Origin of the sequence: Massilia sp. DWR3-1-1, from assembly GCF_049898325.1 — a bacterium.
Taxonomy (GTDB): Bacteria; Pseudomonadota; Gammaproteobacteria; order Burkholderiales; family Burkholderiaceae_D; genus JAFCUW01.
Genome location: NZ_JAFCXL010000024.1, coordinates 1 through 57,091, shown reverse-complemented (window position 1 = coordinate 57,091; position 57,091 = coordinate 1). Strand labels below are relative to the sequence as shown.

Below are 57,091 nucleotides of genomic sequence, written 5' to 3'. Positions count from 1 at the left end.
GCAGGGCGCCGAAGCCTTGCAAAAAGCGCTGTCGATGCCGCCCGTGGAACAGCGCGAGCGCATGCGCAGCATGCGGCGCCGGGTCAAGGACTTCAATGTCTACCGCTGGGCCGGGCGCATGCTGCAGGACGCCGCGCGCCTGCGCCAGCGCGACCATGTGATGTCGAAAATCGACCTGCACAGCCGCCTCGCGGCACGGCGGCGCGCGTGACGGCCACCGTGCCGGGCCAGGGCCCCAGCGTGATCGATGCCGCGCCGCTGTGGCGCCTGGGCTGGCTCGACCATGGCCTGTTCCTCGACTTCGACGGCACCCTGGTCGAGCTGGCCGAGCGTCCCGAACAGGTGCGCGTGGCGGCGCCGCTGCTGGACCTGCTGGCACGCCTGCAAGTGCTGCTGGGCGGTAAGCTTGCGCTCATTTCCGGCCGCCCCGTCGCCCAGATCGACGCCATGCTGTTCCCCCTGCGCCTGCCGGTAGCGGGCGTGCATGGGCTCGAACGGCGCGACGCCGACGGCCGCCTGCACCAGGCCGCCATTCCCGACATGCGCAGCGTGCTCGCTGCCGCGCAAGCGCTGGCCGTGATCCACCCGGACCTGTGGGTCGAACAAAAATATGGCGCGCTGGCCCTGCATTACCGCCAGGCGCCCCAGCTGGGGCCCCTGTGCGACAGCAGCATGGCGGAGGCGGTGCGGCACTGCCCCGGCACGGTCCTGCTCAAGGGAAAGATGGTGGCGGAGATCAAGCCGGCCGGGGTCGACAAGGGCACGGCGATCCGCGCCTTTCTCGACGAGGCGCCGTTCGCCGGTCACCTGGCCCTGTTCGTGGGCGATGATCTGACGGACGAGGCCGGCTTCGACATGGTGCAGCGGGCCGGTGGCGTCGGCATCAAGGTGGGGCCGGGCCATAGCATCGCGCAGTGTCGCATCGACAGTCCGGGCGCCCTGTTCGCGGCGCTCGACCAGGTAGCAAGCACGCTTTTAAGGAGAATCGAATGACCGAGCAGACCACCGCCACGCCCGCCACGCCCGCCGCCGATACCGGCCGCGCCCCCGCTTCGCTCAATTGCGGGGTGGTGGGCAATTGCGGTTTTTCCGCGCTGATCGACCGCCAGGCCAGCATCGTCTGGTGCTGCCTGCCCCGTTTCGACGGCGACCCGGTGTTCAACGGCTTGCTCGACGCCAGCGAGAACGCCAGCCTGTGGTCCATCGAGATCGACGATTTCGCCCGCAGCGAGCAAATCTACGAGCCGAACACGGCGGTGCTGCGCACCAGCCTGTTCGACAGCCGCGGGCGCGGCATTGAAATCACCGATTTCGCGCCCCGCTTCAAGAGCCGCGACCGCATGTTCCATCCGCTCATGCTGATCCGCCGCGTGCGCCTGCTGGGTAGCCCGGTGCGCATCAGGGTGCGCCTGCGCCCCCGTTTCGACTGGGGCCGCCAGCAGCCCGCCGTCACCCGCGGCAGCCACCATATCCGCTACGTGGGGCCGGACCAGACGCTGCGCCTCAATACCGACGCCTCGCTCAGCTACGTGCTCGACGAAGCGTTCTTCCTGCTCGACCGCACCGTCAATTTCATGCTGGGGCCGGACGAAACGCTGGCCGACGGCATTGCCGACACGGCCCACCTGTTCGAAAAGGAAACCATCGCCTACTGGCGCACCTGGAGCCGCCGCCTGGCCCTGCCGCTGGAGTGGCAGGACGTGGTCATCCGCGCCGCCATCACCCTCAAGCTGTCGCTGTACGAGGACACCGGCGCCATCATCGCCGCCATGACCACCAGCATTCCCGAAGCGCCCGGCAGCAGCCGCAACTGGGACTACCGCTACTGCTGGCTGCGCGACGCCTTCTTCGTGGTGCGCGCGCTCAACAGCTTGTCCGAAGTGGGCACCATGGAAGATTATCTGCGCTGGCTCAGTAACGTGGTGGCGCGCGCCAAGGGCGGCCATATCCAGCCCCTGTACGGCATCGGCCTGGAAGAGCAGTTGCCGGAGTCGCAGTTCGACCATCTGACGGGTTACCGGGGCTGCCAGCCGGTGCGCGTGGGCAACCAGGCGCAGGAGCATTTCCAGCATGACGTCTACGGCAACATCGTGCTGGGCGCCAGCCAGGCGTTTTTCGACCAGCGCCTGTTCCGCAAGGCGGGCCTGCCCGAGTTCAATGCCCTCGAAGCGGTGGGCGAACAAGCTTTCCGCGTCTACGACCAGCCGGACGCGGGCATGTGGGAGCTGCGCACGCGCGCCCGCATCCACACCTCGTCGGTCCTGATGAGCTGGGCGGCGTGCGACCGCCTGGCGAAAATTGCCGTCAAGCTGGCGCTGCCGGAACGCGCGCAACTGTGGGAAGGGCGCGCCCGCCTGATCCGCGAGCGCCTGCTGCGCGAAGCGTGGAGCGACGAGCGCCAGGCCTTCGCCGAGAGTTTCGGCGGCCGCGACCTCGACGCCAGCGTGCTGCTCATGGCCGAGGTCAATTTCATCGACCCCATGGACCCCCGCTTCATCGCCACCGTCGACGCCCTCGAAGCATCGCTGTGCGACGGCCCTTACATGCGGCGCTACGAGGCGCCGGACGACTTCGGCAAGCCGGAAACGGCCTTTAATATCTGCACCTTCTGGCGCATCGACGCGCTGGCGCGGATCGGCCGCATCGACCAGGCGCGCGGCGTGTTCCAGGCCATGCTCGACGCGCGCAACCACCTGGGCCTGCTGTCGGAGGACACCCACCCGGTGACGGGCGAAATGTGGGGCAACTTCCCCCAGACCTATTCGATGGTGGGGCTGATCAATTGCGCCATGCGCCTGTCGGCGCCGTGGAACAGCGTTATCTGAGGGGCTGCCCGGCCGCGGCCGCATGGGTCGCATGCCAGGCCAGCAGGGCGTCCGGGCGCATGGGGCGGGCAAAGTAGTAGCCCTGTACCTCGTCGCAGCCCAGTGCGCGCACCGTCTCCAGCACGGCAGCGGTCTCGACGCCCTCGGCCACCACCCGGTAGCCCAGCGAGTGCGACAGGCGGATCATGGTGGCGACCAGGTCGCGCGTGCGCTCGTCGCTGACGACAGCGCGGATGAAGGACTGGTCAATCTTGACGACGTCGGCGGGCAGGATCTGCAGGTAGGACAGGCTGCTGTAGCCGGTGCCGAAGTCGTCGATGGCCAGGCCAATGCCGGCCGCCGCCAGGCTGGCCAGGGCGGCGCTGGCCTGCTGGTGTTTTTCCATCACGGCCGTCTCCGTCACTTCCAGCTCCAGGCGGGCCGCCGGCACCCCGTGCCGGGCGAGGGCGGCAATCACGCTGGCGGCGAAGTCCGCCTCGACCAGGTTGGCCGGCGAGACGTTGACCGACGCGCCCAGCGTGATGCCGGCCGCCTGCCAGCGCGCCAGCTGGGCCAGGGTCTGTTCGAGCACGAAGGCGGTGGTGGCGCGCATGAGCGCGGTGCGTTCGACGACGGGGATGAATTCGCCAGGCGAAATCACGCCTAGTTGCGGATGGGTCCAGCGCAGCAGGGCTTCGGCGCCCGTGCATTTTCCGCTATGCAAGTCGATGCGGGGCTGGAATTCCAGGTGCAACTGGCCCTCGCCTTCGAGCGCGGCACCGAAGGCGTTGAGCAGGGTGAAGCGGCGCCGGTAGACGGCGTCGTGGTGCTGGTCGTAGACGCTAACCAGGCCAGGTTTGGCGAGCGCGTCGTGGGCGGCGCTGTGGCACCAGCGCAGCACGTCGACGGCGCCGGTGACGTCGTTGACACCGGTCACAAACGGCGCCAGGCCGAAGGTGGCGGTGGTGACGAAGCGCGCGCTGCCCTTGTCGGCGTGTCCGGCCAGCATCTGGCGCAGGCGCGCGACGGCGGCGCGGTGGTCGGTTGCCCGGTCCAGCAGGCAGACGAAGCGGGTCGCGCCCACGTGGTAAATCTTGTGGCCGGGCCCCAGGAAGGTGCGCAGGACGATGATCGCCTCCTCCATCATCTCCTCGACATAGGCCACCCCCATGACGCGCACGGCGTCATCGAGTTCTTCCGGCTTGGCCAGGTTGAGCATCAGCGCGACGGCGTCGGCGCCAGCGCCCTGGTCGCGGCAGAAGTCGTCGAAATCCTCGATGAATTCGGTGCGGTTGGGCAGGCCGCTGATGGGATCGAGCCGGCCCAGCGCGTGCTGCAATTCGATCTGGGCCATCACCATCGCTGCCAGGTCCTGCAGCGTCGCCAGGTCCTGCGCCGTCATGCTGCGGGGGGCGGTGCCCAGCACGCACATCGCGCCCAGGCAATAGCCATCGCGGGTGAACAGCGGCGCCCCCGCAAAGAAGCGCACGCCGTCCGCCGCCAGCACGCTGTTACACAGGGTAGGGTGGCGCAGCAGGTCTTCCACCACCAGCACCGATTCGCCGGCGGTGACGAGATCGCATGGCGTGAGCACCCGCGCAATCTCGGTGCGCATGGTGCCCACGCGCGACTTGAACCACTGGCGGTCGCTGTCGGTGAGGGAGACGGCGGCAATGGGCAGGTCGAACAGGCGCGCGGCCAGTCGGGTGATGCGGTCGAACGCCTCGGACGGGGCGGTGTCGAGCAGGTTCAGTGCGCGCAGGGCGTTCAGGCGGCGTGTTTCTCGGTCAGCGTCGCTGGCGCAATGCAAAGGAGTCGATACGGTCATTGGACTGAATAAAATCACTATTGGTAAGTAAGTTGGCATCTGAATCTTTAACCAATAGTAATTTTGCCGGAAAAATTGCCTTGGGGTATGAATTTCTGTATAAACGGCCGAAACTGTTGTCGATACGGTCTCAGCAGGGCCTGCGCCGCCCGGCCCTGTTCCTTAGAAATATTGTCAGCGCTGCAATCTGCTCACTGCTGTAGACTCTTGCCACCCGTGTTTTCTCGCCGCGCACACTCCATGACAGCGCGCACTGGGAGCAAGCGAGTCCGGCATCCGCCGCTGGCTCGACATTGACACCAAAGGAATGAGATATGCACTACAGCAGTGGAAACTATGAAGCCTTCGTTCGTCCCCGCCCACCGGCGGGGGCCGAGCGCAAAACGGCGTGGTTTGTCGGTTCGGGCCTTGCCGGCCTGGCTGGCGCCGCCTTCCTGATCCGCGATGGCGGCGTGGCCGGCGAGCGCATCACCATCCTCGAGCAGCAGTCGATTCCCGGCGGCGCGCTCGACGGCCTGGAGGTGCCCGAAAAAGGCTTCGTGATCCGTGGCGGGCGCGAGATGGAACAGCATTTCGAGTGCCTGTGGGACTTGTACCGCTCGATTCCTTCACTCGAGATGGCGGACGCCAGCGTGCTCGACGAGTTTTATCGGCTCGACAAGGACGACCCGAATTTTTCCCTGCAGCGCGTCACCCAGTTGTGCGGCCAGGACGTTGCCGACAAGGCCCTGCTGACCCTCAACGACCGCGCCCAGAAGGAGCTGCTGTCGGTGTTCATGGCCAGCCGCGACGAAATGGAAAACAAGCGCATCAACGAGGTGTTCGGCGAGGATTTCCTCAAAAGCAATTTCTGGCTGTACTGGCGCACCATGTTCGCCTTCGAGGAATGGCATTCCGCGCTTGAGATGAAGCTGTATTTGCACCGCTTCATCCACCACATCGGCAGCCTGGCCGACTTCTCTTCGCTCAAGTTCAACCGCTACAACCAGTACGAGTCGATGGTGCTGCCGCTGGTGAAATGGTTGACGGACCGGGGCGTGGTGTTCCGCTACGGCGTCGAAGTGACCGATGTGGGTTTCGACATCGGGGCAGGGCGCAAGCAGGCCACCCGCATCGACTGGCTTGAGCAGGGCGTGGCCGGCGGGGTCGACCTGGGCGCGGATGACCTGGTGTTCGTCACCATCGGCTCGCTGACGGAAAACTCCGACGATGGCGACCATCACACCGCCGCCAGGCTCAAGGAAGGGCCGGCGCCCGCCTGGGACCTGTGGCGCCGCATTGCCGCGCAGGACCCGGCGTTTGGCCGTCCCGATGTGTTCGGCAGCCATATTCCCGAGACCAAGTGGGAGTCGGCCACCGTCACCACGCTCGATGCGCGCATTCCCCGTTACATCGAGGCGATCGCCAAGCGCGACCCGTTCAGCGGCAAGGTCGTCACGGCCGGCATCGTCACGGTCAAGGACTCGAGCTGGCTGCTCAGCTGGACGGTCAGCCGCCAGCCCCACTTCAAGCAGCAGCCGAAGGACCAGGTGGTGGGCTGGCTGTACGCGCTGTTCGTCGACAGGCCGGGCGACTTCGTCAAAAAGCCCATGCAGGACTGCACGGGCGAGGAAATCACCCAGGAGTGGCTGTATCACCTGGGCGTGCCGGTCGACCAGATCGTCGAGCTGGCCGCCACCGGCGCCCGCACGGTGCCCGTGATGATGCCTTACATCACCGCGTTCTTCATGCCGCGCCAGGCTGGCGACCGGCCTGACATCGTGCCGCAGGATGCCGTCAATTTCGCCTTCATCGGCCAGTTCGCCGAGACGAAGGAGCGCGACTGCATCTTCACCACCGAGTATTCGGTGCGCACGGCGATGGAAGCGGTCTACACCTTGCTCGATGTCGAGCGCGCCGTGCCGGAGGTGTTCAATTCCACCTACGATATCCGCGCGCTGCTGGCGGCCATCACGCCCCTGCGCGACGGCCGCGCCCTCGACATCCCCGGTCCGGACTTCCTGCGCAAACTGCTGCTGCGCAAACTCGAAGGCACCGAGATCAGCGACTTGCTCAAGCAGTTCAAGCTGATCGGGGACGAGGACGCGCAACGCTAAGGCAGCTCAGGCCTGGCCTGGATTGGGCCGGGCCCCGCGGGCCGGGCCCCGCGGGCCAGGCTCCGTCGACGGCGCCAGCGCACGCGTGGACGAACCGGTAATGGTGTAATTTACGGGACCAGCACGGCCTGGCCCGTGCCGGGCGCAAGCCTGACGGGTTCGCTCAGACCGGCGCGTTTTGCTGCGCGATGCGCACCATCTTCTTGTTGACGAACTCCTGGATACCCATATTGCCCAGTTCGCGCCCATACCCCGAATACTTGATGCCGCCGAACGGCAAGGCCGCGTCGGACCAGTCGATGTTATTAATAAACATCATGCCGGTATCGATTTGACTGGCAAGGCGCTTGCCCCGTTCGAGGTCCCGGGTAAATACCGAGCCGCCCAGGCCGAAGTCCGAATCGTTTGCCAGCGCAATGGCGGCCGCTTCATCCTTGACGCGGTAGAACGATACAACGGGACCGAAAAACTCGTCGCGGAACGCCGGGTTGTCGGGCGCGATGTCGGTCAGGATGGTGATGCCCATGAATGCGCCGGGCCGGTCGAGCCGCTTGCCACCCATCACGAGCGTGGCGCCGTGTTCCACCGCACTGTCGACCTGCTTGATCAATTGCAGCAAGGCCTCCTCGCTCGACAAGGGACCGTGCGTGGTCGATTCGTCCATCGGATCGCCCGGTATCAAGCGCGACAAGGCAGCCGAAAACTTTTCAAGGAAGACATCGGCGACGGCATCGAGCACGATGAAGCGCTTGGCCGCGCAACAGGTCTGGCCACCGTTGTACATTCGCCCCCACACCGCCCACGGAATGGTCAGGTCCATGTCGGCGTCCTCGAGCACGATGAAGGCATCGCTGCCGCCGAGTTCCATCGAGGTCTTCTTGAGATTCTGGCCCGCCCTGGCGGCCACGGTCCGCCCGGCGGCGACGCTGCCCGTCAAGGCCACGCCCTTGATGCGGGGATCGTCGATGATGGTGCCCGATTGCTCATGCGTGATCAGCAGATTGGTGTAGGCGCCGGCGGGCGCGCCAGCCTCGATCCACAGTTTTTCAAAGGCGATCGCGCATTGCGGTACGCAGGCCGCGTGTTTGACGACCACCACATTACCGGCCATTAACTGTGGCCCGGCCACACGCGCCAGCTGGTAATAAGGGAAATTCCACGGTTCGACACAGAACAGCACGCCGAGGGGGCTGCTTTCCATGTGCGCTTCACCAATCTTCGGGTGGAGTGTGACCGGTTTCAGAAAATCTTCGGCATGGTCCGCATAGTATTGCAGGATATCGGCGCTGAAAATGACTTCTGCGCGTGCTTCGCCGAGTCGCTTGCCCATCTCGAGCGTGGCAAGCCTGGCAAAGTCGTCGACCTGCGCGCGCAGCAGCGCTGCTGCCCGGGTCATGATGGCGGCGCGTTGCTGGTAGCTGGTGTGCTTCCAGGTCTGGAAGCACCTTGCTGCCGTCGCCAGCGATGTTTCCAGCTGCGCCGGGCTGAAATGCTCGAACGACTTGAGCGTTTTGCCATCATTCGGGTTGATGCTTTGATAGGACATGCGGGGCCTCTTTCTGAAATTGGGGTAGCGCGCCGCCGGGGGGAGGTCTCCGGGCGCAGCAGGGCACCGACCAGCATATAGGGCTGATCGATGCGTTCAGTGTGTTTTCGCGCTTTCAGCCGCGTCGCTGGTTTTGTGGGGCAGAAGGTGCGCGCCTGCCTGGTTGGCACGCCGGGGGCAATCGCTGGCGGACCATGGAACGGTCTTTTGAGCGCCCTTTGCGGGCACTCGGCCTGTCTTTACACCGCCACCGGCGCCTTGATATGGGCATGCGGCGCGTAGCCGGCGATCTCGAAGTCGTCGAAACGGTAGTCGAACAGCGATGGCGGCTGGCGCCGGATCAGCAGTTGCGGCAGCGGCTGGGGTTCGCGCGACAATTGCAGCTCGACTTGCTCGAGGTGGTTGGCGTACAGGTGGCAGTCGCCGCCGGTCCAGATAAACTCGCCCACCGCCAGGCCCGCCTGCTGCGCCACCATGTGGGTGAGCAGGGCGTAGGAGGCGATATTGAAGGGCACACCGAGAAAAATATCGGCGCTGCGCTGGTACAACTGGCAGGACAGCTTGCCGTCGGCGACGTAGAACTGGAACAGGGCGTGGCAAGGCGGCAGCTTCATGTTGCCGATGTCGGCCACGTTCCAGGCCGAGACGATCATGCGGCGCGAGTCCGGGCTGGTCTTGATCTGCTCGAGCACCTGGGCGATCTGGTCGATGTGGCCGCCGTCGGGCGTGGGCCAGTTGCGCCACTGGTAGCCGTAGATGGGGCCGAGATTGCCGTCGGCGTCGGCCCAGTCGTCCCAGATCGACACCCCGTTTTCCTTCAGGTAGGCGATGTTGGTCGAGCCTTGCAGGAACCAGATCAGCTCATGGATGATCGACTTCAGGTGCAGCTTCTTGGTGGTCACCAGCGGGAAGCCGTCCTGCAAATCAAAGCGCATCTGGTAGCCGAACACGGACAGCGTGCCGGTGCCGGTGCGGTCGGTCTTGACGGCGCCGGTGTCGCGCACGTGGCGCATGAAATCGAGGTACTGGCGCATGGGGACTCGCTAAGATAATTGGCGTATTTTACAACGACGGCTCCGCCCGCGTCAGCTGGCTTCGCCCAGCGCGTCGGACCACAGGGTCAATGCCGCGATCACCTGTGCGTCGGCCAGGGCCAGCAGATTGTCGCCCACGTACAGTTCGACGTAACTGGTATCGGGCAGCGCCGCGTGGTTGGCGCGGCCGAACAGCCACAGTCCGTGTTCGCGCGCCACCCGGTCGCGGATGGCCAGCGCCCGCTCGCGCGAGACCGGCAGGTGCAGGTGCAGCATGTTCGCCTGCGGGCGGGCCGGATTGGCGCGCAGCCGGGGGAAGTCGGCCAGCACCCCGTAGAGCCACTCGGTGCGGGCGAAATACGCCGGCATCGCCGCCAGCCGCTGGTCGAACTGCATGGCCGCCGCCACCACGTAGGGCGAACGGTGCACCACGTTGCCGCCCTGGCGGCGGCACCAGGCGGCGGCGCGGGCGATGAAGGTGGTGCTGCCGGCCAGCATGGCGCCGCCGAGGCCGCCAATGCCCTTGTAGAGCGACACGTAGACGGAATCGAAACCGGCCGCCAGTTCGGCCGGCGTGCGATGCATGCCGGCCGCCGCTTCCCACAGGCGGGCGCCATCCATGTGCAGGTGGGCGCCGCGCGCGCGGCAGTGGTCCTTGATGGCGGCGATTTCGTCCCACGACGGATTCTGTCCGCCGATCTCGCGCATCGGCATCTCCATCGCCACCACGCCCAGCCGGTCGGGCACCGCCGCCAGGTCGGCCGCGCACCAGGGCCGGTGGCGATCGCCCACGGCCAGCGCGTCGAAGTGGCCCAGCAACTGGTAGTTCGATGATTCGTGCACGAGGATGTGCGAGGTGGGATGCAGCGCCACCAGCGCGCTGCCGCGGTCTTCGCAGGCCAGGCGCAGGGCGGTGACCTGCGCCATGGTGCCGCTGATGCAAAACAGCGCGGCCTCGAAGCCGAGCAGGTCGGCCACCTTGCGCTCGAACTGCTCGATCAGCGCGCCGCTGCCGTAGACGTCGTGGGCGACCTCGTGCTGCTCGCACCAGGCGGCCATGTCGGCGAACATGCGCGCCGGCGCGCGCGCGCGGTGCCCTGGCAGGACGGTATGGCAGGCGGACAGCAGATCGGCATCGGGCATGCGGCGCTCCAGGAAAAATGAAGCGCTACTCTACACCGCTTACTCGGCCAGCGCCAGGTGACGCGTGGCAGCGCCGGCCTGGGCCCCATTGAGCTTGAACACCCGTACCGCGCTGGCCAGTTCGACCGCCTGGTCCTGCATTGCCTGGGCCGCCGCGCTGGCTTCCTCGACCAGCGCCGCGTTCTGCTGGGTGGCCTGGTCCATGTCGTTGACGGAGCTGTTGATGCGGGCGATGTCTTCGCTTTGCAGCGAGCTGGCGGCGTTGATGGCGCTCATGATGGTGGTGACGCGGCCCACGCTGGCAAGCACTTCGCCCATGGTGGCGCCGGCATCCTGCACCAGTTTGCTGCCAATTTGCACCTGGTCGACCGAGGCGCCGATCAGCGTCTTGATTTCCCGCGCCGCCGCCGCGCTGCGCTGGGCCAGGTTGCGCACCTCCGAGGCCACCACGGCGAAGCCGCGGCCCTGTTCGCCCGCACGCGCCGCTTCGACGGCGGCATTGAGGGCCAGGATATTGGTCTGGAAGGCGATGCCGTCGATGACGCCGATGATGTCGACGATCTTCTTTGACGACTCGTCGATCGAGGCCATGGTGTCAACCACGCGGGCGACCATGTTGCCGCCTTTTTCCGCTACATTCGAGGCGTTGCGGGCCATCTCGTTGGCCTGGCGGGCGCTGTCGGCGTTTTCACGCACGGTGCTGGTCATCTGGTCCATCGAGGCGGCGGTGGCGGCCAGGTTGGCGGCCTGCTGCTCGGTGCGGTCGCACAGGTCCATGTTGCCGCTCGAGATCTCGCGCGAGGCGGTGGCGATGTGCTCGGCGCCTTCGCGCACCTTGCCCACCACCGACGACAGGTTGGCGCTGATGCCGTTCATCGCTTCGGCCAGGCGGCCGATTTCGTCGCGCCGGTGATGCACGATGCTGGCCGACAGGTCGCCGGCGGCGATCTTGACGGCGGCATCGGTGGCCGCCGCCAGCGGGCGCGTCACGCTGGCGCGCACCATCAGGTACAGCAGCACGGCAAACAGCGCCAGCGCGGCGATGCAGAACGACATGATGACCATGCGCTGGGCATCGGCCTCGTGGGTGATCTCGTCCCGGAAGGTGCCGCCGGCGACGATCCAGTTCCATTCCTTGATGGTGTCGAAGCTGACGAGCTTGTCCCGGGCGGCACGGTCGCCGGCGGCGGCATTGAGCCAGGCGTAGCTGAGCTGGCCAGTCTTCTTCTCCAGCATTTCCTTGACGAACAGCCGGCCGTCGGCGGCCTTTTCTTCCAGGAAGTTCTCGCCGAGGCGCGTCGGGTGCACGATCAGTTGGCCCTGCGTCTTGCCGGGCGCGGCATTGATGACATAAAAATACCCCGTCTCTCCCACCTTCATGGCACTGATCTTGGCCTTCAGGGCGGCCAGGTCGGTGCTGATGTCGACGCCGACGAACAGCACGGCGATCAGCTTGCCGTCATCGCCCTTGACGGGCTCGTAGCGGGTCATGTATTGCTTGCCGAACAAAGTGGCCGGGCCCTGGAAGGTCTGGCCGGCGCGCAGCAGCGCGTAGGCGGGGTGCGCGCGGTCGAGCATGGTGCCAATGGCCCGCTCGCCGTTTTCTTTCTTCAAGGATGTGCTCACGCGCACGAAGTCGTCGCCCTTGGCGACGAACACGGTGGCCACGCCACCCGTTTGTGCGGTGAACTGGTCGGGGATGGTGAAATCAAGGTTGACGGCTTTGTCGCCGTTGAGCAGCAATGGCACTTGCTGGGCGCCCACTGTCACTTGCTGATCGGCCGACAGGCTGAACTTGCCGTCGAAGTCGCTGCCGAACAGGCGGCTGAAACTGGCCGCCTCGCTCGCGACCGCCTTGTTGAACATTTCCACCATGTTGACCACGCCGCGCAAATCGTCTTTGGTGGCCTGCAGCGCACGCGTCTCGAGCATTTTCGACGTCGTCAGGCTGATCATCATGAACAGTGCCGCCAGGATGGCGCCGACCAGCGCGATGGTCACCGAAGTGATGCGAGCGCCAACGCTCCAGTCGCGAAAGGGCAGGAATCGCTGGGGCATATATTCTTTCAGTTAATTGCGTGACAGCAATTATAACTGAATTTGTTGCGTTGCAGTAATAGTGCAAGAGAGTTAGACCGCCACAGGCAGCGCGGCCGTCTCGACGTGGCCCACGTGGAACTGCAGCGCCGCCAGGTTGGCGTAGATGCCACCTTGGGCGACCAGGCTGGCATGGGTGCCGGTTTCGACGATGCGGCCGTCTTCCATGACGAGGATGCGGTCGGCGCGCTGCACGGTGGCCAGGCGGTGGGCGATGATGACGGTGGTGCGGCCGACCATGGCCGCTTCGAGCGCGCGCTGGACCAGGCGCTCCGATTCGGCATCGAGGGCGCTGGTGGCTTCGTCGAGCAGCAGCAGCGGCGGATTTTTCAGCAGCGCGCGGGCGATGGCGATGCGCTGGCGCTGGCCGCCCGACAGGCGCACGCCCCGTTCTCCCAGAAACGACTGGTAGCCCTGCGGCAGGCGTTCGATGAATTCGTGGGCGGCGGCCTGTTTCGCGGCGGCGATGACGTCGGCGTCGCTGGCGCCGGCGCGGCCGTAGCGGATGTTTTCCATGGCGTCGGCCGAGAAAATCACGGTGTCCTGGGGGACGATGCCGATCGCTTCGCGCAGGGTGTGCAGGTCGAGGCTGCGGATGTCGACGCCGTCGAGGGTGACGGCGCCCGCCTGCGGATCGTAAAAGCGCAGGAACAGCTGGAACAGGGTGGTCTTGCCGGCGCCCGAAGAGCCCACCAGGGCCACCGTTTCACCGGGCGCGATGGCCAGGTTCAGCTGCGACAGGGCGGCGCTGTCGGGGCGCGACGGGTAGTGGAAGGTGACTTCGTTCAGTGCCAGCGCGGCGCCGCCGGCGGCGCGCAGCGGCAGCGCGACGGGGGCGGGCGGATTGACGATGCTCGATGCCGCGCCCAGCAGCTCAAGCAGGCGCTCGGTGGCGCCGGCGGCGCGCTGGGCTTCGCCCATCACTTCCGACAGGGCGCCGATGGAACCGGCGACGATCGACGCATACAGGATGAACTGGCCCAGGTCGCCGCCCGTCATGCTACCTTCCAGCACCGCGTGCGCGCCCAGCCACAGCACGAAGACGATGGTGCCGAACACCAGCACGATGGCCAGCATGGTCAGCAGCGAACGGGCGCGGATGCGCCGCATGGCGGTGGAAAAAGCCGCTTCGACCGAGCCCTGGAAGCGGGTCGATTCGATCTGTTCGTGGGTGAAGGCCTGCACCGTCGGCATGGCGTTGAGGATTTCGCCGGCCATCGCCGAGGCGTCGGCGATGCGGTCCTGCGAGTCGCGCGACAGGCTGCGCACGCGGCGGCCGAACAGCACGATGGGCACGATCACCACCACCATCAGGCCCAGGATGATCGAGGTCAGCTTGACGCTGGTAATGAACAGCATCACCAGGCCGCCGATGAACAGCAGGGTGTTACGCAGCGCCAGCGAGATGCTGGTGCCCACCACCGACTGGATCAGGGTGGTGTCGGTGGTGATGCGCGAGAGGACTTCGCCGGTCTGGGTGGTTTCGAAAAACGTCGGGCTCTGGCTGACCACGTGGCGGTAGACGGCGCTCCTGATATCGGCGGTGACGCGCTCGCCCAGCCACGACACCATGTAGAAGCGGGCGGCGGTGGCGATGGCCAGCACGGCGGCCACGCCGAACAGGGCGAGGAAGGTGGTGTTGACGTTGCGGATGCTGCGCGCGCCCGCGGCGGGGCCGAAACCGAGGTCGATCATCTGCTTGAAGGCGGCCGGGATGGCCAGCGTGGCGCAGGCGGCCACCAGCAGGGCGATGGCGGCGAAGGCGAACTGGCGACGGTACGGCGCGAGAAACGGCAGCAGGCCCTTGAGCGTGGCCAGGCTCGATTTGGCGCGCGCGTCGTCGCGGCGGGCGCCGGGCACGGGCGGCAACCCGGACTTGGCGGCGTTCAGGGGGGCGTTCGGGGTGGAGCGATCGGTCATCGGCTGCGGCTTCTTCTTGTGGTCTGTTGCGTTATAAGGGGCGATCGTTTTACAGCGTCATCGGCTTGTCGTAGCCCGTCATTTCCAGGTAGCCGTGGCCGGCCGGCAGGCCGTCCCGCTCGAGCGTCACCGCGCCCTCCCAGTACAGCGCGCCCGTCGAGCGGCGCGAGTCGAGTTCCTGGTCGTTCTGCAAGGGCGTCAGCCGCCAGCGCGTCGTGCCGGTGACGATGGTGGTCGCCACCGGGTAGAGCGTGCCGGTGGCGGGCGACTTCCACAGGGTGCGCGGGGTGAAGCTGACCTGGTCGGGACCGTATTGCGTGAGCTTGCCGGCGCGGTCGCGCAATACCGCGTGCGCCCATAGCTTACCACCTTGCCTGGCGCGGATCTGGAAAGCCATCAGGGCCGAGCCGTCGGCCAGGTTGGCGCCCACCCAGTCCCAGCCGCTGGCGGCCGGGTCGAGCGCTTCGCTCGACCATTCGTGATCGAGCCAGGCAGTGCCGGTGACGGCCTGCGCCGCCTTGCCGGCGCCGGCGCTGCCGCTCACCTTCAATTGCGGCTCGCTGTAGTAATAGCTGGCGTGGCGCGCCTGCGGCCCCTTTTGCGAGTAGCCGCCCACCCCTTGCGCCAGGGGCGGCGCGGTGGGCGTGAGCGTCAGCTGCAATTGCAGCTCGCGGGCGGCGATGGCGACCCGGTAGACGCCGTCGGCGCCGCGCCGCATGGTCCAGTCGCCCAGCTTCAGGTCGGTGATGCCAGACTTCGCATAATTGAGATCGAAACCCTGCCGCCCGCTGCGCTGGTCGTGCAGCAGGCGGCCGACGGCGGGGTCGGAGACGGCGACGTGGGCGACGATCAGCTGGCGCGCGGCGAAGGCGCTGGGGTTGTCGTTGGCGGCGCCGGTGCGGCTGCGAAAAAAGGTGACCTGGAAGCCCAGCGGCCGGCCATCGGCCCGCTCGAGCCAGCCCGTGACGTACCACCATTCGGTTTTGAAGTCGGGGTGGGCGCCGAAGTCGGCGGGGAACTGCAGGGCTTTACCGGGCAGCACGGGGGCGAATGCAACCGGCGTCACCGGCGCCGCCTGCGCTGTCGCGGCAAGCAGCAACAGGGCCGCGGCCAGCCATCCAAACAGTCTGTGCAATACAGGCATTACCAGTCCTCCCTGACGGCGCGGATCGGTCCGCCCGATAGTGCATAACGGCCCGACACCAGCGCGGTCAGCACCGACGCCGCCAGCAGCAGGGCGGCCACCGAGGCCAGCAAACCCCACGGCAGGTGCAGTTGCATGGTCCAGTGGAACGATTGCGGGTTGACGACGAACACCAGGATCAGGCTGATCGTCAGGCCCAGCGCAAAGCCGCAGGCCACCCCCAGCACGGTGAGCAGGCCGCCCTCGAGGGCGAGGATGCGCAGCACCTGGCCGCGGGTGACGCCAACGTGGCGCAGCATGCCGAATTCGCGGGCGCGCGCCAGCGTCTGCGCGGAAAACGTCGCCGCCACGCCGGACATGCCGATGGCGATGGCGATCGCTTCGAGCAGGTAAGTGACGGCGAAGCTGCGGTCGAAAATCTGCAGGCTGAGGGCGCGGATCTGGCCCGGCCGCGCCAGCGTGAGAGCAGGGCCGAACGGCAGGCGGCGCAGTTGCGCTTCGAGCTGGTCGGCGCTCACGCCCGGGCGCAGCCACAGGGCGGCGTCGCTGACGGCGGTGTCGCCCGTGATGGCGCGGTAGTCGGCCAGGCGGATCTGCACGGCGCCGTTCTGGCTGGCGTAGTCGCGCCAGGCGCCGGCGATATAAAACTCGTGCAGGGCGCCCGCCAGCGGCAGTTGCAGGCGCGCGCCCGGCTTGAGGCCGTACAGGTCCTGCATCGCCTCCGACACCCAGGCCGGGCGCGCCCCGGCCGGCACGGCGGCGGCCGCGCCCACCAGCACCAGGCGCTGACCCGGGTCGGCCACGTCGATGTCGCGCGCGATCAGGGTGACGGGCGCGCGCGCCGGGTCCAGAGACACGGGCCGGCTGCGCAGGAATTCGGCGCGCGCCACCCCCTCGCTGCCCAGCAGGGCGGCCTGTTCGGGCGCGCCCAGGCCGGCGGTGGCGCCGGCCGCCGCCACCCGCACGTACAGGTCGGCCGGCAGGATGCGCAGCAGCCAGTCGTCGACCGACATGCGAAAACTCGACACCATGATCGCCATCGCCACCATCAGGGCGAAGCTGGCCAGCACGCCGCCAAGCGCGATGGCGGCCTGGCCGGAGGCGTTGGCCAGCCGCGCCAGCGCCAGCGCCGGCACCGCCTGCCGCGGCGCCAGGCGGCGCTGGACGAGGCCGAACAGCGCCGCCGCCAGGCGCGGCATCAGGCCGATGCCGCCGATGAGCAGCAGGGCGATGGCCAGGTAGCCGAACACGGGCAGCTCGAACAGGGGCGGCAGGCGCGACAGCAGGGCGGCCGCGCCCAGGCACAGCAGCGACGGCCAGATGCGCGCCAGCTTGCCCAGCGCGCTCTCGTCGCTGCCCGATTTCAAGGCCACCGCGGGCGCCGCGCGCGCCGCTTCCAGCGCCGGCGCCAGGCAGCCCAGCAGGGCCACGCCCAGTCCCAGGCTGAAAAACACCGCCGCCGCCACCGGGGTGAAGGCCACCTGCGGCTGCACCCCCGTGAAATAGCCGGCGCCCAGGTCGGCGCCGAAAAAGCGCAGGGCCAGGGCGGCCAGCGCGTAGCCGCCGGCGATGCCGCAGGCGGCGCCGATCACGCCCAGGCTGGCCCCTTCGATGAGCACCTGCTGCAACAGCTGGCGGCGCTCGACCCCCAGCACGCGCAGCAGGGCGAACTGGCTGCGCCGGCGGATCACCGACAGGGCCTGGGTGGAAAACACCAGGAAGGCCCCCGTGAACAGGGCCACCAGCGCCAGCACCGTCAGGTTGACCCGGTACGCGCGCGAGAGGCTGTTGGTGCGGCTGTCCTGGTCGCTGTCGTTCGGCTGCGCGACCTGGAAACGGCCCGGATACTGGCGCTCGAGCCCGGCCTTGAGCGCGCGCTCGAACTGGGCGCGGTCGACCCCCTCGGCCAGTTTCAGGTCGACCCGTGAGAGCACGCCCGTGCGTTGAAAACGCCACTGGGCGGCGCCGATGTCCATCACGGCGATGCGCTGGCCGGCACGCGCGTTGAACAGGCCGCCGGCCACGCGCAGGCGCAGGTCGGCGCTGCCGGCGCGCAGCGGCAAGGCATCGCCCTTGGCCACGCCCAGGTAGCGCTGGGCCGCCGGCGACAGAAAAATGGCGTCGTCGGCGAGCAGTTCGAGCGCGCTGTCGGCCACCCCCAGCAAATCGGGCGAGACGGCGCCGGCCTGGAAGGGATCGATGCCGATCACCTTGAGGGCGCCGCCGCCACCGAGGCCGGCGCCCTTGGCGGGCACCCCGGCGTCGATCTCGAGCACGGGCGAGGCCACCAGCACGCCCGGCCAGCGCGCCAGCAGGGGATAGATCGCTTCGTCGAAGGTCGCCTCGCGCCCGCTGACCTGGATATCGGCCTGGCCGGCGATCGACTTGACGGCGGCGGAAAACTCGTTGAAGGCGGCCGCGTTGATCAGGTGGATGGCAAAGCCCATCGCCACGCCGACGGCGATGGCGATGATCGCCAGCAGCGCCCGCACGGGGTGGCTGCGCCATTCGCCCAGCAGCAGCCAGCGCGAGAGCTGGCGCCGCGCCGCGGCCGCGCTCACAGGACCTTACCGGGGTTCATCAGGTTCAAGGGGTCGAGCGCAGTTTTGATCGAGCGCATCAGCGCCAGTTCGATGGCGCTCTTGTGGTGGGTCAGCGCTTCGCGCTTCAAGGCACCGATGCCGTGTTCGGCCGAGATCGAGCCCTGGTACTGTTCCACGCCGGCGTAGACGATGGCGTTGATGGCGTCCTGCTGGTCGAGGAAGCGCTCATCGGATTGGCCGGCCGGCGCGGCCACGTTGTAGTGCAGGTTGCCGTCGCCCAGATGGCCGAAGCAGACCACCTGGCAGCCGGGAAACTGCCGCGCCAGCGCCGCATCGGTGGCGGCGATGAAGCTGGCGATGGTCGACACGGGCAGGGAAATGTCGTGCTTGATGTTTTTGCCCTGGCGCGCCTGCGCCAGCGGGATGTGCTCGCGCAGGTCCCACAGGCCCTTGGCCTGGGCCAGCGAGGACGCCACCACGGCGTCGTGGCAGGCATGGTCGGACAGGGCTGCGGCCAGGGTCTGCTCGATGAGCTGGCCCGCGTGTGCGTCCGACTCGCTGCTCGACACTTCCAGCAGCACGTAATACGGGCAGGCGCGCTCGATGGGGCGGGCCAGCGCGGGAAAGTGCTGGTGCACCAGGTCGAGGCAGTAGTGCGACATCAGTTCGAAGCCCGTCAGCGCGGCGCCGCAGGCATCCTGCGCCAGCAGCAGCAGCGTGGCGGCGGCGGCCGGGGAGTCGAGCGCCACCAGCGCCGTCAGTGCCCCCTTCGGACGGGGAAACAGTTTGAGGACGGCGCCCGTGATGATGCCCAGCGTGCCCTCGGCGCCGATGAACAGGTCGCGCAGGTCGTAGCCGGTGTTGTCCTTGCGCAGGGCGCGCAAGCCATCCCAGACGTCGCCCTGCGCCGTCACCACTTCCAGGCCCAGGCACAGTTCGCGCGCATTACCGTAGCGCAGCACGGCGGTGCCGCCCGCATTGGTCGACAGGTTGCCGCCGATGCTGCAACTGCCTTCGGCGGCCAGCGACAGGGGAAACAGGCAGCCGCTGGCGGCGGCCGCCTGCTGCACGTCGTGCAGGATGCAGCCCGCATCGACCGTCATGGCGCGGTTGACGGGGTCGACGCGGCGGATGCGGTTCAGTCGCGCCAGCGACAGCACCACGGCGGCGCCGCTGGCGTCGGGCACGCTGCCCAGCACCAGGCCGGTGCGCCCGCCCTGCGGCACGATCGGCACGCGAAACTGCACGCACAGCTTGACCAGTTCGGCCACCTCGGTCGTGCTGGCCGGACGCAGCACGGCCAGCGCCAGCCCCGTGAAGCGGCCGCGCCAGTCAGTGAGAAAGGGCGCGCAGTCGGCGCCGGCGGTGAGCACGCCGGCGTCGCCCACGATGGCGCGGCAGCGCTGCAGGAAACGGGCACGCTCGGCGCCGGCGAGCACCGCCACGGTGCCGGGCGCGCCGTCAGTGTTCATTGCGGCGCGCGGTTTTTACCTTGTCGAGCAGTTCTTTGGCCATGCGCTTGGCGGCGCGCTTGTACGGCGCCAGGTACAGCAGGGTGCAGGTAAAGTAGACCAGCACCAGCGCCACTTCGCCGAACGCCATGTAGCGCGACAGCGCCAGCGTGTCGCTCCAGGCGCGCACCACACCCTCGGTAAAGTACAGCAGGATCACCATCGACGACCATTGCAGCGTGTAGATGTCGCGCTTGAGCACGCCGCGCAGGGGAATGAGCAGCAGCAGCGCCTTCAGCGCCAGCAGCGAGCCGCCCGGACGCAGGGGCGCCACCCACATTTCCCATGCCACCAGGTGGACGATCAGCACGATCAGGCTGAGCAGGCAGCCCGTATGAAACCACTTCGGACTTTCCATCAGCGCTCTCCTTGCAGGGCGGCGGCGGTCTGCGCCAGCCGTTTACCGAGGGCGATCGCCAGGCGCTTCTCGTCCTCGGTGATGGCCTTGTCGCCGTCGATGCCGGACCAGTGGGTGGCGCCGTAGGGGCTGCCGCCGCTGGCAGTGGTCATCAGTTCGGGGTTGGTATAGGGCAGGCCCATCACCAGCATGCCGTGGTGCAGCAGCGGCAGCATCATCGACAGCAGGGTCGATTCCTGGCCGCCGTGCAGGCTGCCCGTCGAGGTGAACACGCAGGCCGGCTTGCCCGCCAGGGTGCCGGCCAGCCAGTCGGTGGCAGTGCCGTCGAGGAAATACTTGAGGCTGGCGGCCATATTGCCGAAGCGGGTGGGCGAACCGAGCGCCAGGCCGGCGCACTCGGCCAGGTCGGCCAGCTCGACATACGGCGCGCCGCTGGGCGGAATGGCGGGCGCGGTCGCTTCGGCCACCGACGACACCGCCGGCACCGTGCGCAGACGGGCATCGCAACCGGGCACCGATTCGACGCCCTGGGCGATCAGTTCAGCGAGCTTGCGGGTGGCGCCATGGCGCGAGTAATACAAAACGAGAATAATCGGATTGGTTGGGTTCATCATTGGTATTATAGGGCGCTTTACACCGCGCGGACGCCCCTGACGGATGCTTTCCAAGACTGCCTACTCGCTTTCCCGTACTGCCGGCGCCTTGCTCGACTCCCAGGCCGACATCGTCCGCCACCTGAGCTGGCGCCAGGGCGGCGACTTGCTGCGCTTTGCCGGGCGCCGCCTGCGCGAAGAGCGCCTGCCGCAAGTGGCCGGCAGCCTCACCTTCACCACCACCCTGGCGCTGGTTCCCCTGCTGACGATCGTGCTGGCGATCTTCACGACGTTTCCGATTTTTAACGCGTTTCGCGCGTCGCTGGAAACCTATTTTGTCCAGACGCTGATGCCGCGCGGGATCGCCAACACCATCATCGGCAACCTGACCCAGTTCGCCAGCAAGGCGACCCGGCTGTCGGCGGTGGGCGCGGTGGCCCTGCTGCTGACCTCGACGGCGATGATGGCGATGATCGAGCGCGCCTTCAACCAGATCTGGGGCGTGCGCCGGCGCCGCCCGTTCACCCAGCGCCTGGTGATGTACTGGGCCCTGCTCACGCTGGGGCCGGTGCTGTTCGGCTTGTCGCTGACGGTGACGTCGCAATTGTTCATGGCCACCAGCGAAGTGGTGCTGGCGGTGCCGCTGGTGGGCGCCTTGTTTTACACGGCGGTGTCGGTGGCGCTGTCGGCCGGCGCCTACACGCTGCTGTACGTGACGGTGCCGAACCGCCATGTCGACTGGCGCGATGCCATCTGGGGCGGGCTGGTGGCGGCGGTGGCCTTCGAAATCGCCAAGCGGGGTTTTGCCATCTTCATCCGCCAGTTTCCCACCTACGCCATCATTTACGGGGCGCTGGCGGCGCTGCCACTGTTTCTGTTGTGGCTCTACCTGTCGTGGATGATCGCGCTGGTGGGCGCCACCATCACGGCGGCGCTGCCGGTGATCAAATACGAGCGCTGGTGGTACCAGCCCGTGCCGGGCGGCGATTTCGTCGACGCGGTGGCGATCCTGAAAGTGCTCTACGGCGGCGCCCGCATCGCCGATTCGGCGCTGGTGCCCAGCCGCACCATCCGCGATCACACCCGCATCGGCTACGAGGAAATGAGCGAGCTGCTCGACCGCATGGTGGCGGCCGGCTGGGTGGGACGGGTGGAGCTCGACATTTCCACGCGCGCGCGCTGGAAGGAGCGCTCGCGCGCCAGCCGCGACAACTGGGTCTTGCTCAGCAACCCCGACAAGCTGCGCCTGTCCGATGTGTACCGCCTGTTCGTGTTCAGCGGCCGGGCCATCGGGGCGGGCGGGCCGGTGCCGGCGCAGGCCGACAACCTGCTCACGCTCGACACGGCGACGCTGGCGCGCCAGGTGGGGCGGGCCGTGGAAAACGGCCTGCACCAGAGCCTGGCCGAGCACTTCGGCCCCCTGTAATTCAAGACGTCTTCAGTTCGCCGGCAAAGCCGAACAGGGCGTCGAGCACGGTGCCGCTCTGCTCGGCCATCAGTGAATGGCCGGCGTCGAGCTGCAGCACGCGCATCGTCGTCACCGCCGCCACGCTGGCCGTGAGCGCACGCGTCGAGCGCGGCGGGGTCATGCTGTCCTTGCTGCCGAAGATGAACAGCACGGGACAGGCCAGCGACGCGATCGCGCGCTCGCCGTTGGCGTAGGCGTTGCAGGCGCAAAAATCCGTATGGAACAGCTGGGCCGGATTGCGCGCCGACATGCGCTGCATCAGCCGGCGCGCCACCCCCATGGTCGACACGCCCGCCAGCGGCGCCAGCGGATTTTGCGGCTGCAACAGGCCCGCGCGCGCATGCGACCAGATGTTGACCAGGTCGATGGCGCTGCCCTCGTCGTCGCGCGCCATGCCCAGCAGGGCGTCGGCCACCTTCATCGGGTAGGTCGTGCCCAGCATGGCCAGGCCGATCACCCGGCCCGCCAGCTGCTGGCAGGCCTCGAGCGCGATGAGCGAGCCCATGCTGTGGCCGATCAGCAGCGCCTGGCCGACCCCGGCGGCGTCGAGCAACGCCACCAGCCAGGCCGCCATCGCTTCCACGCTGGCCAGCGCGGGCCCGCCGCTGCGGCCGTGGCCGGGCAGGTCGACGGCCAGCACGTTCCAGCCATGGTGGGCAAAATAACGGCTCTGCAGGGCCCACACGGAATGGTCGTTCTGGGCGCCGTGGATGAACACGGCGCTGGGCAGGCTGGCGTTGAAAGGCTTGCCGCCGCCGTAGCAGTAGGCGCTGTGTCCTTGTACCTCGAGCAGCATGTCAGGCCCCTTTCTGCGACAGTTTGAGCGCGCGCGCCAGGTCGCCCGTGAGGTCGTCGATGTTTTCCAGTCCCACCGACAGGCGCATGGTGCCCTCGGTGACGCCGCTGGCGGCGAGCTGGTCGGCCGGCACCCGCAGGTGGGTGGTGGAGGCGGGGTGGATCACCAGCGACTTGGCGTCGCCCACGTTGGCCAGGTGCGAAAACACCTGCAAGGCGTCGACAAAGCGGCGCCCGGCGGCGCGGTCGCCCTTCAGATTGAAAGTGAACACGGCGCCGCAACCGCGCGGCAACAGCGTGCGCGCGAGCACGTGGTCGGGGTGGCTGTCCAGTTCCGGGTAGGACACCGACGCCACCGCCGGCTGGGCCAGCAGAAACTCGACCACCTTGCGGGTATTGGCCACGTGGCGCTCCATGCGCAGGCCCAGCGTTTCGACGCCCTGCAGGATGGCGAAGGCATTGTGCGGGCTCATGACGGCGCCGAAGTCGCGCAAGCCTTCGCGGCGGGCGCGCAGGGAAAACGGCGCGACGGTCGACTCTTCGCTGAACACCATGCCGTGGAAACCCTCGTAGGGCTCGCACAATTCGGCAAAGCGCCCCGTGGCCTCGTAGGCCGCTTGCCAGTCGAAGGTGCCGCCCTCGACCAGCAGGCCGCCGATGGCCGTGCCATGCCCGCACAGGAACTTGGTGGCCGAGTGGAACACCAGGTCGGCGCCATGGTCGAACGGGCGCAGCAGGTAGGGCGTGGTGAAGGTCGAGTCGACCATCAGCGGCAGCTGGTGCTCGTGGGCCAGCGCGGCGATGGCCGGCAGGTCGAGCACGTCGAGCCCCGGGTTGCCCAGGGTTTCGCCGAACAGCACGCGCGTTTCCGGGCGGATGGCAGCGCGCCAGGCGTCGATGTCGCGCGGATTGACAAACGTGGTGGCGATGCCGAAGCGCTTGAGGGTATAGGCGAGCAGGTTGTGCGAGCCGCCGTACAGGGCGCTGGAGGCGACGACGTGGTGGCCGGCGCCGGCGATGGTCGCCAGGCCCAGGTGCATGGCGGCCTGGCCGCTGGCGGTGGCGATGCCCGCCACGCCCCCTTCGAGGGCGGCGATGCGCTCTTCGAGCACGGCGTTGGTGGGGTTCGAGATGCGCGAATAGACGTGGCCGGCGCGTTCCATGTTGAACAGTGCCGCCGCGTGGTCGGAATCCTTGAAGGCGAACGAGGACGTGAAATACACGGGCGTGGCGCGCGCCCCCGTGGTGGGGTCGGGCGTGCTGCCGGCGTGCAGGGACAGGGTGTCAAAGCCCGGGTACTGGGGACCGCTCATGGTGGACTCGTCGGTTTAATGGCAATGGGCGGCATCGTAGCACCGTTTTTGTGCGTCCGGCACTGTCCAGGTGCACGGCTTGAGGTCGATTCGCGCCACCGTTCACCGCGTTGCTGGATTTTTTGCTACGCTTCGGCTACTCTCGCTTTTACCTGACAAACAATAATGCCTACAAGCTCAGCCGTTCCCCAGGATCGTCCCGTTACACCTCAACTTCAGCCGAAAAGGGTGGCCGCCATGAAAGTCTCCGAAATTCTCCAGGTAAAGGGCAATATTCTTTACACCGCCAGTCCCGACATGCTCATCGTCGACGCCGTCAACACCATGGCGGAAAAGGACATCGGCTCGCTGGTGGTGATGGAGTACGGCGACCTGGTCGGCATGCTGACCTTCCGCGAAGTGATCAAGGTGCTGCACAAAAACAATGGCTCGGTGGGGGCCGGCACCGTCCGCAAGCACATGGACGACCACCCGATCACCGTCACGCCCGACACCGAAGTCAATGAAGTGCGCCGCATGATGCTGGAAAAGCACGCGCGCTATCTGCCCGTGATGAACGCCAAGACCCTGCTGGGCGTGATTTCTTTCTACGACGTGGCACGCGCCGTGCTCGAAGCGCAGAGTTTTGAAAACCGCATGCTCAAGGCGTATATCCGCGACTGGCCGGCCGAAGCCGACCAGACCGACTAAGAACCTATCCCGGTAGGTCGGAGTCGCTGCTTGCGCGCCTGGCAGCCGATGGCGGCGTTGCTCGTCTTCGCATGGCTCGCCATGCGTCATCCTCGCGCCTTGCCCTCGGCTGCCATGCATCGCAATCCGCTTCCTCCTACCTACCGGGATAGGTTCTATGCGCCTGCCGCCTGCCGCCTCACGCCGGCGTATTGGCCAACAGCCAGGCGTCGAGTTCGGCGGGCGCCATCGGCCGCGCGAACAGGAAGCCCTGGCCCATCGGGCAGCCCAGCGCTTGCAGGATGTGCGCCTGGCGTTCGTCCTCGACCCCTTCGGCCACCACCGACAGGCCCAGGTTGCGGCCCAGCTGGATCACCATTTCGGCGATGCTGCTGCCGCGCGCCGACTGCGTGATTTCGGTCACGAACGCGCGGTCGATCTTCAGGCGGTCGATCTGCAGGCGCTGCAGGTAGGACAGCGAAGAAAATCCCGTGCCGAAGTCGTCGATGGCGATGGAGACGCCGGTGCGCTTGACTTCGGCCAGCATTTCGATGAGCTGCTGGGGCTCTTCCATCGCCATCGACTCGGTAATTTCCAGTTCGACAAATGCGGGCGGGGCGCCGCTGTCGTCGAGCGCCGCGCGCAGCATCTGTAAAAACAGGGGGTGGCGGAACTGCACCTGCGAGACATTGACGGACATGGTGAAGTCGCGGTGGCCGCCGGCGCGCAGGCGCACCAGTTCCTGGCAGGCGCTGCGCAGGACGAATTCGCCGATTTCAATGATCAGGCCCGAATACTCGGCGATGGGGATGAACACGACCGGCGAGATCTGGGTACCGTCGGCGGTCTTCCAGCGCAGCAGCGCTTCGGCGCCCACCGGGCGGCGGCTGACCAGGTCGACCTGGGGCTGGTAGGCGAGGAACAGTTCGCCCGCGGCGAAGCCCGTGCGCAGCGCGTGCATCATGCGCACGCGCTCGCGGATTTCCACGCCCATGCTGCGCGAAAAATAAAAGTGGCCCGTGCGCTGCTGCACCTTGGCCCGCTTGAGGGCGATGTCGGCGTCCTTGAGTGCGTCGGCGCCGCTGCCGTCGTGCTCGGCCAGGCGTACCAGGCCCATCGTGGCCGACACCCGCACATCCTGGCCGTCGATGGAAAACGGGGTGGCGAACAGGCTCAGGATGTATTCCGGGTTGACGACGGCGGCATCGCCCAGCACGCTGAAGATGTCGCCGCCAATGCGCGCCACCGTCAGGTTCAGGCCCTGGCAATGCTGGAGGCGGGCGGCGACGGCGGCCAGCAGCAGGTCGCCGAACTGGTGGCCGAGGGCGTCGTTGGTTTCGGCGAAATGGTCGAGGTCGACCAGCGACAGGATACTCGAGGCGCGCGCCGGGCCCGCCAGGGTGGCGTCGAGGATTTCCACCAGGCGGGTGCGGTTGGGCAGTTTCGACAGCTGGTCGTAGAACGCCGCCGTGTGCAGGTGGCTGACCAGTTCGACGTTTTCCAGCCCCACCGCGACGGTGCCGCAAAACACTTCGAGCAGGCGTTTTTCGATGTCGCCCAGCGGCTGCACGAGCGGGATGTAGGCGGCGAAGTCGCGCCCCGACTTGCCGTTGAAGTAGAGCGCGGCGGCCGTATTGGTATACACGTTTTCGCGCGCGGCCAGGGCGGCGCCGATGGCGAACAGGGCGTCGGCGGCGGCGCCGTGCGCCTGCGCCGTCAGGGCCGCGCCCGCCAGTGGCGCGAACAGGCCCGCGCAAGCGACCACGGGCAGGCGCTGCGGCACGCTGTCGACCGGCTCGGTGGGGTCGAGCGGATCGTGCACGCACAGCACGCCGCTGGCGGCGCAGCCGAGTATGCCGCCCACCTGGGTCAGCACGCCGGCGGCGAAATCGGCCACGCCCTGCAGGGCCATCAGTTCGGCGCCGGCGCGGACGATCCGGTCGAGCCCGCTACGACTCTTGCCGATGGCGCGGATCTGCTCGTACGAACGCACCGCCGCCGTCACCGTCGTATACAGCTTGATGCGGGTCAGTTCGGACTTGGTCTTGTAATCGTTGATGTCGAAATCGCGGATGGCGTCGATCTCGGGAGCGTAGCCGGGCTGGCCGGTGCGCAGGATGATGCGCACGTCGACCAGCTTGAGTGTCTCGCGGATGAAGCGCACCAGGTGCAGGCCGGCATCGTCTTCTTCCATGACGACGTCGAGCAGGATGACGGCGATGTCACCTTCGCGTGCCAGCAGTTCGCGCGCCTGCGCCGCCGAGTAGGCGTGCAGGAACACGAGCGGACGGTGCTGCATTTCCAGGTTGCCCAGCGCGAATGTGGTGGTGGTGTGGACGTCGGCGTCGTCGTCGACGATCAGTATCCGCCACACGGGGCCGGCAAGCGGACCGCCATCGGCGTCGAGGGGAAGTTTACGTTCTTCCAGAAATAACAGGTCGTCGGGATCGTCCTTGATCGCTGCTAAGGGCGGGCTCGATAGGGGCATGGGATGCTTCTCCTGACTGCGGGCTGGCTGACCATACAAGTATATAGTGGAATGCCCGGGGCACGGGCGAATCGCATGCCTTACGGGTCAAGAAATTGAAAACTAGTAACTAAATCACGACACAATTAACCGATTCGATGTTGCATTTGCCGATGCCGGGGCCGCTGGCGCGACGGCTGGTAAAATGGGGCATCATCCATCCACGCCCTTCCATCATGTCCGGTAACTCTTTTGGCACCCTGTTTGTTGTTTCCACCTTCGGCGAGTCGCACGGCCCTGCCATCGGCTGCGTGATCGATGGCTGTCCACCCGGTTTGGCGCTGACGGCGGCGGACATCCAGCCAGAGCTCGACCGCAGGAAGCCGGGCACCTCGCGCCACGTCACCCAGCGCCAGGAATCGGACACCGTGCAGATCCTGTCGGGCGTCTACCAGGGCGTCACCACCGGCACCCCGATCGCCCTGCTGATCCCCAACGAAGACCAGCGCAGCAAGGACTACGGCAACATCGCCGAGAGTTTTCGTCCCGGTCACGCCGACTATACGTATTGGCACAAGTACGGCGTGCGCGACCCGCGTGGCGGCGGGCGTTCGTCGGCGCGCCTGACCGCGCCCGTGGTGGGGGCGGCGGCGATCGCCAGGAAATGGCTCAAGCAGCAGTACGGCACCGAGTTCATGGGCTGCATGAGCCAGCTGGGCGACATCGCCGTGCCCTTCGAGGGCTGGCAGCACGTGGCCGACAATCCGTTTTTTGCCGCCAGCGGCGACGCCGCCCTGATCGCCCGCATGGAGGCGGCGATGGACGAACTGCGCCGCGCCGGCGACTCCATCGGCGCCCGCATCGACGTGTGCGCCACCAATGTGCCGGTGGGACTGGGCCAGCCCATCTACGACAAGCTCGACGCCGACATCGCCTACGCGATGATGGGCATCAATGCCGTCAAGGGCGTGGAAATCGGCGCCGGCTTCAAGTCGGTGGCGCAGAAGGGCTCCGAGCACGGCGACGAGCTGACCCCCGAGGGTTTCGTTGGCAACAACGCCGGCGGCATGCTGGGCGGCATCTCGACGGGCCAGGACATCACCGTGTCGATCGCCATCAAGCCCACCTCGTCGATCCGCACCCCGCGTCGCTCGATCGACAAGGACGGCCATCCCGTGATGGTGGAAACGTTCGGCCGCCATGACCCTTGCGTGGGCATCCGCGCCACCCCGATCGCCGAGGCGATGCTGGCGCTGGTGCTGATGGATCACGCGCTGATGCACCGTGCCCAGTGCGGCGACGTGCGGGTGGCGACGCCGGACATCGCGCGCGCCGGCAAGTAGGTCGAAGCACCAGCGCGGGCGGTCAGCCCAGCTGGTTTTTCGCCGCCACCACCTCGATCTGGCGGCGCCGGTCGACGCAGCGCGCCACCAGCGAGCGCACATTGTTCAACAGGCCGAACTCGGTCTCGTTGAGGGCGATGGCGGGAAAGCTGGCGTCCCAGTCGCCGTAGATGAATCCCACCGGCTTGCCGTCGCTGCACACGGGCAGGATCACGAAACTGGTGGCGTCGTGCAGCGTGTCCTTCCACCACAAGGGCAGCTTGGCGGCGAATTTCGGATCGCGGGCGTTTTCGATGAAGATCACGCGGTCGTTGTTGAGCGCCGCGTGAAACACATTGGCCTCGTAGGCCTCGTCGAACTGCATCGACGGCAGCAGCTCGCGCACGCCGTCGCCAAAGCCCATCTTGGCCAGGTAGCGCTTCTCGCGGGGGCTGCGCATGAAGGCGACGGCGCGGGTGAAACTGAGGCCCTGGTAGACCGTCTCGAGCGCCATCGACATCATCTGGCCCGGGGTGGCGGCGTTGACGAAGTCGCGCATGTCGGCCACCCCGGCGCCGAGCACCTTGTGGCCTTCATCGCGTTTCCTGGTCGAGGCGAGAATCTGGGCGCGCCGTTCGGCCGGCTTCGACAGCGGCGCGATCGACAGGTCGGCGCCGGCGGCCACCTTGGCTTTTTCGATCGACAGCATCAGCGCGTCCGGGGTGATGCCCAGCATGGTGGCGAAACCGTGCGCCAGTTCGCGCACCTTCTCGGCGCCCGCGGCGTCGTCGTGCCACAGCGCTTCGGCGCACTGGGTCGACATGGTCGATACCGCCGACAGCCAGTCGGCGTAGTGCAGCTTTTCGCCCGAGCTGCCCGGTTCGATGCGGCGCATGCCGCCGATCAGGTTGGCCGGCAGGCCCCAGTTTTCCGCCGCCGCGCGGCCGATCTGTTCGATCGTCAGGCCCAGCACGGGCAGGGCGGCGGCGTCGATGTCGCCGTCGTCGCTATGGTGCAGCAGCCGGTCCCAGGCCGCCGGCATGTAGAACGCCACCATCATCCGTCCCAGCGCGTGCAGCATCGAGCACACCACCGCTTCCTCGGGGGTGTGGACGGCTGCGCCGAGCGCGACCTGGTGCGCCACCATCCCCGCCAGCGCCGCCTTTTCCATCTCGATGTGGGCCACCGACGGATCGTCGATATTGCTCGACAATTCCTCGACCAGCTTCAGTCCCAGCGCCAGGTGGCCGATGGCATCGGTGCCGATCACGGCGATCGCGCGGGTGACGGTGTTGACGCTCTGGCCGAATGCCGAGTACATGCTGCTGTTGGCCAGGCGCAGCACCTTTTGCGTCAGCACGGGGTCCGTCAGCACCGTCTGCGCCATGTCGAAATCGTCGTCGTCCTCGCCGCGCATGGCGCCCAGGATGGCGCCGATGGCGCGCGCGAAGCCGGGCATGTCGCCCTGGCGGCGCACCCGCTCCCACAGCAGCGCCAGGGTGGCGTCGCCATCGGGCGGCTGCGCGGTGGTGGCGTGGGCCATGGCCAGCGGCGACGTTGTCATGACGCGTCCCTGGGCTTGTCGGATTGGGCCGCTTGCGGCAGGAAGGCGGCGTACATGTCTTCCTTGAGCGCCGCCATCGCCACCGGCGCCGTCATCGGTTTGCCGGTCAGGTAACCCTGGATGTACTGGCAACCGCGCTCTTCCAGAAATGCCAGCTGCTCTTCCGTCTCGACCCCTTCGGCCACCACCGACAGCTGCAAGTGCTTGGCGATGTCGAGCACGGCGTTGCAGATGGCGGCGTCCTTGGTCGATGCCGGCAAGTCCTTGACGAAGGCGCGGTCGACCTTGAGCACGGAAATGGGAAAGCGCTTGAGGTAGGCCAGCGAGGAATAGCCGGTGCCGAAATCGTCGATGGCGATGCGGGCGCGCCGCTCGGCCATGCGGGTCAGGATGGTCTCGGCGTGGGCCGGATCGATCATCAGGGTGCCCTCGGTGATCTCGAGCACGAGCTGCTCGCCGCGCAGCCCCGAGAAGGCCAGGGCATCGTCGAGCACATCGAGGAATTTATCGCTGCGGAACTGGCGCGGGCTGATGTTGACGGAGATGTACAGCGCGCGTTTGGCGACCTGCTCGAACTGCTTGAGCTGCACGCAGGCCGCTTTCAGGGCCCACGCGCCGAGCAGGTTGATCAGGCCATTCGCCTCGGCGATGGGAATGAAGCGGGCCGGCGGCACCATGCCCAGCGTCGGGTGCTTCCAGCGCATCAGGGTCTCGAAGCCCTGGATCTGGCGGCTGCGGGTATCGACGATGGGCTGGTAATAGAGCTGGAATTCGCCCTCGCGCACGGCGCGGAACATCGCCGCTTCGAGCGAAATGTCGTGCAGCGGCGGGCCGCTCTGGCGCTCGCTGTAGACGACGCAGCGCGACTTGCCCGTCTCCTTGGCGTACGACATGGCGGCGTCGGCCAGCGCGACGAGCCGCACTTCGTCCTCGGCGTGCTGCGGGTAGATCGCCACCCCGATCGAGGCGCCGATGTAGACGGTGTGATGGTCGATCTCGAACGGCGCCTGCAAGGTCGCCAGCAGGCGCCCCGTGACGAGCTTGATCTGCGCCTCCGTGTGGGTGCCGGGCAGCACGGCGACGAACTCGTCGCCGCCCACGCGCGCCAGGGTGTCGCTGTCGCGCAGCGTCTTGCGCAGGCGCGCCGCGGCCATGCGCAGCACGGCGTCGCCGGCCGGCAGGCCGAGACCGTCGTTGACCTTCTTGAACGAGTCCAGGCCGATGGTGGCCACCGAAAAATCCTGGCCGGCCCGGCGCGCGTGCGAAATGACCATGCGGATGCGGTCCGACAGCAGCAGGCGATTGGGCAGATCGGTGAGGGTGTCGTGGGTGGCCATGTGGCGCAGGTGCGCCTCGGTGGCCTGCTGCGCCGAAATGTCGCGGCCCACCACCAGCAGTTCGGCGCCGCCGTCCGATCCGGTGAAGTGCGAGATGCGCAGTTCAAAGCAGGGCGTCGCGCCATGCGCCTGCAGGCGCACATTGACCACGCTTTGCTGGGCCGCACCGGATGCCGCCGCGACGGCGCCTTCGATGTGCGCCTGGTCGCCGTCGACGGCCAGGGTCGACAGGGCGATGCCGCCGAGCGGGCGGCCCTGGCCGAACAGGCGCAGCGCGCGCAGGCTGGCGTGTTCAATACGGCCGGCCTGGTCGAGGCGAAACACGGCGTCGCCGGCCGCTTCCATCAGCTGGTCGAGCTCATGGTGCAGGTCTGATTGCGGCATCAGTGGTGAGGTGGAACGCATCGCAAGTTCGTGCCTTCAGACGGTGGACAAGCAATTACGGGAAACGACGCAAGGACACGCCCCATTCATACACTGCGGCGGGGCCGGCGACGGCCTGGCGACAGTAACAAACAATTACCATATCGTGCAAGCCGCCACTGCGGCGACCCGCCAGAGATGCTTCATTGGATAAAATAATATGAAATGTATCACCGAAAAATGCTCTAGCGCATCAAAATGCGAAAAAATTGCCCGAAAGCACGCTTATTTGATCGGCGACAGTTGTAAATAGGCGCTTTTGGCGGCCAGCCCTCGCTTGTAGCGCCATTTTTGATGATATAAATGATAATTTTTCCCTTGCGGCCAGGCTGTGGCGCCCTGGCTGCAACCAATAGTTGTTGTGCTTGCCAAGTTGGCCAGCGCCGCGCCACACTGGCGCAAGCGGCGTTGCCGCCCATCCTGTTGACGCCGTTCGGAGACTGTCATGGACCAATTCGACACCCACGAGGTGCTTAACCAGGCGCCGCCTTTTGCCGACGTCAACTTGTTCGCCTGCGACAGCGCGCTGCGCGAGGCGCTGCAGCGCGAAGGCGGTGGCTGGGCCGCGCCCCGCCTTGAGCAACTCGGTGCGCAACTGGGAAGCGCGGCGACGCTCGAGCTGGGGCGCCTGGCCAACGCCCATCCGCCCGCGCTGTACGGCTACGACCGCGGCGGGCGCCGCATCGACGCCGTCGAATTTCACCCGGCCTGGCACCAGTTGATGGCGATGATGGTCGAAGCCGGCGTGCACGCGTCGCCGTGGACGGCGCCGGGGCCGGGCGCCCAGGTGGCGCGGGCGGCGGCGTTCCTGCTGTTCGGCCAGGTGGAAAACGGCGTCCTGTGTCCCGTCACGATGACGTACGCGGCGGTGCCGGCGCTGTCGGCTGCGGGCGCGATCGCGCCCGCGCTGGCGCAGACATGGTTGCCGAAGATCCTGGCCTGCCAGTACGACCCGCGCGCGTTGCCGATTGCGCAAAAGCGCGGCGCCCTGATCGGCATGGGCATGACGGAAAAGCAGGGCGGCTCCGATGTGCGCAGCAACACCACCCGCGCCACGCCGTGGCCGGGTGGCGCCGGTGGTGCGCCTGACAAGGGCGCCTGGCGCATCGTCGGCCACAAGTGGTTCTTCTCGGCGCCGCAGGCCGATGCCCACCTGGTGCTGGCGCAGGTGGCCGAGGCGGGCCTGAGCTGCTTCCTGGTGCCCCGTTTTCTCGACGACGGCAGCCGCAACGCGATCCGCGTGCAGCGCCTCAAGGACAAGCTTGGCAATCGCTCGAATGCCTCGTCGGAGGCGGAGTTCGAAGGCGCCACCGGGTTCCTGGTGGGGCAGGTGGGGCGCGGCATTCCCACCATCCTGGAAATGGCCGGCCATACCCGGCTCGATTGCGTGATCGGCAGCGCCTCGATCATGCGCGCGGCCTTGTGCCACGCGCTGCACCATGCGCGCGGGCGTGCGGTGTTCGGCCGTCCGCTCGAACAGCAGCCGCTGATGCAGAACGTGCTGGCCGACCTGGCGCTCGAATCGGAGGCGGCCACCGCCTTCGCCCTGCGCCTGGCGCGCTGTTTCGACAGCGACGACGCGGCCGAGGTGCTGCTGGCGCGGGTGCTGACCCCGGCCGGCAAGTACTGGATCTGCAAGCGCGGACCGGTCTTCTGCGCCGAGGCGATGGAGGTGATGGGCGGCAACGGCTACGTCGAGGACGGCCCGCTGGCGCGCCTGTACCGCGAAGCGCCCGTCAATTCGATCTGGGAGGGGTCGGGCAATGTGATGTGTCTTGACGTGCTGCGCGCGCTGGCGCGCAACCGCGGCGCGCGCGATGCGCTGGCGGCCGAACTGGCGCTGGCCGCAGGGGGTGAGGGCGCGCCGGCGGGGCTGTTCCGGGCCTACGTGCAGGCCTTGCTGGCCGACCTGGCCGCCGCGGGTGGCGCCGACGACCAGTACGGCGCGCGCGCGCTGGCCGAGCGCATCGTGCTGGCGCTGCAGGCCGCGCTGCTGCTGCGCCACGCGCCGGCGGTGGTGGGCGAGGCCTTCGTGCGCTCGCGCCTGGCGAGCGCGCCGGGCGGCGCGTTCGGGCGCCTGCCGCCCGGGGTCGACTGCGCGGCCATTCTCGCGCGGGCGCTGGTGAACGGGGGCGGTGCGCGCTGATATTTCTTTGCCAAATTGCGGACAAGCGCGGCAAGGGCTGGGATAATGCGGCATGCCCAGCCTTAACGCCGCCCTATCCAATTAGCGCCGGCGTCGACCTACCGACCCAGGACACCATGCCCTCCATGAACCAAGATCCCCGTTTTCCGAACCTGTTCATCCTCAATCACCCGTTAATTCAGCACAAGCTGTCGCACATGCGCGAGCGCGACACCTCGACCCGCACCTTCCGCGAGCTGCTCAAGGAAATCACCCTGCTGATGGGGTACGAGATCACCCGCGATCTGCCGCTGACCACCCGCACCATCGAGACCCCCCTGGTGACGATCGACGCCCCCGTCATCGCCGGCAAAAAGCTCGCCATCGTGCCGATCCTGCGCGCCGGCATCGGCATGAGCGACGGCCTGCTTGAACTGGTGCCGTCGGCGCGCGTTGGCCACATCGGCGTGTTCCGCGACCCGGCCACCCACCTGCCGGTGGAATACATGGTGCGCCTGCCCGACACCGCCGACCGCATCTTCATCCTGTGCGATCCGATGGTCGCCACCGGCAATTCGGCCGTGCACGCGGTCGACGTCCTGAAAAAGCGCGGCGTCAGCGACGAGCAGATCATCTTCCTGGCGCTGGTGGCCGCGCCCGAGGGCGTGCAGGTATTCCAGAACGCCCATCCCGGCGTCAAGCTGTACGTCGCCTCGCTCGATTCGCACCTGAACGATCACGACTACATCGTGCCCGGCCTGGGCGACGCGGGCGACCGCATCTTCGGCACCAAGTAAAGCGTGTCCTGCGCATCCGACGGCGCCGTCGATCCCGGCGCGCCTGGCCTGACCAGGTCCATCGATCAGCAGTTTTTCGAGCGCCTGCGCGAGGTGAACGACAAGTTCGCCGCCACCGTGCCCACCATGCTGGGCCGGCTGCAGGCAATGCGCGCCGGTTTCGATGCGGCCAGTCCCAGCGTGGCGCTGGCCGGCCAGTTGCAGCAACTGCTGCACACCATCGCCGGCTCGGCCGCCACCTTCGGCTTTCGCACTTTCGGCAGCGAGGCGCGCGTGCTCGAGCAGCGCCTGCGCGTGCTGCTGGCCTTCGACGCGGTGGGCGCGGCCGAGTGGGACAGCTGGTTACGCAGCCTCGACCACTACCTGGCGTGGGCCGGCATCGATGCACGCGCCGACCATTTTCCTGTCGAGCGTGGTCAGGGAGACATTTGATCTAGCGCAAACTCTGAGCTAGCCCATCCCCTATATTGACGCATGCCGCCGCGGGATTGGACGCCGAAAAAAGTTGGTGTTTTGAATTAAAACATGGCCTTGGAGTTTAATTTCGCGGAACCCGTGTTTTTTGTGGTTTATTCGGTATAATGCGGGATCGTTGGATTCGAGGTAGTAGTGCAGTCTGTCTGTCATTTCTTTCTTGCTTCTTCAAACGATCTAAACGGGCGCAAGCCCAACTTAACTGAAATAGGAAATTGTAATGGCAACTGGCATCGTAAAATGGTTCAATGATTCGAAGGGCTTTGGCTTTATCACTCCTGATGAAGGCGGCGAAGATCTGTTCGCTCACTTCTCGGCGATTCAGTCGAACGGCTTCAAATCGCTGCAAGAGAACCAACGCGTCTCTTTCGAAGTTACCGCCGGCCCTAAAGGCAAGCAAGCTTCGAACATTCAGGCTATCTAATTAGTCCCTGAAGCAACGAACAAAAATCCTCGGTTTCCGGGGATTTTTTTTCGCCCGAATTTTCGCGCCTGACCCTGCCCCGCGGCGGCGTCAGGCGCGCTGCCTTGGGCGGGCCGCTTGCGTACCACTGATGCGCGATGGTGCATCAGTTCAAGCGGGCCGCCAGTAATCGCTCTGGTTGTAGGTATGGCGCAGGAAATCGACGAAGGCCCGTATCCGTAGCGGCAAGTGGCGGCGCTGGGCGAACACGGCATAGATATCGTTGCCGGGCGCCGCATGCTGGTCCAGTACCGTGCGCAAGCGTCCCGCCCGCAGTTCCGGCCCCACCTCCCACATCGAGCGCCACGCCAGTCCCTTGCCCGCCAGTGCCCAGTCGTGCAGCACCTCGCCATCGTTGCACTGCATATTGCCACCGACCTTGATGGTGACGTTTTTTCCATTGTCCATGAAGGTCCAGCCGCGCTGGCTGCCTTCGCTGGAAATGGCCAGGCAGTTGTGGCGGGCCAGGTCGTCGAGCACGAGCGGAGTGCCATGGCGCTTGAAATAAGCGGGCGAGCCGACCAGCACGCGCTGGTTGTCGGCCAGTTTGACCCCCACCAGGGACGAATCGGACAGGCTGGCGATGCGGATGGCCACGTCGACCCCTTCGCCCACCACGTCGACCAGGCGGTCGTTCAGGTTCAGATTGATGGTGACGTCGCGGTGCTCGGCCAAAAAACTGGGCAGCAGCGGCGCCACGTGCTGGCGGCCGAAGCCGGCCGGTGCCGACACCAGCAGGTGGCCGCTGGCGCGCGCGCTGCGCTCGGCCACGGCCGACTCGGCTTCCTCGAGTTCGCCCAGGATCCGCTGGCAATCTTCCAGGAAAGCGGCACCCTCGTTCGTCAGCGCCAGTTTGCGGGTGGTGCGCTGCAACAGTTTGACCCCCAGCCGGGCTTCGAGCGCGTCGAGACGGCGGCCGATCATGGCCGGTGCGATGCCCTCGGCGCGCGCCGCCGCCGACAGGCTGCCCCGGGCGACGACTTCGACGAAGGTGGAGATCTGGCGGAATTGTCCCATAGTGCGGCTTCTCGTTTCGCATGGTGGATCTGTGACAAAAACGCACAGATGAATGTATAAATTGTCTCGTTTATCGTATGTTTAGTGAATATACTGCAAAACACAAGCAGAGCCAACGGCCACAAGCGGCCACCAGTTGGCCCACTTGCTGCGCTGCCGCAGCGCTGGCCGCCACGCAGGCCGCCAGCGCGGGCAGGGCACCAGACCAATTACAATCAACGGAGCGAAACATGACAATCAGCACCCCAGCCGGCATGGACATCAATGGCGCCATCGAACCCGGTTTTGAGCAGATCCTGACCCCTGACGCGCTGGCCCTGGTGGCGAAGCTCTCGCGCGCCTTCGAACCCCGCCGCCAGCAATTGCTGGCCCAGCGCGCCGCGCTTGCGGCCCGCCTCGATGCCGGCGAACGGCTCGACTTTCTCGCCGAAACGGCCGACATCCGTGCCGGCGACTGGACCATCGCGCCGATTCCCGACGCGCTCCAATGCCGCCGCGTGGAAATTACCGGCCCGACCGACCGCAAGATGGTCATCAACGCCTTCAATTCGGGCGCCGATGCCTACATGACGGACTTCGAAGATTCGCAGACGCCGAACTGGCACAACCAGATCGACGGCCAGATCAACCTGATGGAAGCGATCCGCCGCACCATCACGCTCGAGCAGAAGGGCAAGTCGTACAAGCTCAACGACAAGATCGCCACCCTGATCGTGCGTCCGCGCGGCTGGCACCTCGACGAAAAGCACGTACTCGTCGACGGCAAGCGCGTCTCCGGCGGCATCCTCGATTTCGCCCTGTTCATGTTCCACAACGCCAAGGAACTGCTGGCGCGGGGCGCCGGCCCGTATTTTTATCTGCCGAAAATCGAATCGCACCTGGAAGCGCGCCTGTGGAACGATATTTTCGTCATGACGCAAGACGAACTGGGCCTGCCACAAGGCACCATCAAGGCCACCGTGCTGATCGAAACGATCAACGCCGCCTTCGAGATGGATGAAATCCTGTACGAACTGCGCGCCCACAGCAGCGGGTTGAACGCTGGCCGCTGGGATTATATTTTCTCGTGCATCAAGAAATTCAAGCTCGACAAAGATTTCTGCCTGGCCGACCGCCCGAAAGTGACGATGACGGCGCCCTTCATGCGCGCCTACGCCTTGCTGCTGCTGAAAACCTGCCATCACCGCGGCGCGCAAGCGATGGGCGGCATGGCCGCGCTGATTCCCATCAAGAACGACCCTGAAAAGAACGAGATCGCCATGGCCGGCGTGCGCGTGGACAAGGCGCGCGATGCCACCGACGGCTACGACGGCGGCTGGGTGGCCCACCCGGGCCTGGTGCAACTGGCGATGACGGAATTCGTCAATGTGCTCGGTGACAAGCCCAACCAGGTGGAAAAACAGCGCATGGACGTGGAAGTGACGGCGGCCCAGTTGCTCGACTTCAAGCCGGAAGCGCCCATCACGGAAGCGGGCCTGCGTTACAACATCAACGTGGGCATCCACTACCTGGGCAGCTGGCTGACCGGCAATGGCTGCGTGCCGATCCACAACCTGATGGAAGACGCGGCCACGGCCGAAATCAGCCGCTCGCAAGTGTGGCAGTGGATCCGTTCGAGCAAGGGTGTGCTCGAAGACGGCCGCAAGGTCACCGCCGACATGGTGCGGGCGATGATTCCCGAAGAGCTGGCCAAAGTGAAGGTCGACGCCCCCAATGGCGAGAACCCCAGCTACGAGCGTGCCGCCACGATTTTTGAAACCATGGCCACGTCCGACAAGTTCGAAGAGTTCCTGACCTTGCCGCTGTACGAAGAAATCTAAGTTCTGCATGGCGGTCTGAAAAGGGGTCTGGCACGCGCTGCCAAGCCCTTTTTTTACGTCCTTGCCGTGTTGATGCGTCAACGTGCATCAATTCTTGTGACTGGTAGCTGCCATAGCAGGCGCGCTGCTGCGTTGCGGCACGGGCCGGCGTCTTTTGCCGGCGCCCTTGCCCGCGTTCATCGATTTTATCGAGGCCGAGCAGGCAAATTAACGTTCGGCCATGGCCGGCCGCGCGAGGATATCGGCCAGCGCCGCCTCGTCGATGCGCGCCCCTTGCAGGTAACGCAGCAGCGAGTGGACGCGGTCGGCACCCCAGAACAGGTCGCCGTCGACCTTGAAGGTGGGCACGCCGAAGACGCCGTCGCCGATGGCTTGCTCGGTATCGGCCGCCAGTTGCACCTTGATGCCTGCCTGGCGCGCCTGCGCGGCGAGCTCGTCGGCGGCCAGGCCGCACTCAAAGGCGATGTGCTTGAGCACCGCCAGGTCGCTGATGTCGCGCCCCTGTTCCCAGCAGGCGGCCATCACCGCCAGCGCAAAGCGGCGGCGCGGGCCCGCCTCCGTCACCGCCAGGCACATGCGCAGGGCCTGCAGGGAATTGAAGGGGTGGCCCGGCGGTGCCTTGAAGGGCAGGCCGGCGCGGGTTGCCTCGCGCATGACGTCGCGGAACATGTAGCGGCGCTTGGCGGCGACTTCGGCCGGCCCTTTCTGGCCGTGGGCATTGAGCAGTCCCGCAAACAGCACGGGTTGAAACACGATCTCGCCGCCGATGTCTTCGATGCGTGCCAGCGCCTTGCTGGCCAGCCAGGCGTACGGGCTGATCGGATCAAAATAAAAGGTGACGCGGATCGCGCCCATCAGAAACTGTTCTTCCATTCGCGCAGGGCGGCGAAACTGGCCAGTGGCGTCGCGCCCGGCTGCACTTTGCCGGCTGCCAGCAGGCTGGCGAAGATGGCCGGTTCGCTGTAGCGCAGGAAGGGGTTGGTGGCCAGTTCGAGTTCGATGGTCGACGGCACCGTGCTCTGGCCGTGTGCGCGCAGGGCAGTGTCGCTGACGATGCGTGCCTGCAGGGCGGCGCTGTGGGGCTCGACGGCCTTGGCAAAGCGCAGGTTCGACAGCGTGTATTCGTGCGCGCAATAGACCAGGGTGTCGCCGGGCAAGCGCGCCAGCTTGGCCAGCGAGGTGGCCATCTGCCCGGGCGTGCCCTCGAAAATCCGGCCGCAGCCGCCGGCGAACAGGGTGTCACCGCAAAACAGCCAGTGCTGTGCATCGCTGACATAGGCGATATGGCCCAGCGTATGGCCCGGCACGTCGATCACGCGCAGCTGCAGGCCCAGGCCGGGCACCACGATGGCATCGCCTTCGCCCAGCGCCATGCTGACGGCGGCAATGCCGTCCTTGGCGGGGCCGAACACGGGCACGGCGCCATGGGCCAGCAGGGCCGGCACGCCGCCGGTATGGTCAGCATGATGGTGGGTGAGTAAAATGGCAGCAAGGCGCAGATCGAGGGCTTCGAGCGCGGCCAGCACGGCGGCGCCGTCGCCGGGATCGACGACGGCGGCATCGACGCCATCGTGGATCAGCCACAGATAGTTGTCCTTGAAGGCGGGAACGCCAACAACGGTCAGGGGGCGGCGCTGGAGAGTTGTCATGGTGGGGCGGTGGCCGTGAGCGGAGGGTTGGTGGGAAAAAATGCAACGACGCCAGCGTTGTCATACCATAGGCAACATGCTGGCGTGATCGACTTGCTTTTAAGTACGAAAGCCAGCCGAACCAGGCAAGTGCTTGCACGCAACGACAAGGATGAATCACCGGCATGGACAGCGCAAGCTCGCAACAATCCATTATAGCGCTCGACGGCTGGCTGCAATCGCCGGCCGGCGCCTACGTGCGCGCTTGGGAACAACAGTGCCTCGATCAACTGACCGCCGACATCTTCGGCTACAACGCCCTGCAGATCGGCCTGCCGCAGATCGACGCGCTCGCCGCCAGCCGCATGCCCAACAAGTGGCGCGCGGCCACGCGCACCTCGAGCGCCGCGCAACTGGCCTTGTCGGCCGACAGCCGGCAGATCGCCGTGGCCCTCGATTTTGCCGACTTGCCGTTTGCCTCGCACAGCCTGGACCTGGTGGTGATGCCCCACGTGCTCGAGTTCGCGGCCGAGCCGCACCAGGTGCTGCGCGAAGTCGAGCGGGTGCTGATCCCGGAGGGGCAGCTGATCATCTGCGGCTTCAATCCGGCCAGCCTGTGGGGGGCGCGCCAGGCACTGGGGCGGGCATTTCGCAGCCCGTATTTGCCGGCCGCTGGCGAATTCATCTCTATGCCGCGCATGAAAGACTGGTTAAAATTGCTCAACCTTGGCGTCAGTCGCAGCCACTTCGGCTGTTACGCGCCGCCGTGCCGCAGCGCCAGGTGGCTCGAGCGCTTCGCTTTTCTCGAGCGGGCAGGCCAGCGCGGCTGGCCGTACCTGGGCGCGGTCTACATGGTGCACGCCATCAAGCGCGTCAAGGGCGGCACCATTATCGGTCCGGCCTGGAGCCGGCGCACGGCTGGCGCGCCGCAAGCGGTGCCGGCCACCAATCGTAAATAAGTCATTGAGCACAATCCACAGAGAGACCACACGCGGCATGAGCAAAGTAGAAATTTTCACCGATGGCGCCTGCAAGGGCAATCCCGGCACCGGCGGCTGGGGCGCCCTGCTGGTGGCCGACGGCCATGAAAAAGAGATCTTCGGCGGCGAGCCGAACACCACCAACAACCGCATGGAATTACGCGCCGTCATCGAAGCGTTGGGCATCCTGACCCGTCCCTGCGACGTCGTGCTGCACACCGACAGCCAGTACGTGCAGAAGGGCATTTCCGAGTGGATCCACGGCTGGAAGAAACGGGGCTGGAAGACTGCCGCGAAGGAGCCGGTCAAAAATGAAGACTTGTGGAAAGCGCTCGACATCGCCCAGGCCGAGCACAAGGTCGAATGGCGCTGGGTGCGCGGCCACAACGGCCATCCCGGCAACGAGCGGGCCGATGTGCTGGCCAACCGTGGCGTCGAGACGGTGCGCCGGCCCCTGTGAAGCAGTACGACCTTCCCCATTTCATTGAAAGATACCATGCGTCAAATCGTTCTCGATACTGAAACCACCGGCCTGAATCCCCGCACGGGCGACCGGGTGATCGAAGTGGGCTGCGTCGAGCTGCACAACCGTATGCTGACCGGCAATAATTTCCACCGCTACATTAATCCGGAGCGCGATTCGGAGGAGGGAGCCTTGGCGGTGCACGGCCTGACCACGGAATTTTTGCGCGACAAGCCGAAATTTGCCGAGATTGCCGAAGAGCTGCGCGAGTACATCCGGGGCGCCGAAGTGATCATCCACAATGCGCCGTTCGACCTGGGTTTTCTGAACCAGGAATTCAAGCTGCTGGGCCTGCCCAGTTTCACCGAGCACACCAGCAGCGTAATCGACACCCTGGTGCAGGCCAAGGAGCTGCACCCGGGCAAGCGCAACTCGCTCGATGCCCTGTGCGACCGCTACGGCGTCTCCAACGCCCACCGCAAGCTGCACGGCGCCTTGCTCGATGCGGAGTTGCTGGCCGACGTCTACCTGTCGATGACGCGGGGACAGAATTCCTTGTCGATGTACATGGAAGAAGAGCCTGCCACCGGCTGCGCCCAGCTCGAAGCGGTGCCGCTGGCGCAGATCATCGTGCTGCCCGCGACCGACAGCGAAGCGGCCGAGCACGAAGCGCTGCTGGCGGGGCTGGACAAGGCGGTCAAAGGGCAATGCATCTGGCACGGCTACACCGCCGCGTGATTGTTGGCACTGACCCTTGCCACATTGGCTGTTGGCATGCGATAATTCGCCCCGCTTCGGGAGGTTAGCTCAGGGGTAGAGCACTGCATTCACACTGCAGGGGTCGGCAGTTCGAAACTGCCACTTCCCACCAAGAATACGTTTTAGATCAATGGCTTACACTGACGAGGTGTAGGCCATTTTTTTTGAGTATGAAAAAAGTATGAAAAACAGCGCGGGACTTCAGCGGACGAGCCCGGACAGCGTTGGTTCAGTGTTGCAAGTTCAGTAAACGCATCGTGCAAGCGCCGTCAGTGCGGGGATCGCTCGAGATCTGGACGTGCCGGTCCGCCGAACTCAAGCCCGACTTGGAAAGACCAGTCGGCTTCGATGCTTTTTGTTTGCACCCATAAATTGCGGCCTATTGTTGGACGTCGTCGGACGTTGTCAGTCGCAGGCGGACGTGTAGTTCGAATCCCACCGTCTCCGCCAAGTATTAGAAAAGAAGCCCCGGAAACGGGGCTTTTTTCCGTCCCTCCATAGGGAGCTCGCTTGATATTTTGTCCGGCTAGGTCCGGCACTTTTCGGCACAATCCACCTCTAAGCGGTAGATAGAACGGTAGATAGAACTAGCTTCCGGTGGAGGTCGCGCATGGCGAGAACAGTCAATAATTTGTCGGCACTGAAGGCGTCACGCCTGGCTGCGCCCGGCTGGTATTGCGACGGCGAGGGCTTGTGGCTGCAAGTGTTCTCCAGTAGCAGCAAGAGCTGGGTGTACCGTTACGAAATCGACGGTCGGCGATATCACATGGGCCGCGGCTCCTTGCGCGATGTATCGTTTGCCGAGGCGAGGGAAATGGCGCGCGAATGCGGCCGGCGCGTCCGTTCAGGCGCCAACCCCCTGGCAGAGCGCCGCGATGCTGCGCTGGCCCTCAAGCTGGTTGAAGCACGCACAATCACCTTCGACGCCTGCGCTCAAGCGTACATTACCGCCGACCGCGCCTCGTGGCGCAATGCAAAATATGCCCAGCAATGGGAGAACACCCTTGCGACCTACATGTCGCCCGTTTTCGACGCTGCGGCCGTGGGCGAGGTGGATACGGCGTTGGTGGTCAAGGCGCTGGCGCCGATCTCGATCGACAAGACGGAAACGGCGACGCGCCTGCGCGGCCGCATCGAGGCGATCCTGGACTGGGCGACGGTGAGCAAGTTTCGAACTGGTGAAAACCCGGCGCGTTGGCGTGGTCACCTCGAGTTCCTGCTTGCCAATCCGAACAAGGTGGCGCCGGTAATCAATCGGCCGGCCCTTGCCTGGGCGGAGGCGCCCGCATTCATGGCACTGTTGCGGCAGCGCGAGGGTATTTTCGCGCGCGCCCTGGAATTTCTGATCTATACGGCTGGCCGGTCCGTCGAGGTGCGCGGCGCCGCCTGGCCGGAAATCGATGTCGCAGATGCGTTATGGACCGTCCCCGCCGAGCCGATGAAGGCAGGACGCGAGCACCGGGTGCCGCTGGCAGCGCCGGCTCTCGCGGTATTGAGGGCGGCGGAACCCTCGACGCCGCTGGTATTTCCCGGGCGCGGCGGTGGCACGCTCTCCGACATGTCGCTCACTGCCGTGCTGCGCCGCATGGGCCGTGGCGACATCACGGTGCATGGTTTCCGCTCGACCTTTCGTGACTGGTGTGCGGAGTACGCATCGAATGCGTTTTCGCGGGAAGTGTGCGAGCACGCGCTCGCTCACAAATTACCGGACAAGGTCGAGGCGGCGTATCGCCGGGGCGATTTGCTGGACAAGCGCTGCAAGCTGATGGCCGCCTGGGCCGATTATCCCGGCGGCGCAAACGCGTCTCCGATAGGCGGTGCTCCATAGCCTGTCCTCACGCTTGCCGACTGGCGTGGATACGGTCGTTCACCCAATTTATGACTTGCTGCTGGATCGAGGCGCTTGGTCGACCGTTCAATTTTACCGGCGCTGGAAACGTACCGTTCTTGATGGCTTCATAGATGCAGCTGCGAGACATCGCGCAAATGGCGATGACCGCAGGCAGGCGAATGAGGACAGGGTCATTGTGTGCAGGCGTGCGCCTGCGGTCGATTCCAGAGCGGGGAATGGGTTGCGTATTTTCAACCTTGGACACTGGCATATCTACCGCTTAAGGCGTCTTCAAACGGCACACAAACGAATCGGGGGTAAGATTTCTGTTCTAGTTTTCTTGTGTTTAATGGGATGAGGCTGGCCTGGCTGGGCAGCAATTGCCCCTGCGGCGGCGCACCGAGCAGGATGTGGTCGCTGGCAAAGTTCTCTATAGCAAGGGTAATGCGGAGAAATCCTGTATTCGAGTTTCCGGCCGAGAGATCGAGGTAGGCCGCCACCTGTTCCGCGCGAAGATATGGCTCCTGTATGCGAATGGTTTCGTCATCGCGGTTGCCGCCGTGGTTTGTGTAATGGCAGCAAAGAAGCCTGACGATAAAATTGTCCAGGTTGAAGGTTGCTGCGGTGAAGACCACTAGACCCCGTCGACCATCCGCCACCGTCTCGGTGCGGGGCCACGCTGCCACGCTGTTTCGACTCGCTCACGTGCAAGCACGCGGAAGTCGGCCGGATAGCGGCTCGTCAGGCCTGATGGCGGGCAATCGAGTTGCTCTGAGACTGTCAGCGAATCAAGTATTTTCCCGCCGCATGGGTGCGGCGGTGCGAATCCTTGGGACCAGGTGGGTACTGAACTACCGCCTGCAAATATTTTCGCCAGCAAATCAATTTCCTTGAGGGCGGAAGCAGTCTTGGATTTGCCTACGGAATAACATTTTTCATTCACAAGATCATCGAAACTGGCCATGAGATTGGGGGCAGTGACGACTTCAGGCATCTTGCATCCGACGGCCATACCGCAGCGAGATCACGCAGGACCGACACGGCGGAAGCGGGACGCAACGACGTGCTTAAACACCCGCCCGCTAATCTGGACAAAGTTGACTACAATCATCAATTCCCCGACTCAATGGTGCAGCATGGTGCATTTCGCCAACGGGGAACTAGATGAACTTTCAAAATACTGTATTGGCCGCCACGGTCGGCTTGCTGACTTGCCCTGATGAGTTCCTCCGCGACGCGCTGGCGCGGTGCGATGGGCTGTTCGATTCGACCGTCCTGTACAGGACCGACAGGCCGAGTGTTGCGATCCGAAGCGGCGCAGGCGTCACACCGCTGCGCGAGTGGGTAATGCGTGAGCGCGCCGGTGGCCCCCTTGCCTGCCGACCCGCCTTCGGTGGCCAGAGCAATGGGGACACCCCTGCGCACATGATGGCCGGCTTCCTGGGCGGCAGGCCGGATACGCTGCACGTGCGCAATGCTGGAGGCTGGCACAGCTACCATGCCGGCACCATATCGAGTGCCGCACATGCTATGACGGTGGCCCAGTTCGCCGATCTGATCAATGCCCAAGCCGACCCCGAATTTTACTGGAAAGCCATTCTGGCTGACATCAACGCGTTTCACTCATGTAATGGCATCGTCGAAGTCGAGCCGGACGAACTGGCCGATTTTTTGGTGTCCAACGCCGGCGCATCTGCCTGGGACATCATTGGCGACCAGATCATGCGAGAGATCCAGGTGGAGGCCCTGACTTTCGACGAATCCTTCATGATTCCAGCTCATCTGGCGGACCTGGTTGAAAAAGTCGTTCCCTTCCACGACAGGGACAGGTATGTCTGGCTCGACGCCTACGACGAGGATCAGGTCACCGGGTCGCACCTGTATCAACTAATTATTGCGCAACCGTTTCACGCCGAGATTTGGCAGCAGTGCGCTGATCCGCAGCAACTGGCAGAGACATTGGGAGAGGACTTTGATTTGACAGAATTTCCCCACATCGACGCGGGGAATTGGGGGCATTACTTACAGGGCCTGGACGCGATCGGGGCCGAACTGGTGCGCGATGACTTGCTCGAGTTGATTCGCGTGGAATGCCAACGGCGCGACTGCGAGCCGCTGATTCCCGCTGTGCTGGAAAACATATTCGGCCCCGGTGAGGAAGAACGTCGCCGACTGTCGTTTCGCGGCCGTTTGCAGCATGATATGGGCTGGTACTTGAAGCGGAATCCAGCGCCTTGGCGCATGTACGTGTTCGACGAGAATGAGCGTGAGGTCGGCGCCGGGGACGAAGCCGCAGCCATTTTGAAAGTGGACCAACAACAGCGTTTCGAGGCGGCACTTGAGGCCATCGGCGCATTTGCACTAAGCGTGGAATCGCCGTTCGCTGTGCACTTCCAACTGGCGAAAAGCTTGGCGGCGCAGGCGCGGGCAGACGCACCGTTCAGTCGTGCGGCATTCGAGCGGATCTGTGTGTCGAACAATGCACCGGATCACTTGGCCGACACGGAACTGGTCGATCTTTTTGCTGCATTCGGATGGCGCACCCGGCGCGTGATGGGCCTGGCCGCGATCGCTGCAGCCGATGTGTTCGGCGCGATGGGCTCTTGGAACGACCAGTCCTTCGATGACGACGATGATGAGGACGAGGATGAGGACGAGGACGAGGACGAGGACGAGGACGAGGACGAGGACGAGGTTGAAGCAGTGTCCTCGCAGCTGTTCTGCGCCATGAACGACTATCTGGCGTCGCTGCTGACCGTCGAGCGGGGCGGGGCGCCGGGAGCCATGACGCCAGTTCAACAACCCGCCCGCCAGTTGGGGCGCTTGCTGCCCTCGAGGCGGATTATAAGTTGAGGATCAAGTCGAAAAAACGGACGTAAGCTCAGCCTGATCGTCGCCGTTTGTCTAAAATTATTGTTCTGTTCGTATCCGTTTTTCGGACTTACCCATCTATCCTCCTTCAGATGCATAACTAATATGCAATAGCTTTTCGGATTAATTATATATGTTAAAAGAATGACGATAATAATCAAATTTATAAATGAAGGAATAAAAAATGCTCATCCTGGCATATAGTTCCGGTCAACAAAACAATTTCGGCGTAAGCAAAAAAATGGTCAATACCTAAGGCATGGAGAATTTTTAACTTAAGATCCACAAAGATTAAAATTAAAAATAACTATGAGCGGTTCTGGTATCCTGAGATTTCACGAGTCAAAACAGATGCCGACCTGCCTGGCGAGCATCCTCAGCGAGGCCTCATATAAATGTCTGCCTGAAAGGTGCGGAGGTCATTGCTCACGTTAAGTTGTCCCCACTTAAGGTCCCATGAACGCAGTTTATCTTTTTTATTATCAGGTGGCCGCCCGACCATTTTCTCGATTAAATTCAAGAAAAGACGATATTCACCTTTTACAGCATTTTCACTCACGTCGCCCCACCCTTTCATGGAACTGTCTAACCAGCTCAATCGTATCCAATCTATTTTTCTGGCTCGCAAAGAGATAAATATACCAAATCTCATGCCATCCGCAACCGCTTCGACGTAAAAATAAGGCTCTCCTCCATCAGGGTCTCTTCGTTTCTCAACGGAACCTTCTTCGCTAATACTATTTAGATATTCATAATCAGATATGATGGAGATACTTTTTCCGCCGGAATTAATTTCTCCTTCAATAAAATTTATCATGGTTTTTCCACTTCATAAGCAAGCCATTTTCCATACTTCATCGATTATTTTCCTCAATGTAATATTGCATTCAGACAACTAGTCTGTATTGGTAATTAGAAAATGCGGAGGCTGTCGCTACGCGAAGATCTTTTTTCATCAATACGAAACTTAGCTATTCAATTTCCAAGAACATTTTTCTTCGGACGAACTCCTGCTTTAGGAATTGAACCAGGTGATTCTTTTCAGCGGGAGTCACGCCTTCTTGATCATTTGGTGCATCCCACATTTCGATACTGTTCTGATAAAGCACGAAGTCGGGAGATCCATATCCCCTTAAAAAAGCTTCACCATACACGGTAACGCTTTTAGCACCGACCTTCACCCGAAGGTGCCCGCGTGCAATCGCTGTCAGTTCCATGTCACTCATCGTCTAAAGATAGCTTTCGTGGCCCCAGTCTTGGGGGCGATGGTGTCGATCTGCGTTACTGATGTGTTATCCATCAATGGCCCCAACTTCTTCGACGCTCTCCCAGCGGACCCTACGTGCTTCTTCGCTGGCCCAGCGGGTTGTAGCTGACCTGGGTCGAACTCTCCAAGGTGATGGGGGGCATGCGTTTTAATCAGTCTGCATGAGCGATCTGCAAAACTCGAAGCAAGTGCTCGTCCCTGGCCCCAGCCCTGCCGGCATCAGCGTCGACGGAGACATTTCCGCAGACGCAGTACTCATTGTCCGAAGGGTTTGACAGGAGAATGCTCCAGCAGTTAGTGCACTGGTAGAACGTCCGGTCCAAGACTGGTAGCGTCGCTCCGACGGCATGGTTTAAATCTACTATGATCAACTTGTTCTGTGACATAATTTATCTCTGCGGAGGTCGGCAAGGATGTGGCATCTCGACTAGCTCTTCCGCTACATTGTACGATTCAGCGCTTTGCGGAAGCTGATATTGAGTTTCATTCCTGTGCTGATTGAAACAATGTTCTGCTGGTCCGCTTCTTCACCAGCATATTTCCTGTAGAATGGGATTATTTATGCTTGATCGCTATTCGAAATCGATAATCGAGCCGTGATCCTGAAAATATTTCCGAATTGCGCTAATGACATCCTGCTTTTCATTTTCAGTTAAGGCATCTTCAGGTGGTACCTCCCAGTTGTTCAATGAATTCAAATAGATGACGTAGCTTGGTTCGTTTGGTGCCGAGGCAGCGAGCGCCTCCCCTAGAACACGGACATGCTTGTATTCAATCTTCAAACATATGTCTCCTCGTGAGACGTCATTGACTTCAAAATTCATACATCACCTGTTAAAAATGGTCCTCGAATTTCTATATTTCTGGTCAATAATATCGATTTGGTCAGCTGAAAGTTTTTCATGAGCGCTCCTTTCTCTCCAGATATTTTTCATCCACAAATACTTTCTTACGACGCCTCTTACGAATCCGCACGTGCCTTTGATATAGGCACGAGACATTTCACACCCATCATTTTACAACCACTAAATTTTTGTCGCCCCAAGTTGACATTCGAATCTTGTGTTTAGAAATTAACATTTCAAGCATCGTTTCACTTTTATTATTGGCAATATTGGCACCAGCTGCCACTCCAATGACACTATCTGTTCTACCGGGCCGGAAGAAAGCCGCGTTCGGATTCGGTTGCCGTCCACGCTGTCGATCTGTTTGCCAATTGCGCCACGCAAAAGTCGAGAGTAAACCTTGAGCCGGTGCCAGTTTGCAAGAGCCGCGGCAAGTCGTCAAATGTGAACGCGTTTTTCGATAGCTGACGTCGCTTAGTCCGACTTGTGTATGACGAGATGCGTCGTAACTATGGGTCGGACTTGGTGCCATCTTTTAACTCGCTTCAATGGGGATGGATATGCACGAGCCTTCATCAATCAGCTTTCACGGTAACGAGGTGATCTAATCTGAGTCTTGTTAAATTGCGCTGGAATTTAATATCCTAACTAAGGTCGCCTTGTTTGGTATCATAGAAAAATATGGCTCGACCCCATTTGCACGGGTTTAAAAAAGCGGTGCTTGGATGCTCGCTCACAAAATTTACGTTTGAAGACCTTTCATGTGATTTTAGTATTTTTGATTCAAGAATGTTGGATTCAAAAAATTCGATGAGACAAAATAAGAATGTTATGGAACATACTTTTCCCTCTCCGATTTCAATCACGCAATCGGCCGATTTTCCGCACGCACTGACTTTTTTAGTAAGCCATATATTGTTTTCCCTTCATCAGTTTTAGTTGGCGGGGAGCACAGTTTTTCGATAGGCCTTGCGAGGGCGCCTTTTTCGTCAACCGCCACGCATGTCGAATCAACTAAGACCAACCCTTTTTTCAAGTCTAATTTAATAGTATGCATTATTATTTAAGCCTTTCAACCGACCGTCGCAGGCATTCTGCCGATTAGCTTGCACCCGCATTCCGTCATGCATCCCTCGACCGCGACTGGCACCCCGTTGACTGTCAGTGTGTCGTGTGCGGTAATAATCTTGTTGACGCCGTGCGGTTTGCCGCCAGGGTAGGGCAGGGGACAGTCAACTTTGTCGCCCAATCGGGCGATCGCCCGTCCTCTGATGTCGTGGTCGGGCGAACCGCTAATAACTGTGCCGCCATGATCGGTTTTGTCTCCTACTGTAATGATCTTCAATGACATTGGGTTCTCCAGTGGAATCGGTGTGGTTAACAGAACGGTGGACCGTCCGGCTAAACGCGGCCGTCAGGCTAACGTACATATCGGCTCATAACCTTGCGCCATCGTGGTATGAACGCGACGGATTCAAAGTCTCTGATAGTCACTTTCTCTTGCCGCCGTGGCGGTTGAACGAGCAATCTATGTTGACGCTACCAGAAACCTTTTGGCTATGTATATCGTTCATTTCTGAGGCGTTGTACCTTGCTTACGATGCAAAAAATCGGCTCAATAGTAAAGAAGAATAGTATTGTTGAATGAAGAAAATAAGAACACCATTGGAGTGACGTCAAGATTTTTTAAATCATGAAAAATTCATTGTCCAATTGTAAAACATTCAAAACATAAAGGAGATGCAATGGGCATAGGACTCCTGCCTTTTGAAAAAATACCAATTTTTGTATGAGCATTTTTCTTAATAATAGCTGGCGGATTTTTATTCTTCCATGAAGATTTTTTTCGTGGGGACAAGCAAGAGCCTTATTACTCCTTGCAGCTGGTATTTGCGCATTTGTCTTTGATGTTAATAAAAGGCACAGGGCTAATTTAAGAAGGCAAGAAGAAGCCAATCTGGAAAACATAAAGTAACGTTGGTGCGATTCCTGTCGCTGGTCTCATCGGAAACACATGCATAGTATCCCCCTGAGTGTAAAAAAGCTGTTTCTATCAAAGTGCCACTTCAAGCCTCGTCCCACCGTGAGTATTAGCAATATCGGCAGAATCGTCCACTCCACCGACTGCATCAGTTCTACCGGGCCAGAAGAAAGCCGTGTTCGGCCCCGTCTTCATGAGATCAGCTGGACGCTTAATAAAGCGTCCATTCTCACATATGTCTTAGCTGACGCTTGCAATAGAAATCGGTGATTGCTGATATAAGGAACGCAGACGTGTCTTTAAATATTTAGGTTAGAACCGTCGGTATTCATCCCAACTCGTTAGGCTGACATTGCTGCTGTTTTCGAAACTGTCACACCAAATCAATATCGAGTTATCACAGGGGGCGAATATTTTAGCCATATATCCGCCTGGAGTCATTGCCGCAAAATCAAAATGAACTCCTTGCTGCCTTAGTGATTTGCGATATTCGGGAAAGTCGCTTATTATATTGAACTGAAACAAAGGATCCCTTTCTGGATCGAGGTACACATCTGAGTACTGCAACTGGCCGCGAACAGCCTCGATGTTGCTCAGTAGAAACGTGATCTGATGGATGGTGAAGCGCAGGACATCACCACTGAAGGTCTCCATTTGCTCCATCATTCTTTTCCGCGCTGGAATAAATAATACAATTACCTTATTGCTCTCCATATCGTCCCTTTGATGGTGTTCGCCTAAAAGGTCGCGTTGATAGAACGCAATATCTTCCTTCCAAAACGGTTCGGATTTTTGTCCATACTCACCGTTTTATAGTGGATCGAGCGCAACGTCATACCTGATGTCATTCAGCGCATGTTAAGCGATTTTATTATTGGGCGGGGCTTTGCAGCTACGAATATCAACCATTACTGAACAATTGCATGTTGCTTATGACGCAAAAGCGGATCAATAGTTAAAGAAGAATGGCACTGTTGAGTAATCAATCGACGGATCATCTTCATCATAACTTTCGCATTCGATCTCGAACTGATTGCCAGCGGGATCGAAAACACGTGCAAAATAACCACCTGGGTGAGAAAAAGCCGTTTCTATCAAAGCCCCATTTTCGTAAATTTTTTTGCAGTAGGATAAGAAATTCTTCTCAATTCTGTAGCAAAAAAATTGCAAAATGCTTTTGTGGTGGCCAATCGGATTTAGCCTTTTCATCAACGATCAATAATTTCAAAGCCACTTCAGACAAACCTACGGGTGAGAAAAACAATCCTTCTTGATGTGGAAAACATAAAACGTTACGGTAGTAATATTCCGTTTCGTCATAGTTGTCGACTGGAATGATGATAGTAATTTTTGTAATAATGGGCATATTATTTTACTTTTAGGGCGATCGCTTGGTTTGGATTTCGCTCTAGCTTCAGTGATAGCTTTCGGGGGACCTCTGTACACCTTTCCTCCTATTTGATGAAGTGTTTGTTTCTCAATAACATAGAAAGAACTCTTGTTTGAGGAGCCATTTCCACCTATATCAATAAATGAATAGCCATCGCGATTCCTGTCTATAATCCAGCCCGCGTTGGCGTCAAAAGCGCGTCTTTCCCGTTCGCTGCTCCCCAGATCGAATTTATTTTCTCCAGATTGCCTCATCAATTCTAGCCGTTCTTTTCCTATGGTTGTAAATCCATCGCACGTCCGTTTTTTTCTCATAGCTTCAGCAAACGCCTCGACCTATTTCTGGCCTTTACCTATAACTGGAATTTGAAGGATGAGGTCTGGCTAAATCCCGAGCCGGACCAACCAGAAATACCAAAAAAAGCCGCATAATTTACGCGACATCTTTGTTGACAATTACCGCTTCTTGGTTGATCTAGCAAGTTTTTCAAGCCTTCCCCACCAATCTTTTTGCGATAAACGAGGCAGGTATAAATCTCCAAGCCACTTCACGTGGCAACGCATCTCTATCTGCTTCAAAGCATCGTTACGCGTATCCGTCAACAAAGTTTGGTCTAGCGCTAAATTGGCGAGTCGCTGCAAATCGTCAGCATCTTTAATAAATCCTGCTTGATGCAAATCGGAAATGATGCTTTTAATTAATTCTGAAAATGTCGTCATCTTTTAATTGCTCCTGTGTATTTACCTCCAGCAGTTACGACTTGCCAGCCCCCTCCGATTTTGTCAGGTCCCCAATGTGGCTGAGGCGCCACTTTTCCTTCAAGTAGCATTTGATTCCGAGTTAGGGCAACAGGACTTTCAACTTCTGCTGAATTGCTTGGTGGAAGCGCAAGTTTTTGACGTCTTTCCGCAGGTATTGCTCCAGCCGAGCATCGTGTCACAAATACTCCTGACGCTGCTCCGGGAGTGGATTCAGTAATTGTAAATTGCTCGCCGGCGAGCCCGGGAGAAGCATAAATTTGACCATCAAAGCTGTTTACTACCTCCTGCTGCTGTGTTTTTGAGAGTCCTCGTGCTTTCAGTAACTTTCTTGCAGAGTTATTTTTGATTGGAAATCCTGAGCATGTGATGAGCCCCAGTGGGTCCATCCATCCGGTTGGATTAGGCGCGTACTCATAGAGATTGTTGCCGCCATTGAGGCCAATCGGGTCGTGGTTGAGGTACCTTGCCGTATCGGGATCATAGTACCGATACCGGTTGTAGTGCAGCCCCGTCTCGTCATCAAGGTACTGCCCCTGAAACCGGATCGGATTGCGCATCCCCGCCTTGCGCGCCGCCTCGCTGATCGCTTCTTTCGCTTGCCCCCATGCCTTGTACTGCGCCGACCACGCTACTTTTCCTTCATGGTCGGTCAACTCCTGGGGCGTACCCAGATGGTCACATTGATAGAAGGCGATCTCTTGCTTCCCGAACGGTTCGGCTTCCTGCTCGGATCCCCCGTTCCATAGCGGATCGAGCGCAATGTCATACTTGCCGTCGCTGCCCGCCATCAGCGCCTTGACATCGGTGGTGGGCGGCAGTCGAAGCGCCCGATGTCTGGTGGCCTGCACCAGCGGCACGAAGCTGTCGCGCTCGTACACGTAGTGCACCGTCCGTCCGCCGGCCGCATGGCCCGGGTGCAGGCTGCTTTCCAGCGCCAGCGTGTCGCCGTCCCAGCCATACATGGTCCGGGTTGGCTGCCGAAAAGCAGTGCTTCCCGTCGCCTGGCTGTGCTTGGCGATGCGCCGCCCCAGCGGATCGTAGGCGAAGGTGGTCACGCCGTGCGAGGTCGTCGCGCGGGTCATCCGGTTGAACGCATCCCATTCATACGCCGACCGCTCGCCATTCCCGGTACGTTCCACCAGGTTGCCGCGTTCGTCATAGCGGTAGCTGACGCCGGCATACTCCTTGAGCAGGTTGTCGAGCAGCGTTGGCAACTGCTCGCGGCGGGTAATGGGCGCCGGCTGCGCGGGTTCGGCTGCCTGGATGTTGCCGGCCGGGTCGAAAGCGAAGGTTTCCTGGGCCAGTGCGCTGCTTGCCGACAGCAGCCGTCCGACCGGGTCGTAGCGGTACTCGATGCGTCCGCGGCGGCTGTCTTCGATGCTGGCCAGTTGGCCCGATGGGTCGTAGCCATAGCGCCGCTTGAGCGTGGCGTGCATGCCGGCCTGGACGTCGGGACGGTACGGGGCGGGGTAAGCCTGCCGGTTTTTCTGGCCGACCTGGTCGATGGCGCCGAGCTGCTGCTCGATCAGGCGGCCGACCGGGTCGTATTGCATTGTCTGCAGCAGGCCGTTGGCCTGGGTGCGGCCGGTTTCCTGGTACAGCGCGTCGCGCTCGAAGGAGACAAGGTCCTGTCCATCGAGCAGCAGGCCGTGCACGTGGCCGGCGCCGTAGGTCAGCCAGTCGATGCGATGGCCGTCGGGGCGGGTGGTGCCGGTGCGCTCGTTGAGTTCGTCGTGGTGATGGTGCCAGACCGCAGTGCGTTTTTCGGGGTAGAACGGGCCTTGGTAGTGCTGGTGCTCGCGCACCAGGTTGCCGGCGGCGTCGTAAAACCATTGCAGCCTGGCGTGTTCGTTGTTCGCTTCGGCCAGCTGGCCGTTGGCGTTGTAGGCGAAGGTTTCGATCTGCTCGGGCTGGCCAGTAGCCGTGGCGCGGCGTTGCAGGAGCCGGCCCATGGGGTCGAAGTCGAGCCGGGTGGTCACGCCCGCTTCGATGGTCTCGGCCAGCACGCCGGTCGCTTCGTCGTAGCGGTACTGGATAGCCTTGCCATCAAAACCCTGTTCCTGCAGCAGGCGGCCGACCGGGTCGTACTGAAAACGGTAGACGCTGCCGTTTTCGTTTTCCAGCGCGGACAGGCGGCCAAGCGCGTCCCACCGGTAGTGCAGGCTGTGGCCCAGCGCGTCGGTGCGCTGGGCGATCAGTCCGGCCGCGGTGTAGCGGTAGGCGGTGGTGCGATGCAAGGCGTCGGTGTGCGCCATTAGCCGGCCTTCGGCGTCGTGGCGCAGTTGCTCCTGCCTGCCGTCGGGGAAGATGACCGCTTCGAGCTGGCCGGGGTGGTTGCCGGCGCTTTTCCCTTCGCCGTGCGCTTGCGCCAGCGTTTCGGCGTTGAGCGGCGTGTAGCGGTAGCCGGTCACGTTGCCGGCGGCGTCGATGCGCTTGACCATGCGCTGACGGTCGTCGTATTCCCACTGGCTGCTGTGTCCGGAACAGTCGGTGTAGCTGGCGAGCTGGCCATTGGCGCCGTAGGCGATCTGCTTGACGCCGCCCTTCGCGTCGGTGATGGCGACGGGCCGGCCGGCCCTGTCGTAGGCGTATGCGGTTTTGTTGCCGCGCGGATCCGTTTCTTCGGCCAGCTGGCCTTGGGCGTTGTAGTCGCGCTTCCACACCCCGCCTTCGGCGTCGCGGATGCCGGTGACGCGGTGAGCGCTGTCGTACTCGAAATGGACCTCGCTGCCGTCAGCGCGCGTGTGCGTGAGCAGGTTGCCGTGCGCGTCGTAGCGGTGATGCTCGGTGCTGCCGTCGGCGTGGATGTGGCGGACGACGTTCTTGGCGGCATCGCGGAACAGCCATTCCTCGCCGCCGTCCGGATACACGATGCGGTAGGTGTAGCCGGCGATGTCGTAGTAGTAGCGCGTCTCGTGGCCGAGCGCGTCGGTCACGTAGGTCAGGCGGATGTTCTTGTCCCATTCGAGCCGGGTGTCGTCGCTGCCGTCGTCGGCCCACTCGCGGATCGCCTTGGCGTGCAGAGGGCTGTCGATGCTGCCGCTGTCGATGCCGCCGCTGTTGATGCCGCCGATGTCGATGCCGATTTCGTAGGCGAGGTTCATGCCGCGCCCGGTGCGATCGACGTAGCGGGTGACGAGGTGGCGGTCGTACTGGTAGTGCCAGGCGGCGGCGTTTTCGTCCTGGGCGCGCACCAGGTCGCCGTGGTCGTCGTAGTCGTAGGCAGCGAGTTGGCGCACCAGCTCGCCGTCGCGGATTTCCCACAGCGCGCGGATGCGGCCGCTGTTGACGTCGATCTGGGTACCGGCATGGGCGACGACGGTGTCGCCCTGCTTGCTGACGATGTCGCTGAGCACCGCCTCGCCGGCGACGATGTGGTCATAGCGCAGGCCGAGGGCGGCGCCGTCTGTGGCATGCAGCGCGATCAGCCGGAAATGCTCCTTGCCCAGTTCGGCCGCCTTGGTGCGCACGGTGTCGACCAGTTCATAGGTTTCGCGCCAGGGGCTGGGCTCGCCCTCTGGCAGCGGCTTGCCGAAGTCGAGCGTGAGCAGGGTGGCGCTCATGCGGGTGACGGTAATTTGCTCGACCGGGTCGTGATGCTTCGCGCCGATGCCCAGCCACGGGTAGCGGTGGCTGCGGCCGTC

General features: G+C 63.4%; 48 protein-coding genes and 1 tRNA gene (1 of these 49 cut by a window edge). 18 read left to right on the top strand and 31 right to left on the bottom strand.

Translation table 11 applies throughout. The features are described from left to right. The 3 genes in view from ACP7EY_RS20800 to ACP7EY_RS20790 are tightly spaced (each overlapping or abutting the next) and all read left to right on the top strand, a layout consistent with a single transcriptional unit that may run on beyond the window. A protein-coding gene (locus ACP7EY_RS20800; protein ID WP_426197009.1) for an alpha,alpha-trehalose-phosphate synthase (UDP-forming) crosses the window boundary here: on the top strand, positions 1-211 show its 3' portion. The gene continues 2,042 nt to the left of window position 1, outside the view; 211 of the gene's 2,253 nt are visible here — the last part of the coding sequence; its start codon lies beyond the left edge, outside the window; it ends in the stop codon at positions 209-211. Then, positions 208-993 (top strand): trehalose-phosphatase, encoded by a 786-nt coding sequence (otsB, locus tag ACP7EY_RS20795; protein WP_426197007.1) that lies wholly within the window; start codon positions 208-210, stop codon positions 991-993. The genes ACP7EY_RS20800 and otsB overlap by 4 nt, the downstream gene beginning before the upstream one ends. Next, positions 990-2,825: a glycoside hydrolase family 15 protein gene (locus ACP7EY_RS20790; protein ID WP_426197006.1), complete on the top strand. Its 1,836-nt coding sequence runs from the start codon at positions 990-992 to the stop codon at positions 2,823-2,825. The genes otsB and ACP7EY_RS20790 overlap by 4 nt, the downstream gene beginning before the upstream one ends. Here ACP7EY_RS20790 and ACP7EY_RS20785 read toward each other — a convergent pair. After that, a complete protein-coding gene (locus ACP7EY_RS20785) occupies positions 2,818-4,632 on the bottom strand; it encodes a putative bifunctional diguanylate cyclase/phosphodiesterase (protein ID WP_426197005.1) in 1,815 nt (604 codons plus the stop codon). The two genes, ACP7EY_RS20790 and ACP7EY_RS20785, sit on opposite strands and share 8 nt — an antisense overlap. 314 nt (positions 4,633-4,946) lie before the next feature. Here ACP7EY_RS20785 and ACP7EY_RS20780 point away from each other — a divergent pair, with 314 nt between their 5' ends. After that, positions 4,947-6,728, top strand: a complete 1,782-nt coding sequence (locus tag ACP7EY_RS20780) for an oleate hydratase (RefSeq protein WP_426197003.1) — start codon at positions 4,947-4,949, stop codon at positions 6,726-6,728. A gap of 163 nt (positions 6,729-6,891) precedes the next feature. Here the strand turns inward: ACP7EY_RS20780 and ACP7EY_RS20775 are convergent, their stop codons facing one another. The 10 genes from ACP7EY_RS20775 to wrbA all read right to left on the bottom strand — a co-directional run bounded on the left by ACP7EY_RS20775 (position 6,892) and on the right by wrbA (position 20,635). After that, positions 6,892-8,274, bottom strand: coding sequence for an NAD-dependent succinate-semialdehyde dehydrogenase (locus tag ACP7EY_RS20775; RefSeq protein WP_426197001.1), 1,383 nt, complete (start codon positions 8,272-8,274; stop codon positions 6,892-6,894). Positions 8,275-8,513: 239 nt separating this feature from the next. Next, on the bottom strand, positions 8,514-9,308 hold the full coding sequence (locus tag ACP7EY_RS20770) for a thymidylate synthase (RefSeq protein ID WP_426196999.1): 795 nt from the start codon (positions 9,306-9,308) through the stop codon (positions 8,514-8,516). Between the two features lie 51 nt (positions 9,309-9,359). Next, positions 9,360-10,451: a threonine aldolase family protein gene (locus ACP7EY_RS20765; protein WP_426196997.1), complete on the bottom strand. Its 1,092-nt coding sequence runs from the start codon at positions 10,449-10,451 to the stop codon at positions 9,360-9,362. 39 nt (positions 10,452-10,490) lie between these two features. Next, positions 10,491-12,509: a methyl-accepting chemotaxis protein gene (locus tag ACP7EY_RS20760; RefSeq protein WP_426196995.1), complete on the bottom strand. Its 2,019-nt coding sequence runs from the start codon at positions 12,507-12,509 to the stop codon at positions 10,491-10,493. Positions 12,510-12,581: 72 nt separating this feature from the next. Then, positions 12,582-14,468, bottom strand: a complete 1,887-nt coding sequence (locus ACP7EY_RS20755; protein ID WP_426196993.1) for an ABC transporter transmembrane domain-containing protein — start codon at positions 14,466-14,468, stop codon at positions 12,582-12,584. Positions 14,469-14,517: 49 nt separating this feature from the next. Then, positions 14,518-15,612 carry a lipocalin-like domain-containing protein gene (locus ACP7EY_RS20750; protein ID WP_426196992.1) on the bottom strand — a complete coding sequence of 365 codons (1,095 nt, stop codon included), beginning with the start codon at positions 15,610-15,612 and terminating at the stop codon, positions 14,518-14,520. Continuing rightward, positions 15,612-18,173: an ABC transporter permease gene (locus ACP7EY_RS20745; RefSeq protein ID WP_426196991.1), complete on the bottom strand. Its 2,562-nt coding sequence runs from the start codon at positions 18,171-18,173 to the stop codon at positions 15,612-15,614. Before ACP7EY_RS20745 ends, ACP7EY_RS20750 begins: the two co-directional genes overlap by 1 nt. Next, on the bottom strand, positions 18,170-19,627 hold the full coding sequence (locus ACP7EY_RS20740) for an FAD-binding oxidoreductase (RefSeq protein ID WP_426196990.1): 1,458 nt from the start codon (positions 19,625-19,627) through the stop codon (positions 18,170-18,172). The genes ACP7EY_RS20745 and ACP7EY_RS20740 overlap by 4 nt, the downstream gene beginning before the upstream one ends. Beyond that, on the bottom strand, positions 19,617-20,024 hold the full coding sequence (locus ACP7EY_RS20735; RefSeq protein WP_426196988.1) for a DUF2069 domain-containing protein: 408 nt from the start codon (positions 20,022-20,024) through the stop codon (positions 19,617-19,619). The genes ACP7EY_RS20740 and ACP7EY_RS20735 overlap by 11 nt, the downstream gene beginning before the upstream one ends. Further along, on the bottom strand, positions 20,024-20,635 hold the full coding sequence (gene wrbA, locus ACP7EY_RS20730) for an NAD(P)H:quinone oxidoreductase (protein WP_426197022.1): 612 nt from the start codon (positions 20,633-20,635) through the stop codon (positions 20,024-20,026). The genes ACP7EY_RS20735 and wrbA overlap by 1 nt, the downstream gene beginning before the upstream one ends. A gap of 46 nt (positions 20,636-20,681) precedes the next feature. On the opposite strand from wrbA, the gene ACP7EY_RS20725 reads away from it, so the two are divergent. After that, entirely contained in the window at positions 20,682-22,043 is a 1,362-nt protein-coding gene (locus tag ACP7EY_RS20725) for a YihY family inner membrane protein (protein ID WP_426196986.1), read from the top strand. A 1-nt stretch (position 22,044) separates the two neighbouring features. Here ACP7EY_RS20725 and ACP7EY_RS20720 read toward each other — a convergent pair whose 3' ends face one another. Both ACP7EY_RS20720 and ACP7EY_RS20715 read right to left on the bottom strand, forming a co-directional pair. Next, entirely contained in the window at positions 22,045-22,881 is an 837-nt protein-coding gene (locus ACP7EY_RS20720; protein ID WP_426196984.1) for an alpha/beta fold hydrolase, read from the bottom strand. Position 22,882: 1 nt separating this feature from the next. Beyond that, a complete protein-coding gene (locus tag ACP7EY_RS20715; protein WP_426196983.1) occupies positions 22,883-24,193 on the bottom strand; it encodes an O-acetylhomoserine aminocarboxypropyltransferase in 1,311 nt (436 codons plus the stop codon). A gap of 237 nt (positions 24,194-24,430) precedes the next feature. On the opposite strand from ACP7EY_RS20715, the gene ACP7EY_RS20710 reads away from it, so the two are divergent. Continuing rightward, positions 24,431-24,883 (top strand): CBS domain-containing protein, encoded by a 453-nt coding sequence (locus ACP7EY_RS20710; RefSeq protein ID WP_426196981.1) that lies wholly within the window; start codon positions 24,431-24,433, stop codon positions 24,881-24,883. A gap of 178 nt (positions 24,884-25,061) precedes the next feature. Here ACP7EY_RS20710 and ACP7EY_RS20705 read toward each other — a convergent pair whose 3' ends face one another. Beyond that, on the bottom strand, positions 25,062-27,350 hold the full coding sequence (locus ACP7EY_RS20705) for an EAL domain-containing protein (protein ID WP_426196979.1): 2,289 nt from the start codon (positions 27,348-27,350) through the stop codon (positions 25,062-25,064). A 215-nt stretch (positions 27,351-27,565) separates the two neighbouring features. Here ACP7EY_RS20705 and aroC point away from each other — a divergent pair, with 215 nt between their 5' ends. Next, positions 27,566-28,672 (top strand): chorismate synthase, encoded by a 1,107-nt coding sequence (gene aroC, locus ACP7EY_RS20700; RefSeq protein WP_426196977.1) that lies wholly within the window; start codon positions 27,566-27,568, stop codon positions 28,670-28,672. A 22-nt stretch (positions 28,673-28,694) separates the two neighbouring features. Here aroC and ACP7EY_RS20695 read toward each other — a convergent pair whose 3' ends face one another. From ACP7EY_RS20695 to ACP7EY_RS20685, 3 genes are all read right to left on the bottom strand, one after another. Next, positions 28,695-30,215, bottom strand: coding sequence for an HDOD domain-containing protein (locus tag ACP7EY_RS20695; RefSeq protein WP_426196975.1), 1,521 nt, complete (start codon positions 30,213-30,215; stop codon positions 28,695-28,697). After that, positions 30,212-31,957, bottom strand: a complete 1,746-nt coding sequence (locus ACP7EY_RS20690) for a putative bifunctional diguanylate cyclase/phosphodiesterase (RefSeq protein WP_426196973.1) — start codon at positions 31,955-31,957, stop codon at positions 30,212-30,214. The genes ACP7EY_RS20695 and ACP7EY_RS20690 overlap by 4 nt, the downstream gene beginning before the upstream one ends. A gap of 243 nt (positions 31,958-32,200) precedes the next feature. Continuing rightward, positions 32,201-32,422, bottom strand: coding sequence for a hypothetical protein (locus ACP7EY_RS20685; RefSeq protein WP_426196971.1), 222 nt, complete (start codon positions 32,420-32,422; stop codon positions 32,201-32,203). Between ACP7EY_RS20685 and ACP7EY_RS20680 the strand changes: the two genes are divergently transcribed. The 4 genes from ACP7EY_RS20680 to ACP7EY_RS20665 all read left to right on the top strand — a co-directional run bounded on the left by ACP7EY_RS20680 (position 32,421) and on the right by ACP7EY_RS20665 (position 35,795). Continuing rightward, complete coding sequence (locus ACP7EY_RS20680) at positions 32,421-34,121, top strand: isovaleryl-CoA dehydrogenase (protein WP_426196969.1); 1,701 nt, start codon at positions 32,421-32,423, stop codon at positions 34,119-34,121. The two genes, ACP7EY_RS20685 and ACP7EY_RS20680, sit on opposite strands and share 2 nt — an antisense overlap. A 125-nt stretch (positions 34,122-34,246) precedes the next feature. After that, entirely contained in the window at positions 34,247-34,897 is a 651-nt protein-coding gene (gene upp, locus ACP7EY_RS20675; protein WP_426196967.1) for a uracil phosphoribosyltransferase, read from the top strand. A 3-nt stretch (positions 34,898-34,900) separates the two neighbouring features. Further along, positions 34,901-35,329: an Hpt domain-containing protein gene (locus ACP7EY_RS20670; RefSeq protein WP_426196965.1), complete on the top strand. Its 429-nt coding sequence runs from the start codon at positions 34,901-34,903 to the stop codon at positions 35,327-35,329. A gap of 262 nt (positions 35,330-35,591) precedes the next feature. Next, complete coding sequence (locus ACP7EY_RS20665; RefSeq protein ID WP_426116045.1) at positions 35,592-35,795, top strand: cold-shock protein; 204 nt, start codon at positions 35,592-35,594, stop codon at positions 35,793-35,795. Positions 35,796-35,945: 150 nt separating this feature from the next. On the opposite strand, the gene ACP7EY_RS20660 is transcribed toward ACP7EY_RS20665, so the two are convergent. After that, on the bottom strand, positions 35,946-36,851 hold the full coding sequence (locus ACP7EY_RS20660; RefSeq protein WP_426196963.1) for a LysR family transcriptional regulator: 906 nt from the start codon (positions 36,849-36,851) through the stop codon (positions 35,946-35,948). A gap of 230 nt (positions 36,852-37,081) precedes the next feature. On the opposite strand from ACP7EY_RS20660, the gene aceB reads away from it, so the two are divergent. Continuing rightward, the gene (aceB, locus tag ACP7EY_RS20655; RefSeq protein ID WP_426196961.1) at positions 37,082-38,671 is read left to right on the top strand and encodes a malate synthase A; all 1,590 of its coding nucleotides are present in this window, start codon (positions 37,082-37,084) and stop codon (positions 38,669-38,671) included. A 207-nt stretch (positions 38,672-38,878) separates the two neighbouring features. On the opposite strand, the gene ACP7EY_RS20650 is transcribed toward aceB, so the two are convergent. Together ACP7EY_RS20650 and gloB are read right to left on the bottom strand one after the other, a co-directional pair. After that, complete coding sequence (locus ACP7EY_RS20650) at positions 38,879-39,544, bottom strand: 2-hydroxychromene-2-carboxylate isomerase (RefSeq protein WP_426196959.1); 666 nt, start codon at positions 39,542-39,544, stop codon at positions 38,879-38,881. Then, on the bottom strand, positions 39,526-40,320 hold the full coding sequence (gene gloB / locus ACP7EY_RS20645) for a hydroxyacylglutathione hydrolase (protein ID WP_426196957.1): 795 nt from the start codon (positions 40,318-40,320) through the stop codon (positions 39,526-39,528). The genes ACP7EY_RS20650 and gloB overlap by 19 nt, the downstream gene beginning before the upstream one ends. Before the next feature lie 164 nt (positions 40,321-40,484). Here gloB and ACP7EY_RS20640 point away from each other — a divergent pair, with 164 nt between their 5' ends. From ACP7EY_RS20640 to ACP7EY_RS20620, 5 genes are all read left to right on the top strand, one after another. Next, positions 40,485-41,258: a class I SAM-dependent methyltransferase gene (locus tag ACP7EY_RS20640; protein ID WP_426196955.1), complete on the top strand. Its 774-nt coding sequence runs from the start codon at positions 40,485-40,487 to the stop codon at positions 41,256-41,258. Between the two features lie 37 nt (positions 41,259-41,295). Then, entirely contained in the window at positions 41,296-41,739 is a 444-nt protein-coding gene (rnhA, locus tag ACP7EY_RS20635; RefSeq protein ID WP_426196953.1) for a ribonuclease HI, read from the top strand. A 36-nt stretch (positions 41,740-41,775) separates the two neighbouring features. Beyond that, on the top strand, positions 41,776-42,480 hold the full coding sequence (dnaQ, locus tag ACP7EY_RS20630; protein ID WP_426196951.1) for a DNA polymerase III subunit epsilon: 705 nt from the start codon (positions 41,776-41,778) through the stop codon (positions 42,478-42,480). A gap of 58 nt (positions 42,481-42,538) precedes the next feature. Beyond that, positions 42,539-42,613: transfer RNA gene (locus ACP7EY_RS20625), tRNA-Val, on the top strand. A gap of 498 nt (positions 42,614-43,111) precedes the next feature. Beyond that, the gene (locus ACP7EY_RS20620) at positions 43,112-44,329 is read left to right on the top strand and encodes a tyrosine-type recombinase/integrase (protein WP_426196950.1); all 1,218 of its coding nucleotides are present in this window, start codon (positions 43,112-43,114) and stop codon (positions 44,327-44,329) included. 7 nt (positions 44,330-44,336) lie between these two features. Here ACP7EY_RS20620 and ACP7EY_RS20615 read toward each other — a convergent pair whose 3' ends face one another. Genes ACP7EY_RS20615 through ACP7EY_RS20605 form a run of 3 tightly spaced genes read right to left on the bottom strand, consistent with a single transcriptional unit; the run spans position 44,337 to position 45,326 of the window. Next, positions 44,337-44,603 carry a helix-turn-helix transcriptional regulator gene (locus tag ACP7EY_RS20615; RefSeq protein WP_426196948.1) on the bottom strand — a complete coding sequence of 89 codons (267 nt, stop codon included), beginning with the start codon at positions 44,601-44,603 and terminating at the stop codon, positions 44,337-44,339. Then, positions 44,584-44,967 (bottom strand): hypothetical protein, encoded by a 384-nt coding sequence (locus ACP7EY_RS20610; protein WP_426196946.1) that lies wholly within the window; start codon positions 44,965-44,967, stop codon positions 44,584-44,586. The genes ACP7EY_RS20615 and ACP7EY_RS20610 overlap by 20 nt, the downstream gene beginning before the upstream one ends. After that, entirely contained in the window at positions 44,967-45,326 is a 360-nt protein-coding gene (locus ACP7EY_RS20605) for a hypothetical protein (protein WP_426196944.1), read from the bottom strand. The genes ACP7EY_RS20610 and ACP7EY_RS20605 overlap by 1 nt, the downstream gene beginning before the upstream one ends. 170 nt (positions 45,327-45,496) lie before the next feature. On the opposite strand from ACP7EY_RS20605, the gene ACP7EY_RS20600 reads away from it, so the two are divergent. Further along, positions 45,497-47,185 (top strand): hypothetical protein, encoded by a 1,689-nt coding sequence (locus tag ACP7EY_RS20600; protein ID WP_426196943.1) that lies wholly within the window; start codon positions 45,497-45,499, stop codon positions 47,183-47,185. 394 nt (positions 47,186-47,579) lie between these two features. On the opposite strand, the gene ACP7EY_RS20595 is transcribed toward ACP7EY_RS20600, so the two are convergent. From ACP7EY_RS20595 to ACP7EY_RS20560, 8 genes are all read right to left on the bottom strand, one after another. Then, complete coding sequence (locus tag ACP7EY_RS20595) at positions 47,580-48,020, bottom strand: hypothetical protein (protein ID WP_426196941.1); 441 nt, start codon at positions 48,018-48,020, stop codon at positions 47,580-47,582. 154 nt (positions 48,021-48,174) lie between these two features. Then, positions 48,175-48,420: an Imm74 family immunity protein gene (locus ACP7EY_RS20590; protein WP_426196939.1), complete on the bottom strand. Its 246-nt coding sequence runs from the start codon at positions 48,418-48,420 to the stop codon at positions 48,175-48,177. A 622-nt stretch (positions 48,421-49,042) separates the two neighbouring features. After that, entirely contained in the window at positions 49,043-49,294 is a 252-nt protein-coding gene (locus ACP7EY_RS20585; protein ID WP_426196937.1) for an Imm74 family immunity protein, read from the bottom strand. 1,093 nt (positions 49,295-50,387) lie between these two features. Further along, complete coding sequence (locus ACP7EY_RS20580) at positions 50,388-50,666, bottom strand: PAAR domain-containing protein (protein ID WP_426196935.1); 279 nt, start codon at positions 50,664-50,666, stop codon at positions 50,388-50,390. Between the two features lie 942 nt (positions 50,667-51,608). Next, positions 51,609-52,010, bottom strand: coding sequence for a hypothetical protein (locus ACP7EY_RS20575; RefSeq protein ID WP_426196933.1), 402 nt, complete (start codon positions 52,008-52,010; stop codon positions 51,609-51,611). 430 nt (positions 52,011-52,440) lie between these two features. Then, on the bottom strand, positions 52,441-52,662 hold the full coding sequence (locus tag ACP7EY_RS20570) for a hypothetical protein (RefSeq protein ID WP_426196931.1): 222 nt from the start codon (positions 52,660-52,662) through the stop codon (positions 52,441-52,443). Between the two features lie 479 nt (positions 52,663-53,141). Next, positions 53,142-53,405: a hypothetical protein gene (locus ACP7EY_RS20565; protein ID WP_426196929.1), complete on the bottom strand. Its 264-nt coding sequence runs from the start codon at positions 53,403-53,405 to the stop codon at positions 53,142-53,144. Next, positions 53,402-57,091: RHS repeat-associated core domain-containing protein (locus ACP7EY_RS20560; protein ID WP_426196927.1), on the bottom strand; the 3,690-nt coding region annotated here is incomplete at its 5' end. The genes ACP7EY_RS20565 and ACP7EY_RS20560, both read right to left, overlap by 4 nt.

Bases quoted from the DNA above. Each gene is read 5' to 3' on its own strand.
- ACP7EY_RS20705 (WP_426196979.1), bottom strand. From the start codon at position 27,350: ATGCCCCTATCGAGCCCGCCCTTAGCAGCGATCAAGGACGATCCCGAC.
- ACP7EY_RS20600 (WP_426196943.1), top strand. From the start codon at position 45,497: ATGAACTTTCAAAATACTGTATTGGCCGCCACGGTCGGCTTGCTGACT.
- wrbA (WP_426197022.1), bottom strand. From the start codon at position 20,635: ATGAACCCAACCAATCCGATTATTCTCGTTTTGTATTACTCGCGCCAT.
- rnhA (WP_426196953.1), top strand. From the start codon at position 41,296: ATGAGCAAAGTAGAAATTTTCACCGATGGCGCCTGCAAGGGCAATCCC.
- ACP7EY_RS20660 (WP_426196963.1), bottom strand. From the start codon at position 36,851: ATGGGACAATTCCGCCAGATCTCCACCTTCGTCGAAGTCGTCGCCCGG.
- ACP7EY_RS20790 (WP_426197006.1), top strand. From the start codon at position 990: ATGACCGAGCAGACCACCGCCACGCCCGCCACGCCCGCCGCCGATACC.
- ACP7EY_RS20585 (WP_426196937.1), bottom strand. From the start codon at position 49,294: ATGAATTTTGAAGTCAATGACGTCTCACGAGGAGACATATGTTTGAAG.
- ACP7EY_RS20760 (WP_426196995.1), bottom strand. From the start codon at position 12,509: ATGCCCCAGCGATTCCTGCCCTTTCGCGACTGGAGCGTTGGCGCTCGC.
- ACP7EY_RS20695 (WP_426196975.1), bottom strand. From the start codon at position 30,215: ATGACAACGTCGCCGCTGGCCATGGCCCACGCCACCACCGCGCAGCCG.
- ACP7EY_RS20620 (WP_426196950.1), top strand. From the start codon at position 43,112: ATGGCGAGAACAGTCAATAATTTGTCGGCACTGAAGGCGTCACGCCTG.
- ACP7EY_RS20590 (WP_426196939.1), bottom strand. From the start codon at position 48,420: ATGGAACTGACAGCGATTGCACGCGGGCACCTTCGGGTGAAGGTCGGT.
- ACP7EY_RS20725 (WP_426196986.1), top strand. From the start codon at position 20,682: ATGCTTTCCAAGACTGCCTACTCGCTTTCCCGTACTGCCGGCGCCTTG.
- ACP7EY_RS20615 (WP_426196948.1), bottom strand. From the start codon at position 44,603: ATGCCAGTGTCCAAGGTTGAAAATACGCAACCCATTCCCCGCTCTGGA.
- ACP7EY_RS20755 (WP_426196993.1), bottom strand. From the start codon at position 14,468: ATGACCGATCGCTCCACCCCGAACGCCCCCCTGAACGCCGCCAAGTCC.
- ACP7EY_RS20740 (WP_426196990.1), bottom strand. From the start codon at position 19,627: ATGAACACTGACGGCGCGCCCGGCACCGTGGCGGTGCTCGCCGGCGCC.
- ACP7EY_RS20770 (WP_426196999.1), bottom strand. From the start codon at position 9,308: ATGCGCCAGTACCTCGATTTCATGCGCCACGTGCGCGACACCGGCGCC.
- aceB (WP_426196961.1), top strand. From the start codon at position 37,082: ATGACAATCAGCACCCCAGCCGGCATGGACATCAATGGCGCCATCGAA.
- ACP7EY_RS20605 (WP_426196944.1), bottom strand. From the start codon at position 45,326: ATGCCTGAAGTCGTCACTGCCCCCAATCTCATGGCCAGTTTCGATGAT.
- ACP7EY_RS20750 (WP_426196992.1), bottom strand. From the start codon at position 15,612: ATGCCTGTATTGCACAGACTGTTTGGATGGCTGGCCGCGGCCCTGTTG.
- ACP7EY_RS20785 (WP_426197005.1), bottom strand. From the start codon at position 4,632: ATGACCGTATCGACTCCTTTGCATTGCGCCAGCGACGCTGACCGAGAA.
- ACP7EY_RS20720 (WP_426196984.1), bottom strand. From the start codon at position 22,881: ATGCTGCTCGAGGTACAAGGACACAGCGCCTACTGCTACGGCGGCGGC.
- dnaQ (WP_426196951.1), top strand. From the start codon at position 41,776: ATGCGTCAAATCGTTCTCGATACTGAAACCACCGGCCTGAATCCCCGC.
- ACP7EY_RS20575 (WP_426196933.1), bottom strand. From the start codon at position 52,010: ATGGAGAGCAATAAGGTAATTGTATTATTTATTCCAGCGCGGAAAAGA.
- ACP7EY_RS20780 (WP_426197003.1), top strand. From the start codon at position 4,947: ATGCACTACAGCAGTGGAAACTATGAAGCCTTCGTTCGTCCCCGCCCA.
- ACP7EY_RS20640 (WP_426196955.1), top strand. From the start codon at position 40,485: ATGGACAGCGCAAGCTCGCAACAATCCATTATAGCGCTCGACGGCTGG.
- ACP7EY_RS20715 (WP_426196983.1), bottom strand. From the start codon at position 24,193: ATGAGCGGTCCCCAGTACCCGGGCTTTGACACCCTGTCCCTGCACGCC.
- gloB (WP_426196957.1), bottom strand. From the start codon at position 40,320: ATGACAACTCTCCAGCGCCGCCCCCTGACCGTTGTTGGCGTTCCCGCC.
- ACP7EY_RS20595 (WP_426196941.1), bottom strand. From the start codon at position 48,020: ATGATAAATTTTATTGAAGGAGAAATTAATTCCGGCGGAAAAAGTATC.
- ACP7EY_RS20570 (WP_426196931.1), bottom strand. From the start codon at position 52,662: ATGCCCATTATTACAAAAATTACTATCATCATTCCAGTCGACAACTAT.
- ACP7EY_RS20665 (WP_426116045.1), top strand. From the start codon at position 35,592: ATGGCAACTGGCATCGTAAAATGGTTCAATGATTCGAAGGGCTTTGGC.
- ACP7EY_RS20710 (WP_426196981.1), top strand. From the start codon at position 24,431: ATGAAAGTCTCCGAAATTCTCCAGGTAAAGGGCAATATTCTTTACACC.
- ACP7EY_RS20775 (WP_426197001.1), bottom strand. From the start codon at position 8,274: ATGTCCTATCAAAGCATCAACCCGAATGATGGCAAAACGCTCAAGTCG.
- ACP7EY_RS20735 (WP_426196988.1), bottom strand. From the start codon at position 20,024: ATGGAAAGTCCGAAGTGGTTTCATACGGGCTGCCTGCTCAGCCTGATC.
- ACP7EY_RS20680 (WP_426196969.1), top strand. From the start codon at position 32,421: ATGGACCAATTCGACACCCACGAGGTGCTTAACCAGGCGCCGCCTTTT.
- aroC (WP_426196977.1), top strand. From the start codon at position 27,566: ATGTCCGGTAACTCTTTTGGCACCCTGTTTGTTGTTTCCACCTTCGGC.
- ACP7EY_RS20690 (WP_426196973.1), bottom strand. From the start codon at position 31,957: ATGCGTTCCACCTCACCACTGATGCCGCAATCAGACCTGCACCATGAG.
- ACP7EY_RS20650 (WP_426196959.1), bottom strand. From the start codon at position 39,544: ATGGAAGAACAGTTTCTGATGGGCGCGATCCGCGTCACCTTTTATTTT.
- ACP7EY_RS20685 (WP_426196971.1), bottom strand. From the start codon at position 32,422: ATGACAGTCTCCGAACGGCGTCAACAGGATGGGCGGCAACGCCGCTTG.
- ACP7EY_RS20765 (WP_426196997.1), bottom strand. From the start codon at position 10,451: ATGCCCGATGCCGATCTGCTGTCCGCCTGCCATACCGTCCTGCCAGGG.
- ACP7EY_RS20565 (WP_426196929.1), bottom strand. From the start codon at position 53,405: ATGACGACATTTTCAGAATTAATTAAAAGCATCATTTCCGATTTGCAT.
- ACP7EY_RS20580 (WP_426196935.1), bottom strand. From the start codon at position 50,666: ATGTCATTGAAGATCATTACAGTAGGAGACAAAACCGATCATGGCGGC.
- upp (WP_426196967.1), top strand. From the start codon at position 34,247: ATGAACCAAGATCCCCGTTTTCCGAACCTGTTCATCCTCAATCACCCG.